Genomic DNA, 57,267 nt, shown 5'->3' with positions numbered 1-57,267 from the left:
AACTTCAGTGAGATGTGCATCAAGAGCGAGACCATGCTGGCATGGCTGGCCGAAGCACAGGTGTATGTTTCCTCGGCAAGTGCCTGCGGCCGCGGCCAGCCCAGCCACACGCTGGCAGCCATGGGCAAAGACCCGCTTGCCATCGACACGGCCATCCGCGTGTCCTTCTGCGGCGACAACACCCCCGAGGATGTGGATGCTTTCCTCAACCGCTTTGAGGACGGAATGAAGAGCTTGCAGAGGATCCGGAAGTGAGACTCCTTCAGTCACGGCTACGCCGTGCCAGCTCCCTCAAGGAGGGAGCCTTTGGGATATAGCGGACAACTTTTCCGTTATGCCAAAGGCCCCATCTCAGAGGACGACTTCCCCCGGCCGGGGGAATCTGTCACCGAAGGTGACTGGGGGTGTTCCCTCAAAAGTTATCTATTACAAATCCTACGATCAGGAGATACAACATTTATGCATGAAATTATCATGGGCTATCAGGGTGAAATGTCCCTGAAAGGCCTCAACCGCAACCAGTTCGAGTCGGCGATGATGAAAATTCTGCGCTACCGGCTCAAGACCGTGGGCAAGTTCAAGGTCTACTGCACCCAGTCCACCTTTTACATGGAGCCTGAGGAAGAGGACGTGGATATGGACCTCGCCTTTGACCGGGTGAGCAAGGTGTTCGGCCTTGCGGCGCTCAGCCGCGCCGTGGTCTGCGACAAGGACTTTGACACCATCTGCCAGACCGCTGAGGATTACCTCGGTGCCAGCCTGCACGGCATCCGTACCTTCAAGGTGGAAGCCCGCCGCTCCGACAAGACCTACCCCATGACCAGCCCTGAATTGATGCGGGAGCTGGGTGCCTATCTGCTGGGCAAACACAACTACCTCAAGGTGGATGTGCATAACCCGGATTTTAAGGTGATCGTAGAAATTCGGGATTACGGTGCCTACATCCACGGCCCCAAGGTGCCCGGCGAGGGCGGTCTGCCCGTGGGCACCAGCGGCCGTGCATTGAACATGCTGTCTGGCGGCATCGACAGTCCCGTGGCAGCTTACCGCATGGCAAAGCGCGGTCTGGCACTGGACCACATCCACTTTGCGTCTCCGCCGTACACTTCGGAGCGCGCAAAGCTCAAGGTAAAAGCTCTGGCGCAGCTCACCAGCATCTATACGGGCAGCTCCAATCTGTTCGTCGTGCCATACACCAAGCCGCAGGAGTACATCCGGGATAATGCTCCGGATGTGCTGTTCACGGTGCTGATGCGCCGCAGCATGATGCGCATTGCCAACGTTATTGCCAAGAAGCAGGGCTGCGAAGCCCTTGTTACCGGCGAGAGTCTGGCTCAGGTAGCCAGCCAGACCGTCAAGGCCCTGCAGTGCACCGATGCTGCGCAGGATCTGCCCATCCTGCGCCCGCTCATTGGCATGGACAAGACCGAGATCGTGGAGACGGCCCGCCACATCAACACCTTTGAGACCAGCATCCTGCCCTACGAGGACTGCTGCACCATCTTCACCCCGCCGCACCCGAAGATCCGCCCGGAGCTGGCCGAAATTCTGGAAGCCGAAGCCGCCATGCCCGGCCTTGCCGCGCTGGAAGCCGAAGCAGCAGAGAGCGCCGAGCGCATCCGCATCCGTATCACCGATCAGGTCGAATTTGAGGGGTGAAAGCCATGACAGCAGAGATCATCAGTGTGGGCACCGAGCTGCTGCTCGGCAACATTCTCAACACCAACGCCCAGTACCTCAGCCGGGAGCTGGCGGCTCTGGGCATCACCGTCCAGCGCGAGAGCACCATTGGCGACAACCACGGCCGTTTGGCGGATTTCGTCAACGAGGCAAAGCAGCGGTGCGACCTGCTGGTGTTCACCGGCGGCCTTGGCCCCACGGCGGACGACCTGACCAAGGAGACGGTTGCTGGATGCTACGGTGATACGCTGGCTTTTGACCCGGAAGAATGGCAGAAGATCGTGGATTTCTTCACTCGTACCGGGCGCAAGACGACCCCAAACAACCGCAAGCAGGCCATGGTGCCGGTGAACGGCCACAAGATCATCAATAACCACGGCACTGCCCCCGGGGCATGGTTCGAGCAGGATGGCCACTGTGCTGTGCTGATGCCCGGCGTGCCTCACGAAATGAAGGCCATGTGGGAGGAGAGTGTGCGCCCGCTGCTGCTGGCCCGCCAGAACTGCACCCTGCATTCCATCACGCTGCGGGTGCTGGGCGGCGAAAGCGATATCGAATACCGTGTGCGGCATCTGCTGGAAAACGCAAATCCCACCGCCGCCATCTACTGCAAGACCGGCGAGTGCGAGATCCGCATTACTGCCCGGGCAGAAACCGACAGTTCAGCCGAAAAAATGTGCCGCGCATACGCCACAAAGTTCTATGATCTGCTGGGTGATGCGGTGTATGATGAGGATGTGACCGGTCTGGAAGAGACTCTGGTGCACACCCTGAAGAAAAAGGGGCTCACCATTGCCACGGCAGAAAGCTGCACAGGCGGCATGATCGCCCAGCGGCTGACCAATGTGTCCGGTGCAAGTGAGGTGTTCGGCTTCGGCTTTGTTACCTACTGGGAGCAGGCCAAGGCAAAGATGATCGGCGTAGACCCGGCGGCGATCGCAAAGTACAATGTGGTGTCCGCACCGGTGGCAGCACAGATGGCACTGGGCGCAGCCGAAGCTGCCGGGGCCGATATCGCTGTCAGCGTCACCGGTCTGGCCGGCCCCAACGGCGGCGATGCCGTCCGCCCGGTGGGCACGGTGTATCTGGGTGCGGCCTGCGGTGAGACCGTCTATGTAAAAAAGCTCTTCGTCTCCCGCCCCGACCGTGCGCTGGTGCGTGCCCGCGCGGCACAGGCGGCACTGGAACTGGCGCTGCGTCTGGCTCAGGGCAAAGTTCCTGCAGATACACAGGCACTGGCAAAAAGCGCCCGGCATGATGCTGCGGCTCTGACGGCACTGGACAGCACCTTCCTCAAGGGTTAATACGAGCGGCCCCGGGCCGCGGGGGTGAAGCAGTTGATACACGAAGAAAAAACGCAGACCACCTGTGTGCTGCGGTTGTTTGGCGCACCGCTGTGGACAGTACAACAGGCAGTGCAGCAGACAGGACTTGCTGCCCAGTGCCGCAGCCGCGGTGCAGAAACACTGGCTGCGCTGCAGACAGAAACGCCCGCAGCATTGAGCAAGGCGCGGAAAGCGCTGGCAGACCGCTTTGCGGCAGAGCTGTACGGAGAAGGGGAGATGACCCTTGTTCATGCAGCGGTGCAGGCGCTGGAAACGCACCACAGGCTGCTGGTATGCTGTGATGCGGATGCAGGCACTCTGCTGGAAGCCCGGATGGAAACGGTGGCCGGCGCAGAAAAAGTGTTTGATTTTGGAGCCATGAGCTATGCCGATGCAAAGGTGCGGGAAAAGCTGAGCGCAAAGGTCTGCCGGGTCAAGGGCGGGCCGGTGCCGGCAAAGCTTACCCGTGTGCGGGCAGCGCAGCGCCTTGTGGGTGCAGACTTTGCAGCCGGGTGTCTGGAGCGCGCCGAGGACACGGTGCTGTTTCTGGGCAGCCGGAAAGGCTGCTGGGTGCGCACGGTGGCCAATGCAGATACGCCTGCTTTGTGGCTGCTGGATATGATCCGCCGGGCGGCTTCCGGCCTGCCGCAGGCGGCGGGAACGATCTGGCAGAAGTATGGCAGGGCCATCCCGGCAGATGCCCTGACGGCGCAGCGCCTGCCGGACAAGCCGGAGCCGGATGCACCGACAGCAGCGCCGCGCAAACGGCACAGGGTGCGGAATGCCCTGATTTTTCTGCTGATTCTGGCACTGGCCGCGTTTGCCGCTGCGTGGTATTACACCGGCGGCGACCTCGCCGCCCTGCCGCAGCAGCTGCAAAGCCATGGGGCCGACAGCCTGCCCCATGCGGGGGCAAAGCTGATATAAAAAAGATCCCGGAGGGTGTGAACCTTCCGGGATTTTTTTGTTTATAAAGGCGATTTTTAAGAGATGCAGCGTGCTGCTCCGAACCCATCCGTGAAAAAGAACCACCGGAAAATCCGCGGATTTTTCGGAGGTTCAAATAAATAATAAATTTTCCGCTGAAGATAGCCAGAATGAAATGGCGGCTATTCTAAATGGTTATGCCTTGTGGTCGCTCAGCCAGCGCAGGCCCATATAGGCATAGGCCGCTGCGCCCTCGTACAGCACGCTGTCGTCAAAGCGTACCTTGGGGTGGTGCTGGCCGTAAACATAGCCCTCCTTGGCGTTGCCTGCGGAGAGAAACATGCTTACGGTGGGCACTTCGTGGCTGACAAAGGCAAAGTCCTCGCTGCCGCCGCCGGGCTTGCCGCCGGTGAGGACGGTCATATCCATGGCACCACGGCCCAGCAGTTCGGTCATATAGGTCAGGGCATTCTTGGCAAGAGGCGTATCCACCACCATGCAGGGGCAGTGGTCGCTGAACTCCACATCAGCAGTGCAGCGATAGGCTGCCGCCACGCCCTGCGCAATCTCGGTCATGCGCTGGTGGATCTGCTCGCTCACGGCACCTTCGGGGTCCACCGTGCGGATAGTGCCCCACATATCGGCAGAATCCGGGATGACGTTGGATGCCTTGCCAGCTTCAAACCGGCCCGTGGTGAACACGCCAAACTTGGCGGGGTCCAGCTCACGGCTGTTGATCTCCTGCAGGGCAATGTGGATGTGGGCCGCTGCGGTGATGGGGTCGATGCAGGCGTTGGGCATGGAGCCATGGCCGCCCTTGCCGTGTACGGTGATGTGGTACTGCTCACAGCTTGCCATGGTGATGCCGCCGCCCGGCACCAGCACGGTGCCCACGGGCAGGGGAATCCCGGCCAGAACATGGAACATGACCGCGGCATCCACCTTCGGGTTTTCCAGCAGGCCGTTTTTCAGCATGTCCAGCGAACCCTGAAAGATCTCCTCTGCAGGCTGGAATTCCAGCTTGATGGTGCCCTCGATCTCGTCCTCGTGTTCTTTGAGCAGCTTTGCCGCACCCAGCATCATGGCGGTGTGCATATCGTGGCCGCAGCCGTGCATCTTGCCCGGCACCTCGGAAGCAAATTCTTCGCCGGATTCCTCCTGAAGGGGCAGGGCATCCATGTCGCCGCGCAGCAGGATGGTCTTGCCGGGGCGCTTGCCGCCCGCTAGCGCGAGTACGCCGCACTTGCCGCAGTCCTGCGGGGTGTAGCCCATCTCGGTCAGGGCTTTTTTGACCAGCGCTTTTGTCTCGGGCAGGTCAAAGCCTACCTCCGGGTGGCGGTGCAGGGTGCGCCGCCATGTGCGCAGCTGGGTTTCCAGCTCCTTTGCGGATTCGAGCAGTTTTTCTGGTGTGATCATTCCAAAATCAACTCCCTCTATTTTATCAAAAACCTCCCAGACCCTGCCTTATGGCAGAGCCTGAGAGGTTTTTTACTTAGTTTTCGTTCGTCGATGTGCCTTCCGGGTGGTACTTGGCGCAGGTGCACTTTTTCCACTTCAGGCCGCTGCCGCAGGGGCAGGGGTCGTTGCGGCCAATTTTGATGACACGCACAGGCTGGCCGTGGGGTGCACCCTTGGCACCGGGTGCACCGTTGCCGGGCACAAAGCCTTCGCCGGTGGGCTTTGCCACCTGCTCACGCTTGGGGGCAGCACCGGCCTGACGGATCTCGATGGTCAGCAGCATCTTCACACTGGACTCACGGATGGAATCCACCATCTGGTCGAACATGTCAAAGCCCTCGATGCGGTACTCCACAACGGGGTCCTTCTGGCCGTAGCCGCGCAGCGCAATGCCCTGACGCAGCTGGTCCATGTTGTCGATGTGGTCCATCCACATGCGGTCCACGCACTTGAGCAGGCAGATGCGCTCCAGCTCACGCATGATGGGAGTACCGTAGCGCTGCTCCTTGTCGGCGAGGATCTTCATGCCGCGGTCATACAGCATATCGGCAATGCTCTGACGGGAGATATCCTCAAAGTCGGCCACATCATAGTGCAGGTCGGTGTCGGTGGTCAGCCAGCCCAGATAGTGGCGGCGCAGGGCACCAAAGTCCCAGTCGTCCTTCACATCACCGGCCAGGAACTGGGCGCAGCTGGAATCGATGTTCTCCCGCAGCATCTTGTGCATCTCGGTGCTGATGTCCTCGCCGTCCAGCACCTTGCGGCGCTGGCCATAGATGATCTCGCGCTGCTGGTTCATCACGTCGTCGTACTTCAGCACGTTCTTGCGGATCTCGAAGTTGCGGCCTTCCAGCTTTTTCTGGGCGCTTTCCAGCGTGTTGGTGATCATGCGGTTCTCGATGGGAGTGTCCTCATCGATTTTGAGGGTATCCATCAGGCTGGAGACGCGGTCGCCGCCGAACAGGCGCATCAGGTCATCTTCCAGGCTCAGGTAGAAGCGGGAAGCACCCGGGTCGCCCTGACGGCCGGCACGGCCGCGCAGCTGGTTGTCGATGCGGCGGCTCTCGTGGCGTTCGGTACCGATGATGAACAGGCCGCCTGCAGCGCGCACCTGCTCAGCTTCGGCATCGATCTGGGGCTTGCACTGGGCGTACAGATCATCGAAGCGCTTGCGGGCAGCAAGGATGTTGGCATCCTCGGTATCGCCGTGGCCGTTGGCTTCGGTCAGCAGCATTTCCACTGCAGCCGGGTCGGCATCCTCGGGCTTTTCCGGGTTCAGCAGGTTTTCGCAGAAGTGTTCCTTGCGCATCTGGGCCTTGGCCATGAACTCGGCGTTGCCGCCCAGCATGATATCGGTACCACGGCCTGCCATGTTGGTGGCAATGGTAATGGCACCCTTTTTGCCGGCCTGCGCCACGATCTCGGCTTCACGCTCGTGGTTCTTTGCGTTCAGCACGTTGAAGTCGCGGGTGTATTTCTGCAGCATCTTGGCAAGGGTCTCACTCTTTTCCACGCTGACCGTACCCACCAGCACGGGCTGGCCCTTCTGGTGGCATTCCAGCACCTGCTGGATAACGGCATTGTATTTGCCGTTGACCGTCTTGTAGATGGCATCTGGATAATCGATGCGCTGACGGGGGCGGTTGGTGGGCACCGTAACGATGTTCAGGCCGTAGATCTCGGTGAACTCGGTGGCTTCTGTCTTGGCGGTACCGGTCATACCGGACAGCTTTTTGTACATGCGGAAGTAGTTCTGGAAGGTGATGGTAGCCAGCGTTTTGCTCTCGGCGGCAATCTTCACGCCCTCCTTGGCTTCGATGGCCTGATGCAGGCCTTCGTTGTAGCGGCGGCCGATCATCAGACGGCCGGTGAACTCGTCCACGATGATGACCTGACCATCCTTGACCACGTAATCGATGTCCCGCTGCATCACGCCGTAAGCCTTGATGGCCTGATCGATGTGATGGGCAAGGGTCATGTTCTCGGCGGCGGCAAGGTTTTCGACCTTGAAGTAGGCTTCCGCTTTCTTGATGCCGCTGGCAGTCAGGGTACAGGTCTTGTGCTTTTCGTCCACGACGTAATCACCGTCGGTCTGCTCGTCGGTAGAGACTTTATCCTCCAGCTCTACCACCACGCTCTTGCGCAGGGTGCGCACAAAGCGGTCCACCTGTGTGTACAGGCTGGAAGAATCCTCGCCGCGGCCGGAAATGATCAGGGGCGTGCGGGCTTCATCGATCAGGATGGAGTCCACTTCATCGACGATGGCATAGGCGTGGCCGCGCTGCACCATGTTGGCCTTATAGGTCACCATGTTGTCGCGCAGGTAGTCGAAGCCGAACTCGTTGTTGGTACCGTAGGTGATGTCGGCAGCATAGGCGGCGCGGCGTGCATCGCCGTCCATGCCCTGTGCGATCAGGCCGACAGAAAGGCCCAGCCAGCGGTAGAGCTTGCCCATCCACTCGCTGTCGCGCTTGGCAAGGTAATCGTTGACGGTGACAACATGCACGCCCTCACCGGTGAGGGCATTCAGGTAGGCGGGCAGGGTAGCCACAAGAGTCTTGCCTTCACCGGTCTGCATCTCGGAAATATCACCGCGGTGCAGGGCAATGCCACCGATGACCTGCACAGGGAAGTGCTTCATGCCCAGCACGCGCCATGCGGCCTCGCGGCAGACGGCAAAGGCATCGGGCAGGATATCATCGGTGGTCTTGCCGTCGGCCAGCTGCTGCTTGAACACAGCGGTCTGTGCCTGCAGGTCGGCATCCGGCATGGCGGCATATTTTTCTTCCAGAGCCAGCACCTGCTTGGCAATGGGGTTGATCTTTTTCAGCTCCCGGTCCGAGAAGCTGCCAAAGAGTTTTTCAACAAGGGACATTGGTAACACCTCATAGATCAAATTCGGGAAAATGCTTCCCGGAGATAGACATAAATACACACATATATGATACACCAAAGCGGCAGACGCGTCAAACCTGCAAGGTTATTTTAGCCGGTTTTTGAATGAATTTTCTGTAAATTTGCGCTGGCGGGGGGCATAAAAGGAAAAGATATGTGGTGGAGGCGAACAGCCTCGCCCTCTCCGTCTGCTCCCGCTGGTCGCATCCACCTCCCCCAAAGTGGGAGGCCTTGGCAATCCACGCAAAGTTTCCGGTTTCGCCAGAGGCTCCCCCTTTGGGGGAGCTGGTGAGCCAGCTAAAACAAAAACCACCTCTGATTTTTGCAAATCAGAAGTGGTCAGGTGTACATTATAAGGTTTCCAGCAGCTGCGGCAGCTGTGCCAGATCGTCGATGACATTCGGGCACACAGCCTCGAGCCGCGCGCGGGACTGGTGGCCGCCGGTGTAGAGCACGCATTTTGTGCCAAGGGCCTTTGCAACTTCGGCATCGTGCTGGGTGTCGCCCACCATCACGCAGGCAGCAGGGGCGATGCCGCTTTGTGCAAGCCACTGTTTGCCCACCTGCACTTTGCTTACGCCATAGATGTCTGCAAGGCCGAGCAACTCAGTAAAATAGCCCTGCAGGCCCCGTGCGGCTACCTGCTCGATCAGGTAGTCCCGGCGGGAGGCGGAAAGCACGCTCTGCCGCCAGCCCCGGCGCGAAAGCTCGGCCAGCGTTTCGGCAGCGTGTGCAGAGGGGGGACAGGCATCCACACCTGCGTTATAATGTTCCATAAAGCACTCGGCCAGCTCCGGATAGGGATGTCTGGCAAAGTCGAAGCCGGCGCGGATGTAGTATTCCTCAATGGGAAAACCGAAAATTTCCCGGTAAGCGGCAAGATCGTACCGCTGCGGATAACCGTGGGTCTCCAGCATCCAGTTGAGACAGCTGTGGGTGAAATCAACATCATCCATCAAAGTGCCGTTCCAGTCCCAGAAGATCATTCCGTTTGCCTGCATGGAAACCTCCTTGCGGTCATTAAGCTGCAAAAATTTTGCGCAGGGCCTTGCTGCTCTCGATGATCTTCACCAGCAGCACACCCAGAACGGTGCAGCTGATGAGCTCGCCGATACCTACGGAGATGCCGTTGGTGATGCAGGCCAGCCAGATGGGAGCGCTGGAGGTGGGGTCCGGGAACATGACGGCGATCTCAATGCCGATGATCACGGCATTGAACAGCACCGGCGGCAGGGAAGCCGCCACAGCCAGACCCTTGATGCGGATGTTCCGCAGCTTGTAGGTGACAAGGCAGGCCAGCAGGGTGGCAAGGGTGCCAAAGATGACATCCACGATGGTGGAGCCCAGCAGGTTTGCCAAAAAGCAGCCCAGTACCACACCGGCAATGTACTCGGCACCGAACACCGGCAGCAGGCAGAGCGCCTCAGCCACACGCACCTGTACCGCACCATAGGAGAGCGGCTGCAGAGCCATGCAGAGAACAACATAAATGGCTGCGACCACGCCGCAGCGCACCAGTTTACGGACGGAAGGATTCTGATTCATGATAATACTCCAGCGGGATGATTTTGACCGCACAGGGCCGCCAGCCCCTGTGGGTTTGGCCCGGCATGGTTCGAGACACGCCGGGGAGCCTAAAATCCTAAGTTGCTCTGAAAGGATGCCGCACAAAAAGCACAGCAAAAGGCAGTATAGCATAATTTTTGGCAGATTGCAACGAATTTTCGCAGAATCAGGTACAGATGCAGTTTTTGGTTTGGACCCTTCCGGTGAAAAAGAGGTTCCGAAAAGCCCGCAGGCTTTTCGGAACCTCAAAATAAAAATAAAATTACCGCTGAAATAGCCAGAGCGAAAGCGGAGGCTATTAAAATCGTGTGTTACCCTCTGGGGTGTCCGGTGTATACCAGAGCCACTGTGTCGGGGCCGGTGTTGGCGGAAACGACGCCGCCCAGCTCAAACACCAGCAGCGGCGGCTTGCCAAAGGCCTTGCGGCAGGCCTTTTCCAGATCGGCGGTCTGCGGGATGTTGGTGTGGCCAATCATATAATCAAAGTTCTCCACGCCTTCGCTGCGCTGTTTGCACAGCTCCACCATGGCGGGCACCACCTTGTCATCGCCGCGTACCTTGGCTTCCACCTTGGTCTTGCCGTCGATCAGGGTGATGATGGGACGAATGCCCATCAGCTCGCCCATAACAGCAGCAGCGGCAGAGATGCGTCCGCTCTTTTTCATCTGCTTCAGGCTGTAGGGGCCCAGAACGATCTCCATGCAGTCCATCTGCTTTTCAAACTCCCGGATCACATGGCTGATCTCTGCACCGTTCTTCAGCTTGCGGGCCATTTCGCACAGATACCAGCCGAACACCATGGAATAGGTGTGGGGGTCCAGCAGATGGATCTTCAAGTGGTGCTCCGGGCGCTCTTCCCGCAGCATCCCCTGTGCCATGAGGGCGTTATTGTAGGTGGAAGAGCCGGATTTGTTGATGGGTACATGAATGACATCCGTATAGCCCTCGTCCACGTACTGGCAGTATTTTTCGCAGAACTGGATGGGGGTGATGGCGGCAGTGGAGGGCACGCCCTTAGCGGCACGCATCTTATCGTAAAATTCGGTGTTGGTGCAGCTTTCACGCTCCACGTAGTCCACATTGTCCAGCAGGATGTGGAAGCTCATGATGTCGATGCCGTATTTTTCGGCCATCTCCTGCGGGATATCGCAGGAGGAATCGGTCAGGATCGCAATCTTGCTCATAATGTCCCTCATTTCCATTCATAGTCTCGTAAGTGTCCGTGGTCCAAAAGCTCCGGAAAGTCCCACTGGCGCAGCACTTCATACACGCCCACGGCCACGCTGTTGGAAAGGTTCAGGCTGCGGCAGGTGTCGCGCATGGGCATTCGGATGCAGTGCTCCTGATTGGCGGCAAGCAAGGCTTCGGGCAGGCCGGCATCCTCGCGTCCGAACACGAGGTATGCACCGTCCGGGTAGCTCACATCGGTGTAGCGCTGCGGTGCCTTGGTGGTAAAATAGTAATAGGGGCCGCTGTTTTTGGCAAAGAACTCGTCCAGACTGTCGTAATAGCTGATGTCGAGGTAGTGCCAGTAATCCAGACCCGCATGCTTGAGCTTTTTATCATCGATGGCAAAGCCCATGGGGCCTACCAGATGCAGCCGACAGGCAGTGCAGGCACAGGTGCGGGCCACATTGCCGGTGTTCTGCGGGATGCGCGGTTCCACCAGAACGATGTTCAAGGTTGGCTTTTCGTTCATCGGTGTACCTCCCCTTATTCTGCCGAGCTTGCCGGGCACAGGCGCGGCAGAAGCGGCTCGAACCAGACCCCGTAGCGGGTATCCTGCGCGGCGGGCGTGCTCTGGATGGAAAGCGCCACGAACTCGGCAGCGTTGTCGGCGGCGGCACTCAGGGCGTTGCCCTGCAGCAGCGAGCCGATGAGCACCGCACCGTACAGGTCGCCGGTGCCGGGAAAGCTGCGGCTGATGTGCAGCTTTTTGATGAGGAAGCGGTCTTTTCCGCTGCCTGCACAGCCGATGTATTTGCCCAGTGGCAGGCCGGTGACGACAGCCCCGGGGGCCAGAGCGGTCAGCTCATCAGCCAGAGCCTGTGCAGCTTCATCGGTGAGCAGCTCGGTCTGCGGCTGGCGCTGCAGCAGGATCTGTGCCTCGGTGTAGTTGGGCAGGATCAGATCGGCAGCACCGCACAGTGCACGGATGCGGTCGATCAAAGCAGGCGTTACGGTGGAGTAAGCCTTGCCGTTGTCGCCCATGACCGGGTCAACGATCTTTTTGGCTGCGGGCCAGAGGGCAAAGGCTTTTTCGGCCAGTGCCACCTGATCCTCACCGCCCAGATAGCCGGTATAGATGCAGTCAAACTCCACGCCGAGCGCATGGTAATGCTCCAGCGCCTGTTCGCCGTAGGCGCAGCCGTCCAGCCGTGCAGGTGTGCCAAGCCCGCCTGTGTGGGTGGAAAGCACCACCGTGGGCAGGGCTACCGGCTGCACGCCCATGACCGACAGCACCGGCAGGATCACTGCAAGGCTGCAGCGGCCCATGCCGGAAAGATCGTGGATGCAAAGGACTTTTTTGGGTTCAACAGGGTGTATCAAATAAGGAACCTCCTTACCAGTATGCGGAATGAGCAGTGCGCTTTTTAGCCGGGCACACCCGCCCATTAAAACATCGTAGAACAGTATACCACAAATTTCTGCATAAAAAAAGCGGATACCAGATAGTTTACAGGAAATAATAACGCCGGAGACCGGATCTTTTTCACCGAAAGGAGTTTTACTATGAAACATGAATCCACCAGTTCTTCCGGGATGCTGCTTGGCATGGCCGCGGGGGCGGCACTGGGTGCCGTGGGCGTGATGGCCGCCACCCAGAACCAGCGCCAGCTGCGCCGCACCACCCGCAAGGTGATGAAGGGTGCCGAGAACGCTGTGCTGCAGCTGGACAAAATGGTTGGCGACTTTGTGGAAAAGCACATGGAGTGATAAAAGCAAAGAACGGCGTTCCGGTGGGGAACGCCGTTCTTTGCTTGAAAAAGCTTACTTGTTCCAGATGCACATGCGGGCCGCGGTGTTGATCTCGCCCAGCACGCTCAGATCCATCTGAATGTTGCAGGTAACGGTGAGTGCCTTGTTCACATCACTGCCGGTCAGCACCGAGGCGGGCATGTTCTTGATGGTGAGCACGCCGGTGCCCTTGGCAACATCGCCGGAGACGGTGCCGGTGTAGGTCACATCACCAATGGTCAGGCCGGACAGATAGCCGGTGACACCCATCTTGCTTACCTGCTGGATGGGCAGGGTGAGCGTGTAGGTGCCGTTGGACTGGCGGGTGAGGGTGACATCACGGCTGGCATCGATGCCGGTGTTGGCCATGGATTCCTTATCGGATCTTTCTTTCCAGAATTTAATGCCTACGTTCAGGCTGGAAGCAGCGCTTGCACCAAAGGTGAACATGCACAGCAGCAGCACCGAAAGCAGGGCGGCGCTTACGCGCTTATAAGTGTTCGTCATGAATAATCTGCCTTTCCTGCCACAGAGGCGGCGTTGAACAATTGCGGTAATACCGGTTTGTCAATGCTAAAATAGCATGGCTGTGCAAAATTGTCAATCCGCTTCGTGAAGCTTTCACAGAAATGTTGCACATTGATAAAATATGGTGGGCAAAGATGACGAAGAACCGCCCCTCCGGCAGGAGAAGCGGTTCTTGAAAAATCAGCGCTTAAAGTTCAAAGTCGGGGTCGTCCTTCAGCACATGGATCTCGCTCATAAAGGGGCTCTGCTCCGGGTCGGCGAAGGGAGCTTCCTTGACGTACTTGTTCAGCTGGATGGCCGTGCGTGCAGGGTCGGCAATGGTGCCTGCGCCGCCGATGCAGCCGCCCGGGCAGCCCATGCCTTCCAGCAGGTAGCCGTTGTACTTGCCGGCCTTGGCCAGCATGAGCAGCTTCTTGCATTCGGCAAGGCCCTGTGCGGATGCGATCTTGACATCCATATCCGGGTGCCATTCCTTGATCTTATCGGCAACAGCCTTGGCAACGCCGCCGGACTGTGCAAAGCCGCGGCCTGCTGCGGATGCAGCGTGCAGAGCTTCGGCCTCGTCCACTTCCAGCAGGCTGGTGTCCACATCCTTGGCCTCGATGATACCGGCCAGCTCTTCAAAGGTGAGCACGAAGTCCACATCGGAGCGGACGGTGCGGCGGGAAGCTTCCAGCTTCTTTGCGGCGCAGGGTCCAATGAAGCACATACGGGCCTCGGGGTCCTTCTGCTTCATCATGCGGGCGGTGAACACCATGGGGGTCATGGTCATGGAGATATTCTTGGCAAGATCCGGGAAAGCGGTCTTTGCCATCATGCTCCATGCCGGGCAGCAGGAAGTTGCCATGAAGTTGAGCTTCCCGGGCACTTCCTCCAGGAAGTCGTGTGCTTCGTCCACGGTGCACAGGTCGGCACCAATGGCAACCTCCACCACATCGTAGAAGCCGACGGCCTTCAGGGCGGCCTTGAGCTTGCCGGTGGAAGCCAGACCCGGGAACTGGTTGATGAAAGCGGGAGCCACCAGCGCGTAGATGCGGTCGCCGCGGTTGAAGCCCTGGATCAGCTGATAGATCTGGCCCTTGTCGGCAATGGCACCGAAGGGGCAGTTGACCAGACACTGGCCGCAGGAAACGCACTTGCTGTAATCGATCTCGGCACGGCCCAGCTCATCGGAGTGGATGGCACCCATGCCGCAGGCTGCAGCGCAGGGACGCTCGGTCTTGACGATGGCGTTGTAGGGGCACACGCCGACGCAACGGCCGCACTTGATGCACTTGTCCTGATCGATGATGGAACGGCCGCTCTCCCATGTGATGGCCTTCTTGGGGCACACTTCCATACAGGGGTGGGCAAGGCAGCCCTGACACAGGTCGGAGACCTTGACCAGCTTTTCCGGGCAGCGGTTGCAGGCAAACTTGATCACGTTCACCAGCGGGGGATCATAATACTTATCGGCGATGGATGCATCCTCCAGACCGGAGACGACGCTGTTGTGCTCGTCCATGCGGCGGGTGGGCAGACCCATGGCCAGACGCACACGCTCCTCAACGATGGCGCGCTCCAGGAAGATGTCCTTGCGCAGCTTGCCTTCCTCGCCGGGGATGATGGTGTAGGGGATCTTGCGCATCAGGTGGTTGGCCTGCTCGCCCTTGACGTTGGCGTAAGCCATGCGTGCCACCTCGGTGAACACCTGACGGCGGATCTGGATGACCGTGGTATTGATTCCTCTGAAACTCATTCCAATTCTCTCCTTGCTTTGCTAAAAACAAACGGGCTGCACCCGGCTGCCGACAGCGTTCTGCCGCGCAGGGCGGGCGCGTTACAGGGCACATTGGTAACGCACTGCTGCAAACAGCGCTGTGCCCGGGATGATCCACTTTCATTTTAGCATAAAGCGTGCCGGATGAAAAGGGATAAAACGCAAAATTTGTTAAAAATTTGTTGTATTCGTCCTCGTGTACAGAATCAACAGTTTTAAGCGCGTAAACTCAGCAAAGTGCTGCACGCACACGCTCGCCGTCGTACTCGCCAAGCGTTACGTGCACGATCTGACCGCTTTCGTGGCCGGGGGCGGACACCACCACCGGAATGTACAGCCGGGTGTAGCCGGTGAACAGCGTGCCGGAAAGCGGGGTCTCCAGCAGCACATCGTCCTCGGTGCCCACATAGGCGGTCAGCACTTCGCGGCGTACCTCCTCGGCAATGCCGTTCATCACGCGGCTGCGCTCCTGCTTTTCCCGCTCGTGCACCTGCTCCGGAAAATCGTAGGCCGGGGTGCCGCTGCGGCGGGAGTAGGGGAACACATGTACCTTGAGAAAGCCGATCTTTTTCAAAAATTCGCAGCTCTCTTCAAAATCGGCCTGCGTCTCGCCGGGAAAGCCGCAGATGCAGTCGGTGGTAAAGCTGACCGGGCGCTCCCCGTAGGCGGCGCGCAGCTGGTCCACCACCTGTGCATACTGCTCGGCAGTGTAAACGCGGCGCATCCGGCGCAGGGTGGCAGTGCAGCCGCTCTGCAGGCTCAGGTGGAACTGCGGGCAGAGCTTTTCCACGGCGGCAAGGCGGGTGATGAACTCCGGCGTGAGCATATCCGGGTCCAGACTGCCCAGACGGATGCGCTGGATGCCTTCCACTTGAGCGCAGTGCTCCACCAGCTCCACAAGGTTGGTGCCGGTATCCAGACCATAGCTGGGCAGGGAGATGGCACTGAGCACCACCTCGCGGTAGCCGGAAGCCGCCAGCTGGCGCAGCTCGGCAAGGATGCTGGCTTCGTCGCGGCTGCGCACCGGGCCGCGGGCCCGGGGGATGACACAGTAGGCGCACTGACGGTTGCAGCCGTCCTCTACCTTGATAAAGGCACGGGTGTGGGTCTCGAACCGCTCCACGGGCAGCTCTTCAAATTTTTCGCCGCGCTGGTGGGGCGTGATGGCCACAATGCGCTCATGGCCGTCCAGCAGCTTGAGAACGTTATCTAAAATGGCCTTGCGGTCGCCGTTGCCGCACACAAGGTCGGCCTCGGTGAACTGGGCGGCTTCCTCCGGGAAAGCCTGCGGGTAGCAGCCGGTAAGCACCGTGACCGCGCCGGGGTTCTCGCGCTTTTTGCGGCGCAGCCACTTGCGGCTTTTCTGGTCGCCAAAGTTGGTCACGGTGCAGCTGTTCACCACAAAAACATCCGCAGGCTCGTTCTCCTGCGCAATGGTAAAGCCGTTGGCGCGGAACATCTGTTCCAGCGCGCCGGTCTCATTCAGGTTGACCTTGCAGCCAAGGGTATAAAAACAAACTCGCATGAGGGGGTATCCTTTCGACAAAAAACGGGGTGGTGTTTGCATTGCTCTTTATTATATATCACAGCGGCGGTGCGGCGCAAGACCGGATGCACAGCAGCAGGCACTTTTTTGCTGGAAAGCGGGCAAAACAAAAAGAGACGGGCAAACGCCCGTCTCTCAAAGAGAACTTTGGTGGGATTAGTGCTGGGTCTTGGCTTTGACAGTGATCTCCACGTGAGCGGCAGCCTCCTCAGTGGCTTCCTTGTACTCAACGGTGTCAAACTCAATGCCGCTGATGTCGATGTGATAGTAGGTGGTCATCTGGGTAGCAACATTCTTCTTACACTTATCGGCATTCTTGTAAGCGTCGCCGGGCCACAGCAGGACGTTCAGATCCTTGGTTGCATTGATGAAAGTGGTGGTAACTTCTGCCGGATCACCAGCAACGAACTTGACGGGGGTGAAGGTGGTCAGACCGCAGCCGGTGAACATGGAAGCACCTGCAGCAGCAACAACGGTCAGACCAGCCATCTTCAGGAAAGAACGACGAGACAGAATCATAATAGTATCCTCCTAAAAAATAATTCCACAAATGAAGCAATACAGCCTTTTTGGGCCATCTCCAATTTACACTATAAGGTGGGCAAAAGTCAAGCCCTTTTGTAGAAAAAGACAAAATAAAAAATGCAGGCTGCGGTGCGGGCGCAGGATATTCTAAACAAAAAGGCCCCTGCATACTCTCTCAGCAAGAGACATTGCGCAGGGAGGGACCGAAATGGAGCGGAAAAACTTGGCGCTTTTGTGTGCAGGGGTGGTGTGCTTCTGGCTGTTTGCACTGGCCTTTGGCACGGCGCAGGGCAATGGGCTGCGGCAGCAAAGCCCGGCGGTGCAGGCGGCTGCAGACCAGACCCAGCCGGTGCAGCCCGCGGCGGCACAGCCTGCCTTGGAGCTGCCCTGCCGCGCCGCCTGCCTGATCGACCAGCAGACGGGCACCATATTATATGAAAAGAACGCCGACCAGCAGATGCCCATTGCATCCATTACCAAGGTAATGACCCTGCTGCTCACCTTTGAAGCCGTGCACGACGGCCGCATTGCCATGGACACGCTGGTGCCGGTAAGTGAACACGCCTACCACATGGGCGGCAGTCAGATCTGGCTGGAGCCGGGGGAGCAGTTCACGCTGGACGAGATGATCAAAGCCATTTGTGTGTCCTCTGCCAATGATGCCGCTGTGGCTGTGGCAGAGCTGGTGGGAGGCAGCGAGCCGGGCTTTGTGCAGATGATGAACGCCCGCGCAGCAGAACTGGGCATGGTGAACACCACCTTCCACAATGCCTGCGGGCTGGACACCGAAGGGCATCTTTCCACCGCCCACGATGTTGCCATCATGAGCCGCGAGATTTTGAACACCTGCCCGGAGGTGCTGCACTATACCGGCATCTGGACGGACACCCTGCGCGGCGGTGCCACCCAGCTGGTGAACACCAACAAGCTGCTCAAGCGCTACAACGGCATCACCGGCCTGAAAACCGGCACCACCAGCGGCGCGGGCGTGTGCATCAGCGCCAGCGCCACCCGCGACGGGCTGGACCTGATCGCCGTGGTGCTGGGGTCGCTCTCCAGCTCGGAGCGGTTCACAGCGGCCACCACCCTGCTGGACTATGGCTTTGCGGCCTACGCCGCCGTGCCGCTGCCCGCCATGGAGGATCGGCCTCTTCTTATAAAAGTAAAGGGCAGTGCAGAGGAAAGCGTACCGCTGGACTACACCGCTCTGCCCGAAACGCTGCTGATGCCCAAGGAAAACGCCGCCGCCCTCACCGCGCAGCTGGATCTGCCGCAGGAGCTGGAAGCACCGGTGCAGCTGGGCCAGACCGTTGGCACGGTGCGCATCCTGAGCAGGGAGACCCAACTGGGCGAGTACGAGGTGCGCGCCGCTGCCGATGCTGAAAAAATGGACTTTGGCACCGCATTCGGCCTGTTGTGGGACGCTTTGACCGGCTGCGAAAGCTGAATGCACGCTTCAGCGTACAAAAGCGCGCTGCGGTAAGCTGCGTGGAACTGTCTGTGTGAACAATTCTGGATGAAGAAACAAAAAAACACTATTAAAATTGTATGAAATCCAAGGATTTTGACCTTGACTTTGCCCGGAGGGAACGGTACACTTATACCAAGATATTTCCTCGCAGGGCAAAGGCCCGGCAAATCGTTTGGAGGTTATAATAAAATGAGCGTCGCACTGAACACAAAACACCTCTCCAGCTTTATCAGCGAAGAGGAATATGCAGCCATCTATCCGCAGGTGGAAGCTGCCCATAACCAGCTGGAAGCAAAGTCCGGCCCGGGCAATGATTTCCTCGGCTGGATGTATCTGCCCCGTGATTATGATAAGGAAGAGTTCGCCCGCATCAAGGAAGCCGCCGCAAAGATCCGCGAGGATTCCGATGTGCTGGTGGTGGCCGGCATTGGCGGCAGCTATCTGGGCGCACGCGCTGTCATCGAGGCCGTCAAGGGCCAGTTCCACAACGAGCTGGAAAATGGCCCCAAGATCTACTTCTGTGGCAACAGCATCAGCCCCACCTACCTGAACAACATCATCAGCCTGTGCAAGGGCAAGCGCTTCTCCATCAACGTCATTTCCAAGTCCGGCACTACCACCGAGACTTCTCTGGCATTCCGCGTGCTGCGTGAACTGCTGGAAAAGGAGATGGGCGTGGAAGAAGCCAACAAGCGCATCTACGCCACCACCGACCGTGCCAAGGGCACCCTGAAGCAGCTGGCCGACGCACAGGGCTGGCCCACCTTCGTGGTCCCCGACGACGTGGGCGGCCGCTACTCCGTGCTGAGCGCTGTGGGCCTGCTGCCCATTGCTGCTGCCGGTATCAGCATCGACGACCTGATGAAGGGCGCTGCCGATTCCATGGAGCGCTTCTCCGTTCTGAGCAAGGACAATGACGCTTACAAGTATGCTGCCATCCGCAACATCCTGTACCGCAAGGGCAAGAGCGTTGAAATTCTGGAGTGCTACGAGCCGGACTTCGCCCTGATGAACGAGTGGTACAAGCAGCTGTTCGGCGAGAGCGAGGGCAAGGACAACAAGGGCCTGTTCCCCGCAAGCTGCATCTTCTCCACCGATCTGCACTCCATGGGTCAGTTCATTCAGGAAGGCTCCCGCACCATGTTCGAGACCATCGTGGACGTGAAGAAGCCTGCACAGGATCTGTTCATCGACCCGCTGGAAGGCAACTTTGACGGCCTGAACTTCCTGGCAAACCAGAATATGAGCGTTGTCAACCGCAAGGCCATGGAGGGTACCATCCTCGCCCACACCGACGGCGGCGTGCCCGAGGTGCTGATCGAGATGGACGACCTGACCGCTTACAATGTGGGCTACCTGATCTACTTCTTCTGGCGTGCATGTGCCTGCAGCGGTTATCTGCTCAGCGTCAATCCCTTCAATCAGCCGGGCGTTGAGAGCTATAAAAAGAATATGTTTGCTCTGCTGGGCAAGCCGGGCTACGAAGGCCTGACCGCCGAGCTGGAAGCAAAGCTGAAGTAAATAAAAATGATCTCCCGCCGCAAGGCGTGGAAAATACAGGAGGACTGAACTATGATTAAACTGATTGTTGGTACCAAGGGCTCCGGCAAGACCAAGGCTATGATCGACCAGATCAATGATGCGGTCAAGACCTCCAAGGGCAACGTGGTCGTCGTTGAAAAGGGCATGAAGCTCACCTACGACATCGCTCCTGCTGCACGTCTGATCGACCTGGACGAGTACAAGATCTCCGGCGGCGAAATGCTGTACGGCTTTGTTGCCGGCCTGATGGCAAGCAACTACGATATCACCGACCTGTACATTGACGGCATCCTGAAGGTGCTGGATCATGACATCAACCGTCTGGGTGTTGTGCTGGACGAGATGGCAGCCATTGCAGGCGACAGCGTGAAGGTGACTGTTACCGTCAGCGCTGACGAGGCTGCACTGCCCCACGATGTGAAGAAGTACCTGTAATTCCGGAAAATCGGGATCTGAACCACTTTGAACAGGCAGAGAACCGGGAAATTTAAATTTTTTCGGTTTTCTGCCTGTTTTGGTGTTGACAAAGGGCTGCGTTGGCGCTATACTAACAAAGCAGCCTTTTAGAGGTGTACTATGCAATTTGACCTGAGAAAGTTTATCGCCACCGGCAGACAACCCTATCATGCAGAGTTTCAGTGTGATTTATCTGCACATGATTATGCCGGGGCAAGGATCCCGCAGCCGGTCACCGCTGTTTTTGAAGCGGAGACAGACGGCGACGAGATCCGGATGACACTGCGGGCAAACGCATCGGTGCACGGAGAGTGCGCCCGCTGTCTGGACCCGGTCATTCGGGAGGAGACGGTCGATACGGAGTGGACGGTAAAGGAACGGGATCTGGATGACCCGGATTTTGACCTTCCGCTGGACGAAAAAGGACATCTGGATGTAGATGAATGGCTCAATCAGGAGTTTATGTTCCAGATCCCCACGGTGCTGCTTTGCAGTGCCGACTGCGCCGGGCTTTGCCCCGTGTGCGGCAAAAAGAAGGCGGAATGCACCTGCCAGCCGGCAGAGCATGCCGAAGCTCCCGTAGACACAAGGCTCGCAATCCTTAAATCACTGCTGAACTGATAAACCCATCAAGGAGGTGCAAAAATATGGCAGTACCTAAGAGACATCTTTCCAAGGCCCGCCGCGACAAGCGTCGCAGCAATGTTTGGAAGCTGGAGGCCCCCGCACTGGTCAAGTGCAGCAACTGCGGCTCTCTGAAGCTCCCCCACCAGGCATGTGGCAACTGCGGTTACTACAAGGGCGAGGAAGTCATCAAGAAGGCCTAATTTGCGCGTAATTGGTGGCATAATGGTGTTATGTACAGAAGGGGAGGGCGCATGCCTTCCCCTTCTTGTTCTGTCTGAAAGGAGGTGGATGCGGTGGCAATGAAGATCGCACGGGTGGAACCCGGCAGCGAAGCGGAAGTGCTGGGCCTTGGCCCGGGTGACGAGCTTTTGAGCGTGGACGAAAACGAGCTGAACGACAGTCTGGACTACGATTTCTACACCGACAGCAAAAGCTTCCACCTGAAAGCAAGGGTGGCAGACGGCATCCGCGAGTGGGATGTGCAGCGCACGGAGCGCGGTCCCTTTGGCTGCGATTTCCAGACCTATCTGGGCGATCAGAAGCACTCCTGCTCCAACCACTGCATGTTCTGCTTCATCGACCAGCTGCCCCCCGGTATGCGCGAGAGCCTTTACTTCAAGGACGATGACGAGCGGCTTTCCTTTTTGTTCGGCAACTATATCACCATGACGAACATGCAGGACCACGAGATCGACCGCATCATCAAGATGCACATTTCGCCCATCAACATTTCAGTGCACACCACGAACCCGCAGCTCCGTGTGCGGATGCTGGCCAACAAGCGCGGCGGCGAGGTGCTCAAGTATCTGCCCCGTCTGGTGGAGGGCGGCATCGCCGTCAACTGTCAGCTGGTGCTGTGCCGCGGCATCAACGACGGCGACGAGCTGCGCCGTACCCTCTCCGACCTTTTGGAGCTGACCCCTATGGTGCAGAGCATCGCTGCGGTGCCCTGCGGTGTGACGGACTACCGCGAGAAGCTGTTCAAGCAGACACCGTATGATGCAAAGACCAGCGCCGAAGTCATCGACATCATGGAAGAATTCGGCGATGAGTGCAAGCGCCGCCACGGCAAGCGCATCATTTATCCCAGTGATGAATGGTACCTCAAGGCAGGCAGGCCCATCCCGCCGGAAGAGTTCTACGAGGACTTCGACCAGCTGGAAAACGGCGTGGGCATGATGCGCCTGTATGCCTCGGAATTTCTGGCGGAGCTGGAAAAGCCCCACCGCATCTACGGCACCAAAAAGATGGACGTGGTCACGGGCGAAATGGCTTCGCCGCTCATCCAACAGATGATGGCTGAGCTGCACCGCCAGTACCCCATGGTCGAGGTGACGGTGCACACCATCAAGAACAAATTCTTCGGCGGCAATGTGGGTGTGGCCGGGCTTGTAACGGCGACCGATATCATTGCCCAGTGCGAGGGCAAGCTGACCAGCGGCACGCTGGGCGTGCCCGCCGTGATGCTGCGGGAGGAAAAAGACACCTTTCTGGACGACATCACCACTGACCAGCTGGCCCAGCGCCTTGGCGTGAAGGTGGAGGTGCTGCCGACCTCTGGCGGCGACGAAGCCCGCGCCCTGCTGCGCAGCGGCCTGCACATTGCAAGGAGAAGAAAAGCATAAAAGAAAACCCTCTCCGTCATCGCTGCGCGATGCCACCTCTCCCGAAGGGCGAGGTTTTATGCATCTTTCGGCAGAAGTGATAAAAGCTCCCCCTTTCGGGGGAGCTGGCGCGGCGTAAGCCGTGCCTGAGAGGGTTGTAAGAAAGGAGGAACCCCTATGAGCAAACCGATCGTAGCAGTGGTGGGCCGCCCCAACGTGGGCAAATCCACCCTGTTCAACAAGCTGTGCGGTCAGCGCCTTGCCATTGTGGAGGACACGCCGGGCATTACCCGTGACCGCATTTTTGCCAACTGCGAGTGGAACGGCCATGACTTCCTGCTGGTGGACACCGGCGGTATTGAGCCCAAGGCTACCGAGGGCATTCTGGCCCACATGCGGGAGCAGGCCCAGATCGCCATTGACACTGCAGACTGCATCATCATGGTGGTGGACGTGCGCGACGGCCTGACCGCCGCAGACGAGGATGTGGCCCACATGCTGCGCCGCAGCCACAAGCCCATCATTCTGGCCGTGAACAAGTGCGATAAGGTGGGCGATGCCCCCATGGAGATGTACGAGTTCTACAACCTCGGCTTTGACGAGGTGATGCCCATTTCGTCCGTGCACGGCCACGGCACCGGCGACCTGCTGGACGCTGTGTGCGCCCATCTGGACTTCAGCGAGACGGTGGTGGAAGAGGACCGTATCCCGGTTGCCATCATCGGCCGCCCGAATGTGGGCAAGTCCAGCCTGACCAACCGCATTCTGGGCGAGAACCGCATGATCGTGGCAAACGAGGCGGGCACCACCCGTGATGCCATTGACACCCCGGTGGACAACGCTTATGGCAAGTTCATCTTTACCGATACCGCCGGTCTGCGCAAGCGCAGCAACATCACCGACGGTCTGGAGCGTTATATGGTAGTGCGCGCACTGGCCGCTGTGGAGCGCAGCCGCGTGGCGCTGATCCTTGTGGATGCCACCGTCGGTTTTACCGAGCAGGACAGCAAGGTGGCCGGTTATGCCCACGATCAGGGCAAGGCGTGCATCATCGTCGTCAACAAGTGGGACGCGGTGGAAGGCAAGGAGACCAACACCATGGAGCTGCAGCGCCGCGATTATGCCGAGTGCTTCAGCTTTATGGGCTATGCTCCTATCATCTTCATCTCGGCTCAGACCGGCTACAACGTGAACAAGCTCATGCAGCTGATCCGCGATGTGGACAGCCAGAACGGTGCCCGCGTGCCCACCGGCGTGCTGAACGAGATGTTGGCCCGCGCCACAGCCCGGATGCAGCCGCCCAGCGACAAGGGCCGCCGCCTGAAGATCTTCTATCTGACTCAGGCATCCACCCGCCCGCCCACGTTCGTGGCCTTTGTGAATTCGAAGCAGCTGTTCCATTTCAGCTACCAGCGGTATCTGATCAACCAGATCCGCGAGAACTTTGGTCTGGAACACACTCCCATCCGTCTGGTGATCCGCGAGCGCGGCTCCGGCGAAGTGGGCGCAAAGGACGTGTAAGCGCCCGCAAAGGAGGCATCCGTTTCTATGATGAAAGCGATCCTGATCGCCACAGCCACCATCCTGCAGGCGTACCTGCTGGGCAGTGTGGATACCGGCATCCTCGTCAGCAAATTCGTATATCATGACGACGTGCGCAGTCATGGCAGCGGTGCAGCCGGCATGACCAACATGCTGCGCACCTTTGGCAAGAAAGCTGCCGCCATGACCGCGACAGGCGATGTGCTCAAGGGCGTGCTGGCCGTGTGCATCGGCCGGTGGCTGTTCCACATGCTGCCCGCCGATGCCGGCATGTCGCCGTATCTGGGTGTCTATCTGGCCGCTATCTTTGCAGTGCTGGGCCATCTGTACCCGCTGTACTTCGGGTTCAAAGGCGGCAAGGGCGTACTGGTGGCAGCTGGTGCCATTCTGGCCATCCAGCCGGTGCTGCTGCCGTTTCTGGCCATTATCTTTCTGGTGTGCCTGATCCCCACCGGCATGGTGTCGCTGGGCAGTGTGGCCATGGCAGCACTCTACCCGGTGCTGACCATCATTTACGGATCCCTGCAGGGCTATGCCGCCGGTGATATGCTGGTGTGTGCCATTGGCTCCGGCTTTATGTCCGGCATGGTGATCTATATGCACCGCGCCAATATCCAGCGCATCCGTGAGGGCAAAGAGTACCGCTTCGGAAAGCACAATAAAAAATAAAAGCATTATAAAATGCCCCGCAGCCTGCTGGTTTTCCGGCAGTGCTGCGGGGCATTTTTGTTTATGTTATTTTGGTTCCGGGGCGGCCTGCTCAAAATCGTACTCGTCAAAAGTCTCTTCTTCGGAAGGAATGGCCTCGGCCGCCTCGGCCTTGGCGCGCTCCTTCAGGCGGGAGAAAAACGCATCGGCGGGGATGCCGCTCTGGCGAGGTGAAAGATCCGGTGCCGGATGGCCGTCCGGCAGGTGGGCACCAAAGGCCGGCACAAAGAAGAACTTGCGCACAATGAAGATCAGTGCGATGGCTCCCACGCTGAGCAGGTTTTCTACTGCCGAGTCATGGCCCACTACCAGATGACGGGCAATGGCGTAGAGCAGCACTTCCAGACTGCTGCCGGGGCTGTGCTTGGCCAGCATTTTGATGAACTCGATGCCGATCACGATGTCAAGGCTCCGCTCCAGAAAAATGCGGATCTCCACTTCGTTACCGTCAAACAGCAGGCCAGGCATCCACTTGATGAGCGGCACAGCGCTGAGCAGCAGGCCGATGAGCACAAGGCCGGAGAGCAAAATTTCCAGCAGACTGGACGCCTGAATGATGCGGTTGCGCAGCTGGGTGCGCCAGCAGCTTTCCACATGGGAGGAGGAATTGTCCATATTGAGCCTTCCTTTGCAAAAAAAGTTTCAACATTCATGTGTAATATTGTAACAGAAATGCAGAAAGCTGTCAATTGCTGGAAGATTAGACGGCACTGTTTGCTGCAGTGGTGGGGGCCACCGCTACATAGCCGGATTTTTTGATGCAGTCCTGTCCGGCGGCGGTATCCAGCCAGTCGTAAAGCTGGCGTTCCGGGCTGTCGGCGGCAGCGTCCGCATGGAGAACGGCATAGAACTCGTTGCACAGCGGGTAGCTTTCGCTGGCGATGGTGTCGTTGGAAGGGGTCACGCCGTCCACGGCCAGCAGACGCAGGCCGGGCTGGGAGTACATCTGGTCGATGTAGTAGTAGACCGAGAAGCCGATGGCATTGGCGCTGTTGTTGTAGGCGGCGATGCTGTCCACCAGCTCACCCATGGCAGCGGGAGCCAGCTCGGTGGGCGGGTCCATCAGTTCGCCGCCCTGAATGAGCAGCTTGCGGAACAGGGTCTGGCTGCCGGAGTCTTCGCCCCGCTGGAAGGGCACGATGGCAAGATCCTCGCCGCCCACTTCCTTCCAGTTGGTGATCTTACCGGCATAGATATCCTTCAGCTGCTGCCGGGTCAGGCTCTTGACCGGATTGTTCTCGTTCACGATGAACACCAGTGCGTCCCGGCCAATGGGTTTCTGTTCCAGCTGGGCGTTTGCTTCTTTCAGCTCTTCCTTTACGTAGTCCGGCGCTTCGTAGACCACCAGCATCCTGGCAGTGTACTCCTCATCCGGGTACAGGCCGAAGTTTTCCCACGCATAGGCCGTGGTGCTGACCGAAATGCCGCTCTGGGCTACTTCCAGATCGATGCCGGTGGTATCGGCCATCATCTGGGCCATCAGCGGGATGCAGGCAGTGCTGCCATCCAGCTTGGGAAAATCTTCCACGGTAAACAGCCCGATGGGTTCAAGCTCGCTCACGGAAGAAGCGGGTGCTTCCGGCGAGGTGGAAGCGCTGCTGGCGGGGGTGTCATCCCCCTTGCAGGCAGTGAGAATGCCTGCGGCAGAGCAGGCGGCAAGGCCAAGCAGAAAGCTGCGGCGGGAAATTTTAGCATTTTTCATAAGGCGTTCCTCCTATTGGGTCAGTAGCCCATTTCATCGTCGGCGTTGATGGAAGAGAAGATGCTTTGGCAGTAAAGCCATTTGCCGTTCGTGTCCATCCAGCCGTAGTAAAAGCCGCGTTTTGCAACGAACACGTGTTCTGGCAGCTGGTTCAGGCTGTTGTCGTAGTAGCTGTAGCAGCTGCCAAGGCCATAGAACACAATGTTGCCGTTTTCATCCAGCACGTCACACATTGAGCCGTTGCTGCTGGGCGCATTGGCGTTGCCACAGTACAGCGGCCTGCCCTCCGGTGTGGTGATGAGATAGTTCAGGGCATAATACTTGTCCTGCAGATGGGTCAGGTCGGAGACAAGGCCCTCGGGGCCGTACACGCGGGTGGCGGTGGTCTCAAAGTTATCGTTATCCCGCAGCTCCAGCCAGACGTAGCCGTCACCCTTGTTATCCATCATCACGCTTTGCTGGCCCTTCACTGGCTCCACGGTGGTATCAGTGATCAAATCGCCGGTTTCGGTGTTGAACACCTTCAACCGTCCGTCCTCATAGTAAAGGGCGATGGTGTCGCTCATGACGCTGGAAGCGTACAGCGGTGTCACCTCACCGGTAACAAGGTCGTGCAGATCATAGCCGAAGTCGCCGCTCGTGCGCCATGTGACCACATAGCCCGGGAAATAGCTGCTGGGCTGGTCGTCGAAGGTGCCAATGAGGGTGCGGTCCACGGTGGCGAGATCCCGCAGCTCGTAGCGGCCATCGCTGGTCTCGAAGCAGGCGGTGCCGCTGCCGCATACCTGTCGGAAGCCGGTGAAGCCTTCGCCGGTGGCGGGGTTATAGAGCGTTTCGTCCGTTGGCTCGCCGCTGGCGTGGCAGGTGTCCAGCTCCACCCAGTCGGTCAGAACGTCCGGTGCATAGGAAAGGCTCAGGGCAGTAGTGGCATCTGCGCCGTAAGTCTGTGTACCGTCCTTCGTCTGTATAATGACCCAGCTGTGCAGGGCGGGTTCATCGTCCCATGCGTCCTCGGCAAGGTCTGCTGGGCGGGCATAGCAGGTGAACACCAGCCTGTCCCCGCACACGATGCAGCGGTATGCGCCATCCGGCACGGGCAGACGTTCGCCGGTGGAAAGGTCGATCACCTGACAGGTGCCGTAATCGTCGTAGCCGTTTTCGTAGCTGCCGTTCACGGCGTGGGCTTCCTGCAGCACCAGCAGACCGTTCTGCATGGAGGCGTTCTGCTCCCCCTCAAAGGTCATGACTTCATTGCCGTCTTTGTCAAACAGGCCGCTGCGCCGTCCGCAATAAGCGTCCGGGTCGGCCCAGGTGCGGAACCAGTAGTTGGTCTCACCGGTCACGGTGTCCTGCAGAAGGTTCACGTTCTCGCTGCGGAAGGACTGGTACAGCACCTTGCTGCCGCACAGAACGGTGCAGGCACCGCCGGAATTGTCGTAACCGTAAAGTATCCGCAGCTTTCCGTCGTCCAGCCGGGAGCTGTCGTAAAGCGGATCCCCGTGTGCATCGGTGGGCAATGAGGAAGCAGGAGCAGCAGGCTTGCCGGAAGCGGGCGGCAGCACGCTGCAGCTGCAGCCAAGGGTAAGGCACAGGGCAGCGCATACAGCAGCGCTGCCTATGCGGCAAACGTTACGCTTCATAAAGATCACTCCTTACAGTATGGAAAGGAACAAAGTTTAAAAGAAAGCCGGAAAGGTTTTCCAGTTCAATTATAATACGAAACAGCCGCGCATTCCATTGCAGGAAAACGCGGCTGTTGATTACAGTTTTATGACAGACTTTCAGGACTGTGCTTTGGCTTTTTCAGCATCATCCATCCGGTCCAGCTGCTTGAGGAAGGCCAGCAGGAACGGCAGGGAAACAATAAAGGTGAGCGCATCCGCAATGGGCTGGCAGATCTCTACGCCTACAAGGCCGAAAGTGCGGGGCAGAATGAGGATGAGCGGAATGAAGAACACGCCCTGACGGCAACAGGCCAGAAAGGTGGCGCGCCCGGCTTTGCCCACGCTCTGGAAGGTCATGTTTGCCACCACAATGACCGGCTGCAGCAGAATGGCAAGGCACTGATAGTGGAAGGCGGGCAGCGCCACGGCGGTAACTTCCGGGTCGTCGCGGAACAGGCGGATGAGGGCATCGCTGTTGACCCAGCACAGGCTCACCAGCACCACCAGCATACAAAAGGCTGCACCTATGGTAAAAACTGCGGCTTTTTGCACCCGGCGGAATTTGCGCGCACCGTAGTTGAACGCGGCCACCGGCTGCAGACCCTGCCCAACGCCAATGGCTACCGAGATGATGAACATGAAAATGCGGGAAATGATGCTCATACCGGCAACGGCTGCGTCGCCATAGCTGCGGGCGGCGATATTCAGCAGCATGCCGCCGATGCTCTGCAGGCCCTGACGGCCAAAGCTGGGAGCACCGCCCACCAGGATCATGCCGAACTCCCGCGCTTCACGGGTGACGGCAGCAATACGGAACTGACTGACGGTTTTGCCCCGCAGGAACATGGACAGCAGGATGCAGAAGCTGATGCTTTGGCTGAGAGCCGTAGCAATGCCTGCACCGGCGGTGCCAAGGCCCAAGCCGAACATAAAGATGGGGTCCAGCACAATGTTCAGCACGCCGCCGGTCACAAGGCCGATCATGGCAAAGTTCGCCTTGCCCTCATAGCGCAGGATGTTGTTCATCACAAGGCTGGAGATCATAAGCGGGGCTGCAATGAGGATGGGCCGTGCATAAGCGCAGGCGTGGGGCAGAATGGTCTCGGTGCTGCCCAGCAGCATCATGAAGCTGGGCAGAGTGGCAAGGCCCACAACGGCCAGCACCACGCCAGCGGCCAGAGCAGTAAAAAAGCTGGTGGAAGCAAAGCGGGTGGCGGCATCGGTGTTCCGGCTGCCGAGGCTGCGGCTGATGATGGTGCCGGAGCCGTGGCCCAGTGTAAAGCCAAGCGCCTGAATAATGGCCATCAGGCTGGAAACAATGCCCACCGCACCGGAAGCGCTGGTGGAGATCTGGCCCACAAAAAAGGTATCGGCCAAGTTGTAGATGCTGGTGATGAGCATACTTAAAATGGTAGGGGCGGCAAGACCGAGGATCAGCTTTGGAATGGGTGTCTCGGTCATTTTTTGGTATTGCTGAATGTTGAGCTCGTCTGCTGACATGAAAGAACCTCCTTTTATCATAAGGAATAGGTCAAGAAAAGCCGCCCAGCAGCAGAGCGGCGGATAATTTGAATGTGTGCACGGGGTGCACGTTCCATAGTATAACGCAGCTGCGGCAAAAAGTCGAGAGCCGAACCGGTACAGAATGGTGCCTGAAATGCCCATGGAGCGGGAGAAAAACGGATGGAAAGCTTGACTGTTTTTGTCTGTTTTGCTAAAGGCTGGTCGAATTGCTTGTAGAAAATCACGATATGTGGTATCATTTACCATAAGGGAAACAAAAGAGCCTGTGCATCTGTACAGGCTGCATACAAAATACAAGTGGCAGCCGCGGGCAGAGCCGGGCGGCTGCGATCCATAGGAGGAACAAACCATGAAAACCGTTGCACAGACCGTGATCGAAGCCGATCACTTTTACACCATTGCCGCGCACACCGGCAACGTCATTCAGGCCGTGGAGGGCACCAAGGAAGCCGGTACCGTCCGTCTGGGCAAGTACGAGCATAAGCCTGAGCAGGAGTGGAGCTTTATCCGTGTGGGTGACGGCGTTTACCGCATCCGCAACCGCGCATCCGGCAAGCTGCTGGACCTGACCATGACCGGCACCGCCAACGGCACCTGGCTGCACCTGTGGGAGGATGTGGGCGGCACCTCTCAGATGTGGACCGTTCAGCCCACCCCGGAAGGAACTGTGCGCCTGCGCTCTTCCTGGGCCGGCGGCAAGTGCGTGGACACCGTTGGCATGGGCGCTGCGGTTGGCACCGTGCTGCAGATCTGGCAGGAGGTGTCCGGCGCAGATGACCAGCTGTGGACCATTGCCGAGGTGAAGGAGCGCGCAAAGCGTGCCGCAAAGAAGGCCGAGGCACCTGCTGTGGAGGCTGCCGCTGAAGCTGCGCCCGCTGCAGAAAAGGCACCGGCCAAGAAGACTGCGGCCCGCAAGCCCCGCACCACCAAAAAGGCGGCTGCCGCCAAGGCAGAAGCTGCAGAAGAGGGGAAGGCAGAGACCGCAGCACCGGCAGAAAAGCCCGCAAAGCTTGCCCGTAAGACCGCCGCAAAAAAGGCCGCCGCCAAGGCTGCCGAAAAAGCAGAGCCTGCAAAGGCAGAAGTACCTACAGAGGAAAAGCCTGCTGCGGAGAAGCCCAAGCGCAAGTGCGCACCCCGCAAGAAGAAGGAGACGGTCTGATCTCGTTCTGTTGATTTGTTAAAATGAAAGCGCCCGCCGGAGGTCTAGCCCTGCCCGGCGGGCGCTTTTGGTTATTCTGGAAGCTGCTTTAAAACAAAGCGGTTTTTATCAAATTCCAGCAAACCTTCGTCCCGCATTTTGCACAGCTCTTTGGAGAGAGCGCTGCGGTCCAGATTGAGGTAGTCGGCCATCTGCTGGCGGTTGAAGGGCACCTCGAACGCCATCCTGCCGCAGCGTGCTGCCTGTGCGGAAAAATAGGTCAGCAGCCGTCCGCGCACAGTCTTGGGCGTTGTGCAGAAGATGCGCTGCGAAAGGCTGAAGTTCTTGCGCATGGACACCGCCAGCAGGCGGCGCAGCAGCTTGTCTTTCAGCGCTGGCTCGATCCGCGCATCGGTAAGGGCGGCAGTGTGCAGGAACAGTATTTCGCAATGTTCGGCCGCAACAGCATCCACCATCAAGGCCTCGCCGCAAAAGGCGTAGGTCTCGGCAAAGGCCTGCCCGGCACCTACGCTGCTCAGGATGCTTTTGGTGCCCCAGAGATCCAGATTTTCAATGTGCACGGAACCACGCAGCACAATGCCGATCTCCCGCACGCAGCTTCCGGCGTGGAAGATGACCTCGTGCTTTGCAAACTGCCGGGTGCGCAGGTGCCCGGCAGCAGCAAGGGTATCCAGCTCGGCTTCTGAAAGATCCTGAAACAGGGGCGACGCGATCTTTTTCATAAAAATCCTCTTTCTGTGGTTATAACAACCGAAAGCATGGTCTGATTATAGTATACTCAGAACATCAAAGCAAGGAGGATTTTTCCATGATCCGCAAAATCATTCATATAGACGAAGAAAAATGCAACGGCTGCGGTGCCTGCGTCACCGCCTGCCACGAGGGTGCCATCGGCCTTGTAAACGGCAAGGCCAAGCTGATGCGGGACGACTACTGCGACGGCTTTGGCGACTGCCTGCCCGGATGCCCCACCGGTGCCATCACCTTTACCGAGCGCGAAGCCGCCGCTTATGACGAGCAGGCTGTGCTGGAAAACAAGCAGAAAAAGGCCGCTGCCGCCCAGCAGCAGGCACAGCCCGCCGCACCGGCGTTCCATGGCTGCCCGGGCAGCATGATGAAACAGTTCCACCGTGAGCAGACCGCACCTGCCGCAGCCGCAGTGCCCATGCAGTCCCAGCTGGCACAGTGGCCTTGCCAGATCAAGCTGGTGCCGGTGAACGCGCCCTACTTTGACGGTGCCAAGCTGCTGATCGCCGCCGACTGCACCGCCTATGCCTACGCCAATATCCACGAGGAGTTCATGAGGGGCCATGTGACCATCATCGGCTGCCCGAAGCTGGATGCTGTGGATTACAGCGAAAAGCTGACCGAGATCATCCGCAGCAATGATATCAAGAGCGTGACCGTGCTGCGCATGGAGGTGCCCTGCTGCGGCGGGCTGGAGCACGCTGCCATCACTGCTCTGAAGAACAGCGGCAAGTTCATCCCGTGGAATGTAGTCACCTTCTCCACCGATGGCCGCATCCTCGACCGGTAAAATGACAGAACGAAAGCCAGAAACGACTGCTGCCGTTTCTGGCTTTTGATGTTTGCGGAAAGATCAGCCCGCGTTCTGTACGCTGTTGGCAGCGGTCTGCACGAACTGCAGCACGCTCTGGATGGTATCGCGGATCTGCACCAGCGTCTGGATGTCTTCGTCCTTCATGCGGGATGTGGGCGCAGTGAGCACCACGGTCTGGGCACTCACGGTGCCAGTGAGCTGGATGCTGACCCCGTGTTCCGGGATGGTGAGCAGGATGTGCACCGGGATGGCATCCGCAAAGAACCTGCTCTTTTCCAGCCCGATAACAAGTACCGGTGCATTGGCGCGGGCATCACCGGTATCCAGCTGAAAATAAAGGTAGCCGTCCTTTGCGTTTTCCGGCTGTACGCGCTGCAGCTTTTTCTGCGGCAGCTCAAACTCGGTCATGTCCTGCAGGCTGGTGGCTGTGGTGTCCACACCCAGCAGGCTTGCCAGCTGGGCCTGCGAGATATAACTGCCAAGGCTCCAGTCCGGCAGCAGAAGGCTCGCCAGCGGGTAGCTGCCGGTGATGGAAGAGCGGATATTTTTGTACAGCTGCCCGACATCGTATAAGGTCTCGCTGCTGCTGATATACACCCGGGTGAGCGGGCCTGCCGGGATAACGGCATCCGGGGCCGAGATGCTCAGCTGCAGTGCGTCCGGCGCATACAGGCCGTTGACGGTGCCCTTGGTGGAGCCTGTCTTTTGCAGGATGGTGTAAAGGGCAGGGGAATCGGCTGTGGATGTGATCTCATAATCAAAGGTAAAGGCCGCGCCTGCCTGCAGCGCTTTCACCCGGCGGGCTACCAGACTGTACCCGGTTACAGCGGCCACGACTGCAAGCAGTACAAGGATGAGCACTGCGATCAGGATCACATAGCCCGCGCCGTGCTTTTTTCGTTTGGAAGATGCCATAAAAAATCCTCCCTCAGATGTTTTATTCAGCATAGCGGAACAGCGGACAAAAGTCAAGGCGGAACAGAGAAGCGCTGGAAAAACAAAAAATCCGAAACTGTAAGGTTTCGGATTTCTGGCGGAAAGATGGGGATTCGAACCCCAGAACGCTTTTGACACGTTACACGATTTCCAGTCGTGCGCCTTAGACCAACTCAGCCATCTTTCCATATTCGGTTCTGCGTTTTGGGCCGTGGCCCTCAGCGCTCCACTATAATACCTGAAAGAAGCACTTTTGTCAAGGATTTTTTTGAAAAAAATTGTATTTTTTCAAAAAGCACGTGCCTGCGTTTCTGGCCTCCGAACTTTGCACTGAAAACTGTGCAAAACCCTTGACGACGGCTGAAAACCGGGCTATGATGGGGGCAGAGAGTACTGCGGAGAGAGTTTGCCCTGCAGAAAAGGAATAAAAGGAGGATATTTTATTATGACTTATCCTGAAGTGCTGGCTAATGCGCGCGAGTGCATCGGAAAATACTGCAAGGCCTGCCCGGTGTGCAACGGCGTGGCCTGCAAAAACCAGATCCCCGGCCCCGGTGCCAAGGGCGTGGGCGATACGGCCATCCGCAATTATAATAAGTGGGCCGAGATCCGCGTGAACATGGACACCCTGTGCGAGGGAGGCACCCCGGACACCCATATTGAGCTGTTTGGCAAGAGCTTCAAGTACCCGTTCTTTGCAGGCCCGGTGGGTGCTGTGAACCTGCACTACTCCGAAGCCTATACCGATATGACCTATAATGATGTGTTGGTGCGCGCCTGTGCAGAGAACGGCATCGCTGCCTTTACCGGCGACGGCACCAACCCCACCGTTATGGAGATGGCCACCAAGGCCATTGGCGCAGCAAACGGCTGCGGTGTGCCCACCATCAAGCCCTGGAACATTGATACCATTAAGGAAAAGATGGCCGAGGCCAAGGCCAGTGGCTGCTTTGCCGTGGCCATGGATGTGGATGCAGCCGGTCTGCCCTTCCTGAAGAACATGACTCCGCCCGCAGGCAGCAAGAGCGTGGCAGAGCTTGCCGAGATCGTCAAGCTGGCCGAGCGCCCCTTCATCGTCAAGGGCGTTATGACCGTTAAGGGCGCACTGAAGGCAAAGGAAGCCGGCGCGGCTGCTATCGTGGTGTCCAACCACGGAGGCCGCGTGCTGGATCAGTGCCCGGCCACTGCCGAGGTGCTGCCGGAGATCGCAGCAGCCCTCAAGGGCACCGGCGTGAAGATCCTGGTGGACGGCGGCATCCGCACCGGTGTGGATGTGTTCAAAGCACTGGCACTGGGTGCAGACGGCGTGCTGATCTGCCGCCCGTTCGTCACGGCTGTGTATGGCGGCGGCGAGGAAGGCGTGAAGTGCTACATTGATAAGCTGGCCGGTGAGCTGGCCGACACCATGCAGATGTGCGGTGCGCATTCTCTGGCCGAAATCACCCCGGATATGGTGCGGGTATAAGAAAAAGAGTGAATAGAAAAGCGGTCTGTGCCTTTACGGTGCGGGCCGCTTTTTCATCCTTGCAGCTGCGTGCCGGGGTAGTAGTGTGCCAGAATATCGGCATAGCTTTTGCCCTGCTCCGCCATGGCCTTTGTGCCCCACTGGCTCAGGCCCACGCCGTGGCCGTAACCCCGGGTGGTAAAGCTGAAATTCCCGCTCTGGTACTGTACCGTAAAGCTTGTGCTGCGCAGGCCCAGCGCCCGGCGCAGGGTCGTGCCGGAAACGGTCTGCCCGCAGACCGTGACGGTTTTTGTGTATCCGGCGCTGGTCAGCGCTGCCGGGCCGAACCAGCCTTCCGGCGCGGCGAGGTCGGCAGAAATGCCAAAGCCTGCAAGGGCCTGCTGTACCTGCTCTGCGGAAAAGGTGACGGTGTATTCGTAGTTGTCAGCGGAACGGTCGGTGCTGCTGTCCACTGAAATGAGGTAGGGCAGGGCGGAACCCCATACATTTTCACTGGCCTCGGTCTGCCCATTGGAAATGGCAAAGTAGCTGGCGCAGGCGGGAGCATTCTCGTAATAAAGTATCTCATCCAAGACCTCGTCCATAAGGGCGGAGAGGCGGGCGTAATTCTGCTCGTAGGCTGTGCCCCAGTAGCTGCGCAGCACTGGCTCGGTCAGGCAGCCCTGCCGCCGGGCTGGGTCGGCAGTGAGCCAAGCGCCGCTTTGCAGGGTGGTGTGGTCCCGGCAGTAGAGCGCATAGCTGTGGGCGGCAACGGCCTGTGCCTTGAGCGCTTCGTCCGGCCAGCTCACCGGCATCTCGGCGGCGACAGCACCCAGAACGTATTCCTGACGGGAAAGCTCCAGCACCTGTCCGGTGGCCTGATCCTCCACCAGAAAGGTCTCGGCATCCGCAGAAGGCACGGCATTTGGCGGCTGCGCAGATGCTGCAGGCGAAGATACGGCAGAAGATGCGGGCTCTGCCCCGCTGAGCACGGCGCGTGTGACCCGGTAGGCAGCCAGCGGCAGAATGCTGCCCAGCACCAGCAGGACCGCAAAGATTGGCAGAAAAAACTTTTTCATAGTCCCAAACCCTCCGACAGCGGTGTTTTTTTAATCAGAATACCGGATATACCCTGAAAAAAGATGCGAAACAGGGAAAAAGCCTTTTGTGGTGCAAGCGCAAAAAAGCACCAAACCGGCTTTTTGTGCGCTGAACGGTGAAGTTAATGCTTGAATTTACTCGTCAAAAGCGATAATATAGAATTATACCCATCATTGAGGGTGGGCGAGAAAGTATATAAATAGGATGAAAGGAGAATTCCCCTTATGAATTTTGCACATTCGGAGGTGGCAACGCTGGACCCGAACACGATGCGGACTTTGTGTGAGGAATATGTTGCCAACAACTACATCGATCCGGAGACGAGCGAACGTCTTGGGGTCAAGCGCGGCCTGCGCAACCCGGATGGCACCGGTGTGCTGGCCGGCCTGACCAACGTCTGCGACGTTGTGGGCTATAAAAAGGATCAGGAAGGCCATGTGATCCCCACTCCCGGCAAGCTGATCTACCGCGGTGTGAACATCAACGAGATCGTGGACGAGGCCTACCGCAATGACCGCTTTGTGTTTGAAGAGGTGATCTGGCTGCTGCTGTTCGGCAGTCTGCCCAACCGGGAGCAGCTGGACGATTTCTGTGAGATCCTGGCAGAGCACCGCGCCCTGCCGGAAGGCTTCATGGACACCATGAACGCCCCCTCGCCCAATATCATGAATAAGCTGCAGCGCTGCGTGCTGGGCCTTTACTCTTATGATGAGCACGCCGAGGATCTGAGTCTGGAGAACATCCTGAGCCAGAGTATCAATCTGATCGCCAGCATGCCCACCATGATGGTGAACGCTTACCAGATGAAGCGCCGCTACTACGATAAGCAGAGCATGTTCTTCCACCTGCCCAAGCCCGGCCAGAGCACGGCAGAGCACATCCTCAGCACCTACCGTCCGGACCAGAAGTTCACCCACGAGGAAGCAAAGCTGCTGGATATGTGCCTGCTGGTGCACGCCGACCACGGCGGCGGCAACTGCTCCACCTTTACCACCCGTGTGCTGTCCTCCTCCGGCACCGATACCTACTCCGCAATCGCGGCGGCCATCGGTGCACTGAAGGGCCCCAAGCACGGCGGTGCCAACCTGATGGTGAACCGTCAGCTGAAGGATATCCTCAAGCATGTGGAAAACCCCGAGGACGACGATGAGGTGCGCGAGTATCTGCGCCGCATCCTGCGCAAGCAGGCGGGCGATGGCTCCGGCCTGATCTACGGCATGGGCCACGCGGTGTACACCATCAGCGACCCTCGTGAGGTGATCCTGAAGCAGCGCGCCCGCCATCTGGCCTACGACAAAGGCTTTGAGGAAGAGTATAATATGCTGTGCAGCATCGAACGGCTGGCCCCCGGCATCTTTGCCGAGGAAAAGGGCAGCACCAAGCCGGTGTGCGCCAACGTGGACCTGTTCAGCGGCCTGATCTACAACATGCTGGGCATCTCTGAGGATATCTACACCCCGCTGTTCGCCATTGCCCGTGTGCCCGGCTGGTGTGCACACCGCGTGGAAGAGGTGGTATTCGCTAACCGTATCATTCGTCCCGCTTACAAGTATCTGGGCGTGCGCCAGAAATATAAGCCGATCGAGGAACGCTGATGAATCCTTCTGTTTTGTTCGTTTTTATCCTGAGCATTCTGCTGGGCGTGCTGCGCGCGGCAGACCTTGCCTTTGGCACCGATGCCGTCACCGGTCTGTGCGTGGTCGGCTCGGTGTGGTGGCGCTATCTGGCACTGGGTATCGTGGTGCTGGCTGCAGTGCTTGTGGGCCGTACACAGCCTTCCCGCTCGGAAGCGGTGCGTAGCCGCAGGCCGCTGGCCGGTATTCTGGCTTTTGTCGGTGCAGTATGTTTTCTGGCCGCAGCGGGTGCACAGATCGCGCTGGGCGCAGCTTCCGGTCTGGGCGGCTTTGTGCGGTGCATTCTGGAATGCCTGTGCTCCGCGTGGCTCAGCACCATGGGCCGCTGCTGGCTCAGCCCCAACGAGTGGAAAAAGCCCTTTGGCGGGCTGTATCTGGCCGTGGCGGGCAGTCTGCTGTTCTACTGGAACGTGCTGCTGCGCTTTATGGAGAACAGCTCCAGCTGGCACCGCGTGACCCCTACAGCGGCGGTGTGGCAGGCGCTTGCGGCACTGGTGTTTTTGGCAGCGTTGGCCCGGGCGCTGCATGTCCCGCAGCCGGGCAATGGCAAAACACTGTGCGCAGCCGGGCTTGCCGCATTTGCACTTTGCCTGTGCTGGCAGCTGCCCTATGTACTGGTTTTGATGAGCGGCCTGAGCTGGGCCGCACCGGCTGTCTGGCCGGAGATCTTTGCCGGACTGGGCCTTTGCTGCGTGGGCGGCATTGGCGGAGCGTGCGTTACAGCCTGCTTGAACGGGGAGAGCTGACAAAAATGTTGGCACTCTGTTGGCGCAATTGCCGAAAAGCAGGGAATGAAAGGAATTAAAATCGTACAAAAGCAAAAAATGCAGTGAATGTCTTGTTAATTTTTTGGCAGACACTTGAAACTTTCTGCGTTTTGGTCTAAAATAAAGATACCGTGATTTATCCGATTATGGGTAAAATAATTAGGAGGTACTATTAACATGGCTGTTAGAGTTGCTATCAATGGTTTCGGTCGTATTGGTCGTCTGGCTTTCCGTCAGATGTTTGATGCTGAGGGTTACGAGGTCGTCGCAATCAACGACCTGACCAGCCCCAAGATGCTGGCTCACCTGCTGAAGTACGATACTGCTCAGGGTTCTTTCTGCGGCAAGATCGGCGAGGGCAAGCACACCGTCGAGGCTACCGAGGACTCCATCATTGTTGACGGCAAGGAGATCAAGATCTACGCTGTTAAGGACGCAAAGGACGCTCCCTGGGGCGAACTGAACGTTGATGTCGTTCTGGAGTGCACCGGCTTCTACACCAGCAAGGAGAAGAGCATGGCTCACATTCAGGCTGGCGCAAAGAAGGTCGTTATCTCTGCTCCCGCAGGCAACGATCTGAAGACCATTGTCTTCTCCGTCAACGAGAAGACCCTGACCGCTGAGGATCAGGTCATTTCTGCTGCTTCCTGCACCACCAACTGCCTGGCTCCCATGGCTAACACCCTGAACAAGACCTACCCCATCGTCTCCGGCATCATGACCACTGTTCATGCTTACACCGGCGACCAGATGATCCTGGATGGTCCTCAGCGCAAGGGCGATCTGCGCCGTGCTCGTGCTGGCGCACAGAACATCGTTCCCAACACCACCGGCGCTGCTAAGGCTATCGGCCTGGTCATCCCCGAGCTGAACGGCAAGCTGATCGGTTCTGCTCAGCGTGTGCCTGTTCCCACCGGCTCTACCACCATTCTGGTTGCTGTCGTCAAGGGCAAGGACGTCACCAAGGAGTCCATCAATGCTGCTATGAAGGCTGCTACTTCTGAGTCCTTCGGCTACAACGAGGATCAGATCGTTTCTTCCGATGTCATCGGCATGCGTTACGGCTCTCTGTTCGATGCTACCCAGACCATGGTCGCTAAGATCGACGACGACACCTATCAGGTTCAGGTCGTGTCTTGGTACGACAACGAGAACTCCTACACCTCTCAGATGGTCCGTACCATTAAGTACTTCGCTGAGAACTGCTAATCACAGCTCTACGCTCAAAAGTGCTTGAGGTGCCGTGCTGAATGACAACTAGTATTGGCTTTGCTGATACGAACATGCTGTGATTGGTACGACAACAGGATAACGAGTTCAACACCCTTCCTTTTGCGGGTTTCCGTGAGAGTAAGGGTGTTTTTTTGCTGCAAAAAAGCAATGGAACGAGTTCCTTTCTAAAATGAATATGTTGCAACAAAAAGACGGAATAAAGTACGGAAATCTTAGCCATGATGCAGGCAATGATACAGCTGCAAAGTATTGTACCCCAGAGGAAAAAATGGTAAAATATTTTTAGTGTCAATAAATACATTTACGAAATTGATATTGATGATTCTGGAAATAAAATGTCAATGAATTGCGGCGTAAATCAGTCAAAAACCTGGGCGTAAATGCGTCCGGGCTTTTTCTGGTGTAAAGGAAACCGGGCCGGAGTTTGGCACGGTATGGGGATGAGATCCCTAAATGGGGAAAGCGACAGGAAAGGGAAAATGAAAGAGAAATTGAGGCTTGCTGTTTTTGGCCACAAAAGGTGGTCGAGAGAGGGCGGCGTGGAGATCGTGGTAAAAGAGCTGTGCACACGGATGGCGCAGCAGGGCTGTCAGGTGACATGCTACAACAGAGCAGGCCATCATGTGAGCGGTGCGGAATATGATGATGCTGGTAAAACGGAGTACGAGGGAATCCGTCAGAAGTCTGTTCCGACTATTGAACGGCGCGGGGCTAGAGATATAATACGCGGCTGTCATAATAGGGACAAGGGGACGGCAGAGAATGAAAGGCTCCGCAACCCGAAGTTCATATTTTCTTACCCGAAGAATGAACGACTGATCTTTTTGGGTGGCAGCAATGCCAACCAGAAAGAAATCTCGACCATGAGGGTGGGGTAACAGCCAGCGGACAGGTGTACGAGCCTATCCGCTCTTTGTGTTAGCCGAGATATTGATGAAGAAATTGAGTGGGATTGTGGGAAAGATTTATGAGTAAGAAACTTGCGATTGCGATGTTCGGACAGAAGCGATTATCAAGAGAAGGCGGAGTAGAGATCGTTGTCAAAGAGCTCTGCACTCGAATGGCACAGAATGGTTGTGACGTGACCTGTTACAATAGAGCAGGCCATCATGTGAGTGGTGCAGAATATGACGATGCTGGTAAAACGGAGTACGAGGGAATCCGTCAGAAGTCTGTTCCGACTATTGAACGGCGTGGGGCTAGAGATATAATACGCGGCTGTCATAATAGGGACAAGGGGACGGCAGAGAACGAAAGGCTCCGCGACCCGAAGTTCATATTTTCTTACCCGAAGAATGAACGACTGATCTTTTTGGGTGGCAGCAATGCCATCCAGAAGGAAATCTCGACCATGAGGGTGGGGTGACAGCCAGCGGACAGGTGTACGAGCCTATCCGCTCTTTGTGTTGGCCGAGATATTGATGAAGAAATCGAGTGGGATTGTGGGAAAGATTTATGAGTAAAAAACTTGCGATTGCAATGTTCGGACAGAAGCGATTATCGAGAGAAGGCGGAGTAGAAATCGTTGTCAAAGAGCTCTGCACCCGAATGGCACAGAATGGCTGTGACGTGACCTGCTACAACAGAGCAGGCCATCATGTGAGTGGTGCAGAATATGACGATGCTGGTAAAACGGAGTACGAGGGAATCCGTCAGAAGTCTGTTCCGACTATTGAACGGCGTGGACTTGCTGCAGTCAGCTCCTCCGCATTTGCGGCACTTTATAGTGCATTTGGAAAATACGATGTGGTGCACATCCATGCCGAAGGGCCGGCGTTCTTTGCATGGCTGCCGAAGATGTTTGGAAAAAGAGTTGTTGTTACCGTCCATGGAACCTGTGAAATAATGTTAGTAACCAGAAAAAATCCTGATTTCATGCGGGTTTGCGCGGCTTGACCTTTTTTACCTTAACTTGTTTCTGTTTACCATGGTGCGTTGCGTTCCGGCGTGATTTCGGGGGTTAGTGGCTTCTGGTTGCGCTCTATACTTAACCCACCACAGCGAAAGCTGATAGAGCAGAAAACAGAATAAGGAGGTACGAGGATGAGCCTGCGTATAGATTGTTACTGCAATCTGTATACAGGCTTGTTGTTGTGCTGTGAGGTAGGAAAGGTGAGTAGTGAAAGATGAGCATGACAATTTAAGGAAAAGAACTGCTGGGATTGTGTATAAGCCTAGGACAAGAATAGAGACTATGGAATGACGGTTGGAGAGAAGTAATGGAAGAAAAAATCAGACTTGCGGTTTTCGGGCAGAAACGTCTTTCGCGTGAAGGCGGGATAGAGATTGTTGTAAAAGAGTTATGCACCCGAATGGCACAGAATGGTTGTGATATAACTTGCTACAATAGAGCAGGCCATCATGTAAGCGGTGCAGAGTATGACAAAACAATTGAATATGATGGCATCCGTCAAAAGGTTGTTCCGACCATTGAGAAGAAGGGACTTGCAGCGGTAAGCTCTTCCTTTTTCGCAGCACTTTGTAGTGCATTTGGAAGATACGATGTGGTGCATATCCATGCAGAAGATCCTGCCTTTTTCTGTTGGATACCAAAACTTTTTGGCAAGCGTGTAATCTGCACTATCCACGGTTTGGACTGGGATCGCGAGAAGTGGCGCGGAAGCGTTGCATCCAAGTTCATTCGTGGCGGCGAAAAGAATGCTGTGAAATATGCGGACGAGATCATTGTTCTAAGCAAAGACGTGCAGAAGTATTTCTTGGAGACCTACGGAAGGGAGACACATTTTATCCCTAATGGTGTCAATCGGCCAGAGGTTCGGGAAGCAAAGCTGATCACGGATCATTTTGGATTGGAGAAAGATTCCTACATATTGTTCCTCGGTCGTCTGGTGCCAGAAAAGGGGATTCGATATCTGGTTGAGGCCTTCAAGAATGTCAAGACGGATAAAAAGCTGGTTATCGCAGGCGGCTCTAGTGATACGGATTCCTTTATGGAGGAATTGAAAGAACTGGCGAAGGGTGACGATCGGATTCTCTTTACTGGGTTTGTGCAGGGAGCAATGCTGGATGAACTATACAGCAACGCTTACATCTACACGCTGCCGTCTGATTTGGAAGGAATGCCGCTAAGTCTACTGGAAGCAATGAGCTACGGCAACTGCTGTTTGGTATCCGACATTCCAGAGTGCGCAGAGGTTGTGGAAGATAAGGCATTGATTTTCAAAAAGTCGGATGTAGAGGACTTGCGAGAAAAACTGCAAGAGGCCTGTGACCATCCTGAAATGGTTATGAAAATGAAGAATCAGGCAGCTGACTTTATCTGCGAGAAATATAACTGGGATGAAGTTGTAAAGGAAACGATGAAACTGTACAGGAGAAAATAATAGATGAGAGTATTGATAATAAATAAATTTCTATATCCAAACGGTGGATCAGAAACCTACATATTTAAGCTGGGTGAGGCGCTAGAGCAGCACGGACATGAGGTTCAGTACTTCGGTATGGAGCATGAAGGCCGCTGCGTGGGCAACCGGGTCAATGCTTATACATCTGGTATGGACTTCCACGGCGGCAGCAAACTGAGCAAGCTGACCTACCCGATCAAGACCATCTACAGCAAGGAAGCACGGGTGCAGCTGAGAAAAGTTCTGGACGACTTCAAGCCGGATGTCTGTCACCTGAATAATTTTAACTACCAGCTGACACCTTCCATCATTCTGGAAATCGTGAAGTGGCGCAAGGAGACCGGAAGGGATTGCAAGATCATCTTCACGGCACATGACTACCAGCTGGTCTGCCCGAACCACATGCTGAATAATCCGAATACTCACCAGAACTGTGAGAAGTGCCTCGGCGGCCATTTCGTGAACTGCATGAAAGGCAAGTGCATCCACGGTTCCACGGCGAAATCTGCCATCGGCATGATGGAGGCTGAGTTCTGGAAGTGGAAGGGCACCTACAAGTACATTGATACCATGATCTGCTGCTCGGAGTTCATGAAGAGCAAAATGGACAGCAATCCGCTGTTTGCAACGAAGACCGTGGCAATGCACAACTTCATCGACAAGGTGGAGTGGAAAGAGACGGAGAAGAAGGATTACGTCCTCTACTTCGGCCGCTTCTCTGAGGAGAAGGGTATCGGCACGCTCATCAAGGTCTGTAAAGAACTGCCGGATGTGCAGTTCATCTTCGCCGGTACTGGCCCGCTGGAAGAGACAGTAAATGGTATTAAGAACATCAAGAACGTTGGTTTCCAGAAAGGCGAAGCACTGGAGAAGCTGATCCGTGAGGCACGGTTCTCCATTTATCCTTCTGAGTGGTATGAGAACTGCCCGTTCTCCGTAATGGAATCCCAGATGTATGGCACACCGGTGCTGGGAGCGAACATCGGCGGCATCCCGGAACTGATTCAGGTTGGTAAGACCGGTGAACTGTTTGAGAGCGGTAACGGGAAAGATTTGAAAGAAAAGGTCCAGAAGCTCTGGGGGGATAAGACGCTGTGTGCAGAGTACAGTGCGAACTGCAAGGACATCAGCTTCGATACCATTGATGAGTATTACGAGAAAATTATGAAGGTGTACCAGTAAGACTGGTATGTGAGGAGAGAATTTGTGGCTACAAAAGCGGATCGATATGAGGGAATAGATGGATTGAAGGCATATGCCATTATTGGCATTGCACTGATGCACGTCCTCGCAAATGGAGAATATGGGATAGGAGGATTTGTGTTTGAACGACTAATACCATCTTTCACAAACCTCGTTTTCCTTTTTATGATGGTCAGCGGTTTTGGCATGTGCTGCGGCTATTACCAGAAAATTATTGACCAGAAGATCAGCATAGAGGATTTCTACAAGAAACGGTACATCAAGATCTGGCCGTACTTTGCACTGCTTTGTGCGTTAGACTTTGTGATTTCACCAAGCAAGGAATCCTTGTTTGAGGTTTTCGCAAACTTGACTTTATGTCAGAGACTTCTGCCAAATGCGAAGATTTCGGTTATTGGTGTGAGCTGGACACTGGCAGTCATTTTTGTGTTCTACATGCTGTTCCCGTTCTTCTGCTTCCTGATTGGAAATAAGAAGAGAGCATGGGGCGTGGCAGTTGTAGCACTGGTGTTTAACTGCCTGTGCGGAGTTTATTTCTTTGATGGAAACCACATCGTAGATGCACTTAGTGTTGGCTTTACTCCTAGATTAAATATCGTCTACGATGCGATTTACTTTATTGCAGGTGGCCTGATCTTCCTCTATCGGAAAGAGCTGGCTGAGTTCGCATCGAAGTACAAGGTCTTCGCTGGAGCGATTTTGTTGATTGCCGCAGTTGCTTATTTTGCATTAGGCGGCAATACGCTCACGATGCAGTTCTTCTGTGTGGCAGCACTGGTCTATACCCTCGGATGCAAGCGGGGGGGGGTACTGGTCAATCCAGTTGCCAAGTTCCTCGGTGGTATCAGCTTCGAGATTTATCTGTGCCACATGGTAATTTATCGTGTGCTTGAGAAGCTACACCTTGTTCATCTATTTGAAAATGGGCTGCTGGCATATATCTTCACAGCTGTTGCAGTAATCTGCGGTTCGGTTGTGTTCTCAGTATGTGCCAAGTGGTTCTTAAATAAAATCGAAACATTCTTAAAGAGAGAGTAAACAATAGGAGAGTTAATCATGTCTGAAGAAAAGAAGTTAAATGGTACTGTCATCGTTACTTACCGCTGCAATGCTCGTTGCTCCATGTGCAACCGTTATAAGGCACCTTCCAAGCCGGAAGAGGAAATCAGCATCGAGACCATTAAGAAGCTGCCGAAGATGTATTTTACCAACATCACCGGCGGTGAGCCGTTCATCCGCACCGACCTGAAAGATATCGTGCGTGAACTGTACAAGAAGTCTGATCGTATCGTTATTTCCACGAACGGTTTCTTCACCGATCGTATCGTTGATCTGTGCAAGGAGTTCCCGCAGATCGGTATCCGTATCTCTATCGAGGGTCTAGAGCAGACCAACAATGAAATTCGTGGCCTGCAGAACGGCTACCAGCGTGGGTATGGCACGCTGAAGAAGCTGCGTGAGATGGGCATGAAGGATGTCGGCTTCGGCATGACTGTTCAGGACAAAAATGCTCCTGATCTGGTTCCTCTGTACAAAATCTCCAACGAAATGGGCATGGAGTTCGCAACGGCTTCTCTGCACAACAGCTTCTACTTCGTTGAGGCCAAAAACATCATCCATGACCGTCCGATGGTAGCCAAGAACTTTGAGAATCTGGTCAACGAACTGCTCCGCAGCAACAGCCCGAAGAAGTGGTTCCGTGCTTACTTTAACCACGGTCTGATCAATTACATCTACGGCCAGAAGCGTCTGCTGCCTTGCGATATGAGCTTCGATACCTTCTTCATCGATCCGTATGGCGATGTTATGCCTTGCAATGGTACCAAGGATAAAGAGGTCATGGGCAACCTGAACAATCAGACTTGGGACGAGCTGTGGAACAGCCCGGAGGCAGAGAAGGTTCGTGCAAAGGTTCGCTGCTGTGACCGTGACTGCTGGATGATTGGTTCTGTTTCTCCGGCGATGCATAAGTACATCTGGAAGCCTGCTACCTGGGTTCTGATTCACAAGTTTAAGGCTCTCTTCACTAAGCATCCGTATAGCATGTACGAACTGAAGATTTGCCGTGACTACCGTGATGGCAAAGTTACCAAAGAGGATCTGGACAAGTGCAGCACCTGCGATATGAACTGCGTGATCAACAACGGTCTGAGTGAAGCTTCTAAGGAGCAGCTGAAGCATAAGACCGGCGAGGAAATCGTGGATGCTGATATCGCACAGCAGATGGAGAATAAATAAGGAAAACAATAACTATGATGATAACAGTTTTAACACCCACTTTTAATCGTGAAGGGGTATTACGAAGCCTCTGGGATTCGCTGCAAAAGCAAACTGTAAAAGATTTTGAGTGGCTTGTAGTTGATGACGGAAGTACTGATGGTACGAAAAATCTAATTACTCAGTTACAAGAAAAAAGTGATTTTCCAATACGATATATCTATAAAAGTAATGGTGGAAAACATACTGCTTTAAATGTAGGAATACAGACCATTTGCAGCGAACTTACCTTTATAGTTGATTCAGATGACTGTGTGACAGATGATGCAGTTGAGTCGATACTGAAGATTCACAAGAAATACAGGTCACAGAATAATATCTGTGGATATGCGTTTCTTAGAGCATTCCCTGATGGTAAAGTCAATGGCAAGAAGTTTGATGTAGATGAAAAAATAGGTTCTTATATTGACGTGCGTGTAAACGGTGATGACACCGGCGCAGATAAAGCAGAGGTGTTCAAAACACATTGTTTAAAGGAATTCCCTTTTCCCGAATATCCGAATGAGAAATTCCTTGGGGAGGATCTTGTTTGGGTTAGAATGGCTAGAAAATATGAGATGGTACATATTAATAAAGCCATTTACGTCGGAAATTATCTTGAAGATGGATTAACCAATAATCGGCGTAAGCATAATATTGCATCGCCAGTTGGGTGTATGCATCGAGCCGAGGAATTCATGGAGTCCGACTTAAAGACAAGATATAGAATCAAGGGTGGACTACAGTATATTGTATATGGGAGATTTGCGGGAGTCAAGGTTGTCAATCTGATTCGCAAATCAAGACATAAAATTCTTGCAACGGTGTGCATACCGGGTGGATTGCTCTTATATGCCCGATGGAATAAAGCACAGTAATTCGATTGGTTAAGTGAATGGGTGTCAATTTGTTAGAACAATTTTAGAGAGAGAAAGGTTTGACGATGGAAAAAAGAAAAAAACAATACTTTAATGAAATAAATATAATGCGTGGAATGGCTGTGCTCTGCGTTGTCATTGGTCACTCGTTTAATGCGACGGAGACACCTACTATTTTGGGCTTTATGAAAAGTTTTGTTTATTGTTTTCATATGCCAGCCTTTTTCTTTATTAGTGGATTTCTTGAGGGCGAGAAAAGACGTAGCTTTAGTGAAAAGAAACAAGCGATTGTAAATAAAGCTAAGCGGCTCATGGTGCCCTATTTCTTTTTAACAGTAGTCACTGCAGTGCTTAAGCTATTATTTGGAGCATTTGCAAGGAATCCACTTAATTATTCTACTCTTGCAGTAGATGTTTTAATTGGAAGAAACAATCCGAATGGTGGTCTTTGGTTTCTGTATGCTTTGTTTGTTATTTCTATTTTTGGAATCCTATTTGATGGTGTGAGTCGTACAGTTTTAGCGAGTGTTATGTTTGTGGTATATGTGTTAAACACAGTTGTCTTCAAACAATTCGGCTATATTGTGGGATTTTTCTTCAGCTATGCCTGGATTTATTTTGCAGGAAGTATTGCGAGAAAATATCTTTATAAAAAAATAAAGAATTCCGAACTACTGATGTCAGCAAAAGGAATAGTGGTAATAGCGGTTGTTTCCGTAGGATATATGATGCTTGCATTTGTTAAAATCTACGAGTCTCAGTCTTGGTTCTTAGCGACTGTAGTAACTATCATTGGTGTGTTTCTGCTTTTTACCATTGCCATATGGGTCGAGCATTGCCATTGTGGAGAAAAGCTGTGGATGGTGCTAGGTGATTATGGAATGGATATATATATGATTGGGTATTATGTGCAGCAAGCGATTTTTGTTGTATGTGGAAAAATCTTAGGATTTGATTATTTAGTATATGCTTGGATGATGCTGATTTTTGGATTGGTAGCTCCGATAATTCTGTCGAAATACATCGTTAGAAATAATCGAATTCTTTCAACGTTGATTCTTGGGAGGTGAAATGATGAATTATCTTATTTCTGCATATAGTGTGAATCCTTATAAGGGATCAGAGGATAGCATTGGCTGGAATTGGGTTTTACAGTATGAGAAAAACTATAAAGAAGGCGATAGAATAATCCTTCTTACCAAGAAATTCAATGAGAAGGACACAAGAAAAGGACTTAAAGAATTTAATATACAGCATGTCGAATTGGCTATTGTTGATGTCCCTAATGCACTTAACTGGTTCAGAGAAAAGCATTCCGCTTTTCATCATATGTATTATATTTTATGGCAGCATTGGGCATGGCTTTGGGTTAAACATTCAGGAATCCGTTTTGATGTAATTCATCATGTTACTATGAATGATTACAGAATCCCAAGTGAGTTATATAAAGCTAAAGGTGCAAAGGTGATTTGGGGGCCAATGGGAGGTGCTCAGGTAACACCTAAGCCATTGAAGGTCTATGAAAAAAATCAACTTGCTGCTGCATTTAGAGAATTTGTTAATAAAAGCTGCTCATGGAATCCATTTTATAAGAAAGCACTGCGCTCATATTATAAGATATATTGCATAAATAATGAAACTCAAAAACAAATTTCTCGCATCGTAGGAAAAGATGTGCCATTAATGCCAGAGTTGGCATTAAGAGATGAATACAAAAATCTTCCTATTCAGAAAAGAAAAAACGATATTCTCAAAATTGTTTTTGTAGGACGATTGATTGGAAAAAAAGGAATAGCTTTTCTTGTTGACGCTCTTTCTCTGATGCCTGCCGATATGGATTGGGAACTCTTGATTTTTGGTGATGGTGATGATCGTGCATTAATTGAAAAACAAATAGCAGATAGTGGTATTGGAAAAAATGTAAAATTAATGGGTAATCGCCCGCTGAATCAAATTGCTGAAGCATATCAGCAGGCTGATGTTTTTGTTTTGCCGAGTCTTAGAGAAACAAGTGGAAATGTGTTGCTCGAGGCAATGGCATATGCAGTGCCAATAGTTGCATTTGATACAAGTTTCTGTAGGCTGCTAAAAGAAGTTGACTGCGGTGTATTTGTAAATACAGAACAGGCACTTGACAAAATCAAGGAAGACTATTGCAAAGCAATTGTAACACTGGGACAAGACAAAGAACTAGCAAAGCAGATGGGCCTGAATGGTTATAAATATGTGAACAGTAAGCTAACATGGGATGAAAAGTATAGAGTTATTGTTAATGATATGTAATTGTAGTACTGCTATATGAAAAATACAGTTTAGCGCATCTATGAGGAGAATATGATGAATCAAATAGAAGAAAAAATTAAATTTAGTGTTGTACTGCCAATTTATAATGTGGAAAAATATCTGAATAGATGCCTTGATAGTGTCATGAATCAGACCTACAAAAAGCTTGAAATTATTCTTGTTGATGATGGCTCTCCGGATAGCTGCCCACAAATGTGTGATAATTGGGCAAGAGTTGATGATCGTATTAAGGTTGTACATAAAAAAAATGCTGGTCTGGGTGAGGCGAGAAATTCTGGCTTAGATGTTGCTACTGGAGATTATATTGCTTTTTTTGATAGCGATGACTATATTGATACAAGACTGTTTGAAGAATTATATACGGTCATAATTTCCGATAATCCTGATTTGATTGAATTTGGACATCATGACGTTGATAGACAGGGAAATATCACCAGAACATTTATTCCAAAAACACCGTTGGAAAAGTATGAAGGTAAAGAAGTTTTATCACAATTCTTACCAGAGCTGATTTGTACAGATCCTAAAACGGGAACAGCCAGTGACCTGTTAATGAGCGCGTGGAGTTGCTTATATAGAAGACAACTATTGGTAGAATGTAACTTCCATTTTGTCTCTGAACGAGAGTATATTAGTGAAGATGTGTATTCGCTAATGAAACTCATGCCGAATGTACATTGTGTTAATGTTGTACAGAAGGCATATTATTATTATTGCGAAAATGACCAGTCGCTCACACATGTATATAAGCCGGATCGCTTTGAAAAGCTTGTCGCATTTCAACTGCATTTAGAAGAATTATGCGCAGCAGATGTTTATAGCGATGAAGTAAGATATAGGATTAAAAGACCTTTTTTGGATAACTTGCTTGCTTGTATGAAAAGCGAAGTCAATTGCGTAAAAGAAATTGGTGTTAAGGAAATCCGTCGTTCGATTTCCCAAATGTGTGCAAATAAGATGGTTCAAGAAATTGTACGGATGGTACCAGATGCTAGTTTTTCAAGAGCAAGAAGAATGATTCATTTTTGTATTAAACATAAGATGAGTTTCGGTACTATCGTGTTGATAAGGGTTCAACAATATCTAGGGAGATAAAAGCATGCGAAGAGAGAAGAGAATTGTTTATAGTTACACCAAAGAAGTGCATATTTTGGATACTATACGCATGCATTGTGTTCTCTGCAGCGTATAGTTTGTTTGGTATTAGTCTTTCAACATTTTATTTGTGTGATGTTTTGAATTTGATGTTACTTTACTTTGAAGCAAAGTATATTAAGGAGATTAAAAATCGATGCGCCCCTCTTCTCTATATTTTAATTGCACTTTTTCTGATTTTAATGGTTGGCGCTGGAATAAATTTTGTAAAACCGTTGCTCGTTTTTTGGGGAATAAGAAATCTCTGCCGTTATTATATATTATTTTTTGGAGTAATTCTTTTTTTTTTTACACTTGATGATGTCGAAAAAGTGATTCGATTCTATTTTGCAACGCAAATATTTAATACGCTTGTTGGTATATATAAGTATTTTGTCCTTGGGCTTTTTAGCGATGATTTTGGAGGAGGAATTTTTTGGGGAGGCGGTGGCTTAAATCTATTCTGTTTGTTGCTTTTATGCTTCTACTCAAGTCTTTATTTTGCTAAAAAGACTACATTCAAAAAGTTTGCGTTTATTATTGCGGCTACATTTATGCTAGGTGCAATGGCTGAGGAAAAGATGATGTTAATGCTGGCGGTGTTATGCATTATTTTGTCAGCACTGATTAATCAATATGTTGAAAAAGGTTTTACAGTTAGAAAACTAGCTATTCTAGTTGGTTTATTACTGGGCTTTGTGATTGTTGTCAATTTGGTTGATCGTTTGGCACCGGATATGTTGAATATTCTTTTTAATAAAAAGAATTTTATGGATTATGCAACTGCAACTTTTGATGAGGGGTATAGAATTCCACGTGTCGGATCATTTCAAGTAATTAATAATTTATTCCTGAGAACTCCGATTAAAGAGTGGTTTGGGTATTGGTAATTGTGACACATCTGCATTTTCGTTTTTTCAGAGTGACTTTTACAGAGCTTATGGAGATTATAATTATCGGTGGTTTACAAATCAATGGACGTATTTGGAATGCGAAATTGGCGGTTTTGGATTGTACGTGTTTTTCTTTGTTACATTGATTATTACATTATTGGCAAAATTGAAAAGGTATTCTAATGCGAGTCGGCCGTATATGATAACAAGTGCTATTTTCACGGTTGCTATGATTTTTTTGATGTGGCACAGCTCAGCGATTCGAGTGGATACAGCTTATATAATTTATTTTGGAATGGCAATTGGTTTTGTAGCAATGCAGTATGATAGCAACGAAATTAAGGAGGATTGCTAAAGTGAATATCAAAAGCATTTTGAGAAAGGCCGCTTATGGGTATAAGGCAGAATCATCATCTTATATTGAACACTTAAGATCAATAGGAATGAAAATTGGAAGCGATTGCATTATATATGTCCCGACAAAGACGCTAATTGATGAGCAGTACCCGTGGATGATAACGATTGGAGATCATGTGCGAATTACTGAAGGCGTGAAAATATTAACTCATGATTATGCATGGTCAGTTTTAAAAACAGAAAAAGGAGCAATATTAGGAGCAAGTGGAACGGTGAAAATTGGGGATAATGTGTTTATCGGGATGAACACTGTTATAACCAGAAATGTTGAAATTGGTAACAATGTAATTATTGGTGCAGGGAGCGTTGTCACTTCTAATTGTGATCACAATTGCGTGTATGCAGGTGTGCCGGCAAAACGAATTATGTCAATAGATGAATATTATGAAAAAAGAGAACGGGCACAATTCAATGAAGCCAAAAAACTTGCTGTTGAGTATTTTGATAGATATGGAAAAAGACCCGGGAAAGAAGTGTTCCATGAGTACTTTATGCTATTTGAAACGGCTGAAGAGGCACAAAAAAATGATGTATTTAGAAATAAAATCGCATTATGCCAAAATGAATTGGATACTGTTAAATACATGAGTGCACATAAAGCAATGTTTTCTTCCTATGATGAGTTTATAGAAAAATGTTTTGAGAAATGTACTAATTGCGTAAAGGAACAAAGCAAATGAAGATTAAAATTTCAACAATACATGCTGTATTAGTATATTTACTTGTCTTTTTTTCAACAACATATATTTCATACAATCCCATAAAGTATTTCCTCCTTGTTGTAGTAGCAATGATGATAGCATCAAATATTAAGATTTTGTCTAGGAATACTTATCGAGGACTGAATGTCGGCATAGCCCTTTTTTGTATAGCGACACTGATCGTATCGTATATTAATAGGAATGGCAACACGGATAGGAATCCGTTTTTGGCAGCTATTGTCTTTACGGCAACATTAGTGGAATTTGTGTTAACTGTGGAAATGTTTTGTCAACGAGAGGAAATGCAGAATCTAATTAAGGTTTTTTATCGAATGACCCTATTAGTTGTGATAGCTACCGATTTTTTGATACTGTTTACAACTATTCATCTACAATATGGAGGAAATGTGTTTCTTGTAGGAACAAAATTTCAAGTGGTTTATATGCATTTTTATCTTATTTCATTTTTCATTGCTGATAAAAATGTTAGACTGCGAACAGTTAGAGAAAGTTCACTTAATAATGCAATTCTAGTTTTATTTTTTATAATGACAATGACAATGTCTATAGAATTGGGGGCGGCTACTGGTATAGTGGGTACTGTTGCATTGCTGCTGTTTTTATGGCTGAATGAAAAAAATATTGGTCTCTTTTTAAGCGGTAAGATTTTTTTTGTCGCTTTGATGGCAAGTCTGCTTTTTGTAGTTTTTGTTGAGGTGATTCTTTCTAACAGTGTGGTTACATATGTCATAACACAATTACTAGGTAAAGATGTTACATTAACATTTAGAACTGTGATCTATTCAATGCTTCCTAATATCATGAAGGGTCACTGGCTTTGGGGATTTGGATATGGTACGGGGTATGAGGTGTTAATGAGGTATGGAATAGTAGATGCACAGAATGGTGTATTCGAGTGGATACAGCAAATAGGAATTTTTGGAACGGTGTTGCTAGTTATGTGGTTATGCATTGCAATGAAACGACCGAAGAATGATTATAAGATAAACTACAGCGACGTCAGATCGCTAACGGCGCTGATATATGTGTTTGTCTCGCTGGCGACAGTTGAAATAACATTTTCATCGGACTTTCTGGCAACAGTTGTATTGCTTTACGGAATTAAAATGCAAAGAATTCAGGAAGGGGAAATACTCAAATGACATGGAAAAAAAAGATAAAAAAATTATTACCTGATAAGGTAGTGTATGGTTATGAAGTGATAAGAACTGTTCCGGAATACTTAAAAGCATTAAATGTTAAGTCTCAAATTCCGGATATTAAATTCTATTCGGACGAAGAAACAGTGTCATTAATTGTCAAGGAGCGGAAATCACTTAGCCGATTTGGTGATGGAGAGTTTATGTGGATGTCAGGTGAGAGTATGGTTTCCTTTCAAGACTATTCAGCTGAGTTTGCGAGCGATTTAACTTTGGCATTTAAAAGCGATAATAAAAACTTATTAGTTGGAATTCCTCACGGAGTGTTTGATTCATCCAAATGCAATCTTTATGCGAAAATGCATTGGAGAATTATTCGTGCCAATTTTCTTTCCCGACTAGTGAAATTTATGGATGTAAACAGGGTGTATAGTGATGCGAGCATAACAAGACCATATATTGATTATAGAGATAGAAATTATAGTGCCAAGATCTTCGATTTGTTGAAGAGAATATGGGATAAAAGAGATGTAGTTATCGTCGAAGGCGAAAAAACAAAATTGGGGATGGGCAACGACTTGTTTGATAATGCAACTTCTATAAAGCGGATTATTTGTCCGGCCGAAAATGCATATAGCAAGCTAGAAGCTATAAAATCTTCAATAAGATTGAATGTGGAAAAGGATACGTTGATTTTAGGTGCATTAGGACCTACAGCTTCTATTCTAGCGTCGCAGTTGTGTGATGAGGGATATCAATTTGTCGATATTGGACATGTTGATGTTGAATATATGTGGTATCTAAGACATGCAATTTTAAGGGAAACCATTGAAGGAAAGTATGTTAATGAGAGTGGCGTGAAAACTTGTTCAGATGTTTATGATAATGATAGCACATATATCAATTCCATCATTGATAGAGTCTTATCGTGATTAAAAAGTAATCTTTATGTGAAAGGGGGTAATCGTCAATGGGAAAATCAGTTTCAAGAAATTCGGCTTTTAGCATGATTAATAAAGGGTTATCCGTCGTTTTTCCTCTAGTGACGGTTTCTTATATATCACGAGTTTTAGGAGCGGCAGGAATTGGAGAAATTTCCTCAGCACAAAACTTGGCGACTTATTTTAGCATGGCAGCTGCGCTAGGAATCCCTTCTTATGGTGTAAGAGCAATTGCTCAATCAAAAAGAGATGAAAATAGTTGTAACAAAACTTTTTCGGAACTTTTTGCGATTAATTTAATATCCTCCATTATAGCAACCGTTGTATATCTGATCACCGTATTCTGTTTTAAGATTAATAATTCGAATACGGCACTGGCATTGATTTTCTCTAGTATTATCGTATTTAATGTCATCAATATTGAATGGGTTTATCAAGGCTATGAAGAATATGAATATATTATGATTCGTAGCTTTGTTATAAAAATAGTATCCCTTTTGTTGCTTTTTATTTTTGTCAGAAGAAAAAGTGATTTAGTTGCATATGCTTTGATTATTTGTTTCGGTAGCATTGGAAATTATGTTTTGAATTTTATCAATCTAAAAAGGTATGTGAAATTAAGCTTTTGCAATATCTCCTTGAAAAAACACATTAGACCTATTATGACGTTTTTCGTTTCTGTTATCGCCATTGAGATATATTCTTTACTTGATGTGTCAATGCTTACAGTGATGTCTAATGCTACAAGCGTAGGATACTATTCTAATTCTACGAAAATTGTTAAAGCTGCTGCAAATACGTTAACAGGTATTTCCGCTGTTTTGATGCCTAGATTTAGTTATCTTTTTAGCGAGGATAATAAAAGTGAGATAAAAAAGTTGTCAAGACAGTTTCTCAACGTAACTTTTTTAATATCTGTACCGTGTTGTTGTGGAATAATATTGGTCGCAGACCAAATTGTGGAAGTGCTTTTTGGCGTTGAGTTTTTGCCGGCTATTAGTACGATTAGAATTTTATCAATTCTTATTGTATTGATGCCATTGTCTGGTGGGGTTTTTTGTCAGCTGTTGCTCACCGCTGGTAAAGAAAAAAGTTATTTAGCTTGTGTCTTAATTGGAACAGTCGTCAATACAGTATTAAATTACCTGCTAATTCCTACTTTTACGCAAAACGGAGCTGCGATTGCCTCCGTCGTAGCTGAATTTACTGTATCCATAAGCATGATTGTAGCAACAAGAAGAACGATTAAAGTCAATATGTGTTGTAGAGATGTTTTTTCAATATTAACATCAGCGTTCGTCATGTCGCTCACGCTTGTTTTATGCCATAAACTATTTTTTGGACAAGCTGTATGGATGAGACTGCTTGTTGAGATTGTAATAGCTGTTTTGGTGTATTTTGTGTGTGTGTTTATGCTGAAAAACAGTGCTTCCAGTAAAATTATCAGAATGATAAAAAAATAAAACTGGTTTTTGATGGTGATTCTATGTGGAGGGATGCTAAAAATCGTGTCAATTTCGCTGCACATGGGAACAGATGTAGTGAGAGAAAACTTCTTATTGGTCATGGTAGTGGTAGCTATTACGATGGCAATATGCAGTATGGTATATGAGGCTGTTGTAAGAGTTGCGCCATGGATGGTGGGAAAGAAAAAAGTAAAGGAATAACGAAAAATGGGAAAGTATTTTGGAACGGACGGCTTCCGTGGTGAAGCCGGAATTACATTAACAGCGGATCACGCCTATAAGGTTGGTCGCTTCTTAGGCTGGTATTATAATGCTCTCCGTGAGCGCAATGGTGATACCGACCCTGCCCGTATCGTCATAGGCAAGGATACTCGTCGGAGTTCGTACATGTTCGAGTACAGCCTGGTCGCGGGCCTGACAGCCTCCGGGGCGGATGCCTACCTGCTGCATGTTACGACTACCCCGTCCGTGGCCTACATTGCTCGCGTGGATGATTTCGACTGTGGCATTATGATTTCCGCCAGCCACAACCCCTACTACGACAATGGAATCAAACTGATCGACTGCTACGGCGAGAAAATGCCGGAGGAGACCCTGCTGCTGGTGGAGGACTACATCGATGGCAAACTCCATGTCTTTGACAAGGACTGGCCGGAACTTCCTTTTGCTCATCGTGAGCATATCGGCTGCACTGTGGATTATGTGGC

54 protein-coding genes, 1 tRNA gene and 1 riboswitch (2 of these 56 cut by a window edge) are annotated in these 57,267 nt (G+C 52.9%); of the genes, 36 read left to right on the top strand and 19 right to left on the bottom strand.

All coding sequences use genetic code 11. From position 1 onward, the window contains the following. From ACGHUK_RS09585 to ACGHUK_RS09570, 4 genes are all read left to right on the top strand, one after another. On the top strand, window positions 1–255 hold the 3' end of the coding sequence (locus tag ACGHUK_RS09585; RefSeq protein ID WP_390574197.1) for a cysteine desulfurase family protein. 897 nt of this gene lie to the left of the window's left edge; only the last 255 of its 1,152 coding nucleotides appear in the window; its start codon lies off the left edge, out of view; it ends in the stop codon at window positions 253–255. A 204-nt stretch (window positions 256–459) separates the two neighbouring features. Continuing rightward, window positions 460–1,659, top strand: coding sequence for a tRNA uracil 4-sulfurtransferase ThiI (gene thiI, locus ACGHUK_RS09580; protein ID WP_005944312.1), 1,200 nt, complete (start codon window positions 460–462; stop codon window positions 1,657–1,659). A gap of 5 nt (window positions 1,660–1,664) precedes the next feature. Beyond that, window positions 1,665–2,984: a competence/damage-inducible protein A gene (locus ACGHUK_RS09575; protein ID WP_390574196.1), complete on the top strand. Its 1,320-nt coding sequence runs from the start codon at window positions 1,665–1,667 to the stop codon at window positions 2,982–2,984. A gap of 33 nt (window positions 2,985–3,017) precedes the next feature. Continuing rightward, complete coding sequence (locus tag ACGHUK_RS09570) at window positions 3,018–3,932, top strand: hypothetical protein (protein ID WP_390574195.1); 915 nt, start codon at window positions 3,018–3,020, stop codon at window positions 3,930–3,932. 195 nt (window positions 3,933–4,127) lie between these two features. On the opposite strand, the gene ACGHUK_RS09565 is transcribed toward ACGHUK_RS09570, so the two are convergent. The 7 genes from ACGHUK_RS09565 to ACGHUK_RS09535 all read right to left on the bottom strand — a co-directional run bounded on the left by ACGHUK_RS09565 (window position 4,128) and on the right by ACGHUK_RS09535 (window position 12,401). Next, window positions 4,128–5,348, bottom strand: coding sequence for a M20 family metallopeptidase (locus ACGHUK_RS09565; protein ID WP_390574194.1), 1,221 nt, complete (start codon window positions 5,346–5,348; stop codon window positions 4,128–4,130). 76 nt (window positions 5,349–5,424) lie between these two features. After that, window positions 5,425–8,265 carry a preprotein translocase subunit SecA gene (secA, locus tag ACGHUK_RS09560; RefSeq protein WP_390574193.1) on the bottom strand — a complete coding sequence of 947 codons (2,841 nt, stop codon included), beginning with the start codon at window positions 8,263–8,265 and terminating at the stop codon, window positions 5,425–5,427. A gap of 370 nt (window positions 8,266–8,635) precedes the next feature. Then, window positions 8,636–9,286: an HAD family hydrolase gene (locus ACGHUK_RS09555; protein WP_298638801.1), complete on the bottom strand. Its 651-nt coding sequence runs from the start codon at window positions 9,284–9,286 to the stop codon at window positions 8,636–8,638. A 19-nt stretch (window positions 9,287–9,305) separates the two neighbouring features. Beyond that, the gene (locus ACGHUK_RS09550; protein ID WP_005944292.1) at window positions 9,306–9,830 is read right to left on the bottom strand and encodes a QueT transporter family protein; all 525 of its coding nucleotides are present in this window, start codon (window positions 9,828–9,830) and stop codon (window positions 9,306–9,308) included. A gap of 7 nt (window positions 9,831–9,837) precedes the next feature. Further along, window positions 9,838–9,938, bottom strand: a riboswitch (PreQ1-III riboswitch). Window positions 9,939–10,162: 224 nt separating this feature from the next. Continuing rightward, the gene (locus ACGHUK_RS09545; protein ID WP_097781639.1) at window positions 10,163–11,053 is read right to left on the bottom strand and encodes a DegV family protein; all 891 of its coding nucleotides are present in this window, start codon (window positions 11,051–11,053) and stop codon (window positions 10,163–10,165) included. After that, complete coding sequence (locus ACGHUK_RS09540; RefSeq protein ID WP_005944287.1) at window positions 11,044–11,550, bottom strand: tRNA (cytidine(34)-2'-O)-methyltransferase; 507 nt, start codon at window positions 11,548–11,550, stop codon at window positions 11,044–11,046. Before ACGHUK_RS09540 ends, ACGHUK_RS09545 begins: the two co-directional genes overlap by 10 nt. 14 nt (window positions 11,551–11,564) lie before the next feature. Next, on the bottom strand, window positions 11,565–12,401 hold the full coding sequence (locus ACGHUK_RS09535) for a bifunctional hydroxymethylpyrimidine kinase/phosphomethylpyrimidine kinase (RefSeq protein WP_242821961.1): 837 nt from the start codon (window positions 12,399–12,401) through the stop codon (window positions 11,565–11,567). Between the two features lie 183 nt (window positions 12,402–12,584). On the opposite strand from ACGHUK_RS09535, the gene ACGHUK_RS09530 reads away from it, so the two are divergent. After that, window positions 12,585–12,788: a hypothetical protein gene (locus ACGHUK_RS09530; RefSeq protein ID WP_044954007.1), complete on the top strand. Its 204-nt coding sequence runs from the start codon at window positions 12,585–12,587 to the stop codon at window positions 12,786–12,788. A gap of 54 nt (window positions 12,789–12,842) precedes the next feature. Here the strand turns inward: ACGHUK_RS09530 and ACGHUK_RS09525 are convergent, their stop codons facing one another. The 4 genes from ACGHUK_RS09525 to ACGHUK_RS09510 form a co-directional block, all read right to left on the bottom strand. Next, a complete protein-coding gene (locus ACGHUK_RS09525) occupies window positions 12,843–13,316 on the bottom strand; it encodes a pilin (protein ID WP_097775281.1) in 474 nt (157 codons plus the stop codon). Window positions 13,317–13,524: 208 nt separating this feature from the next. After that, window positions 13,525–15,075, bottom strand: coding sequence for a 4Fe-4S dicluster domain-containing protein (locus ACGHUK_RS09520; RefSeq protein WP_005944276.1), 1,551 nt, complete (start codon window positions 15,073–15,075; stop codon window positions 13,525–13,527). A 250-nt stretch (window positions 15,076–15,325) separates the two neighbouring features. Then, window positions 15,326–16,621 (bottom strand): tRNA (N(6)-L-threonylcarbamoyladenosine(37)-C(2))-methylthiotransferase MtaB, encoded by a 1,296-nt coding sequence (gene mtaB, locus ACGHUK_RS09515; RefSeq protein WP_005944273.1) that lies wholly within the window; start codon window positions 16,619–16,621, stop codon window positions 15,326–15,328. A 177-nt stretch (window positions 16,622–16,798) separates the two neighbouring features. Continuing rightward, window positions 16,799–17,161 (bottom strand): twin-arginine translocation signal domain-containing protein, encoded by a 363-nt coding sequence (locus ACGHUK_RS09510; RefSeq protein ID WP_390574192.1) that lies wholly within the window; start codon window positions 17,159–17,161, stop codon window positions 16,799–16,801. Between the two features lie 214 nt (window positions 17,162–17,375). Between ACGHUK_RS09510 and ACGHUK_RS09505 the strand changes: the two genes are divergently transcribed. From ACGHUK_RS09505 to plsY, 8 genes are all read left to right on the top strand, one after another. Then, a complete protein-coding gene (locus tag ACGHUK_RS09505; protein WP_097781643.1) occupies window positions 17,376–18,614 on the top strand; it encodes a D-alanyl-D-alanine carboxypeptidase family protein in 1,239 nt (412 codons plus the stop codon). 213 nt (window positions 18,615–18,827) lie between these two features. Continuing rightward, a complete protein-coding gene (locus ACGHUK_RS09500) occupies window positions 18,828–20,159 on the top strand; it encodes a glucose-6-phosphate isomerase (RefSeq protein ID WP_390574190.1) in 1,332 nt (443 codons plus the stop codon). A gap of 51 nt (window positions 20,160–20,210) precedes the next feature. Next, window positions 20,211–20,615, top strand: coding sequence for a hypothetical protein (locus ACGHUK_RS09495; protein ID WP_005944262.1), 405 nt, complete (start codon window positions 20,211–20,213; stop codon window positions 20,613–20,615). Window positions 20,616–20,756: 141 nt separating this feature from the next. After that, window positions 20,757–21,257: a DUF177 domain-containing protein gene (locus ACGHUK_RS09490; RefSeq protein ID WP_154259338.1), complete on the top strand. Its 501-nt coding sequence runs from the start codon at window positions 20,757–20,759 to the stop codon at window positions 21,255–21,257. 26 nt (window positions 21,258–21,283) lie between these two features. Further along, window positions 21,284–21,463, top strand: a complete 180-nt coding sequence (gene rpmF / locus ACGHUK_RS09485) for a 50S ribosomal protein L32 (protein WP_005920250.1) — start codon at window positions 21,284–21,286, stop codon at window positions 21,461–21,463. Between the two features lie 99 nt (window positions 21,464–21,562). Further along, entirely contained in the window at window positions 21,563–22,888 is a 1,326-nt protein-coding gene (locus ACGHUK_RS09480; protein WP_390575802.1) for a DUF512 domain-containing protein, read from the top strand. Between the two features lie 156 nt (window positions 22,889–23,044). Then, on the top strand, window positions 23,045–24,388 hold the full coding sequence (der, locus tag ACGHUK_RS09475; protein WP_005944256.1) for a ribosome biogenesis GTPase Der: 1,344 nt from the start codon (window positions 23,045–23,047) through the stop codon (window positions 24,386–24,388). Between the two features lie 27 nt (window positions 24,389–24,415). Further along, window positions 24,416–25,078 (top strand): glycerol-3-phosphate 1-O-acyltransferase PlsY, encoded by a 663-nt coding sequence (gene plsY / locus ACGHUK_RS09470; protein ID WP_390574188.1) that lies wholly within the window; start codon window positions 24,416–24,418, stop codon window positions 25,076–25,078. A gap of 66 nt (window positions 25,079–25,144) precedes the next feature. On the opposite strand, the gene ACGHUK_RS09465 is transcribed toward plsY, so the two are convergent. From ACGHUK_RS09465 to ACGHUK_RS09450, 4 genes are all read right to left on the bottom strand, one after another. Beyond that, window positions 25,145–25,732: a transporter gene (locus tag ACGHUK_RS09465; RefSeq protein ID WP_390574186.1), complete on the bottom strand. Its 588-nt coding sequence runs from the start codon at window positions 25,730–25,732 to the stop codon at window positions 25,145–25,147. Window positions 25,733–25,817: 85 nt separating this feature from the next. Further along, window positions 25,818–26,819, bottom strand: a complete 1,002-nt coding sequence (locus ACGHUK_RS09460) for a substrate-binding domain-containing protein (protein ID WP_223389383.1) — start codon at window positions 26,817–26,819, stop codon at window positions 25,818–25,820. Between the two features lie 20 nt (window positions 26,820–26,839). Beyond that, entirely contained in the window at window positions 26,840–28,459 is a 1,620-nt protein-coding gene (locus ACGHUK_RS09455) for a DUF5046 domain-containing protein (protein ID WP_390574185.1), read from the bottom strand. A 141-nt stretch (window positions 28,460–28,600) separates the two neighbouring features. Then, entirely contained in the window at window positions 28,601–29,983 is a 1,383-nt protein-coding gene (locus ACGHUK_RS09450; protein ID WP_390574183.1) for an MATE family efflux transporter, read from the bottom strand. Between the two features lie 373 nt (window positions 29,984–30,356). Between ACGHUK_RS09450 and ACGHUK_RS09445 the strand changes: the two genes are divergently transcribed. Continuing rightward, complete coding sequence (locus ACGHUK_RS09445) at window positions 30,357–31,166, top strand: RICIN domain-containing protein (RefSeq protein ID WP_390574181.1); 810 nt, start codon at window positions 30,357–30,359, stop codon at window positions 31,164–31,166. A gap of 71 nt (window positions 31,167–31,237) precedes the next feature. Here ACGHUK_RS09445 and ACGHUK_RS09440 read toward each other — a convergent pair whose 3' ends face one another. After that, a complete protein-coding gene (locus tag ACGHUK_RS09440; protein WP_390574179.1) occupies window positions 31,238–31,888 on the bottom strand; it encodes a Crp/Fnr family transcriptional regulator in 651 nt (216 codons plus the stop codon). Between the two features lie 86 nt (window positions 31,889–31,974). Between ACGHUK_RS09440 and ACGHUK_RS09435 the strand changes: the two genes are divergently transcribed. Then, complete coding sequence (locus ACGHUK_RS09435; RefSeq protein WP_097775294.1) at window positions 31,975–32,703, top strand: ATP-binding protein; 729 nt, start codon at window positions 31,975–31,977, stop codon at window positions 32,701–32,703. Window positions 32,704–32,766: 63 nt separating this feature from the next. On the opposite strand, the gene ACGHUK_RS09430 is transcribed toward ACGHUK_RS09435, so the two are convergent. Both ACGHUK_RS09430 and ACGHUK_RS09425 read right to left on the bottom strand, forming a co-directional pair. Further along, window positions 32,767–33,642, bottom strand: a complete 876-nt coding sequence (locus ACGHUK_RS09430; protein WP_390574177.1) for a hypothetical protein — start codon at window positions 33,640–33,642, stop codon at window positions 32,767–32,769. 116 nt (window positions 33,643–33,758) lie between these two features. Beyond that, window positions 33,759–33,850, bottom strand: a tRNA-Ser gene (locus ACGHUK_RS09425). 258 nt (window positions 33,851–34,108) lie between these two features. Between ACGHUK_RS09425 and ACGHUK_RS09420 the strand changes: the two genes are divergently transcribed. Beyond that, the gene (locus ACGHUK_RS09420) at window positions 34,109–35,128 is read left to right on the top strand and encodes an alpha-hydroxy-acid oxidizing protein (RefSeq protein ID WP_005945594.1); all 1,020 of its coding nucleotides are present in this window, start codon (window positions 34,109–34,111) and stop codon (window positions 35,126–35,128) included. A 53-nt stretch (window positions 35,129–35,181) separates the two neighbouring features. On the opposite strand, the gene spoIID is transcribed toward ACGHUK_RS09420, so the two are convergent. Next, window positions 35,182–36,186 (bottom strand): stage II sporulation protein D, encoded by a 1,005-nt coding sequence (gene spoIID, locus ACGHUK_RS09415; RefSeq protein ID WP_390574176.1) that lies wholly within the window; start codon window positions 36,184–36,186, stop codon window positions 35,182–35,184. A 246-nt stretch (window positions 36,187–36,432) separates the two neighbouring features. On the opposite strand from spoIID, the gene ACGHUK_RS09410 reads away from it, so the two are divergent. The 20 genes from ACGHUK_RS09410 to glmM all read left to right on the top strand — a co-directional run. Next, window positions 36,433–37,803 (top strand): citrate synthase, encoded by a 1,371-nt coding sequence (locus tag ACGHUK_RS09410; protein ID WP_118526256.1) that lies wholly within the window; start codon window positions 36,433–36,435, stop codon window positions 37,801–37,803. Next, a complete protein-coding gene (locus ACGHUK_RS09405) occupies window positions 37,803–38,588 on the top strand; it encodes a hypothetical protein (protein ID WP_154255669.1) in 786 nt (261 codons plus the stop codon). The genes ACGHUK_RS09410 and ACGHUK_RS09405 overlap by 1 nt, the downstream gene beginning before the upstream one ends. Window positions 38,589–38,786: 198 nt before the next feature. Then, window positions 38,787–39,818 (top strand): type I glyceraldehyde-3-phosphate dehydrogenase, encoded by a 1,032-nt coding sequence (gap, locus tag ACGHUK_RS09400; protein ID WP_005945602.1) that lies wholly within the window; start codon window positions 38,787–38,789, stop codon window positions 39,816–39,818. 503 nt (window positions 39,819–40,321) lie between these two features. Then, window positions 40,322–40,720, top strand: a complete 399-nt coding sequence (locus ACGHUK_RS09395) for a hypothetical protein (RefSeq protein WP_371292728.1) — start codon at window positions 40,322–40,324, stop codon at window positions 40,718–40,720. Between the two features lie 89 nt (window positions 40,721–40,809). Further along, entirely contained in the window at window positions 40,810–41,208 is a 399-nt protein-coding gene (locus ACGHUK_RS09390) for a hypothetical protein (RefSeq protein WP_390574174.1), read from the top strand. Window positions 41,209–41,297: 89 nt separating this feature from the next. Beyond that, entirely contained in the window at window positions 41,298–41,738 is a 441-nt protein-coding gene (locus ACGHUK_RS09385; RefSeq protein ID WP_349137900.1) for a glycosyltransferase family 4 protein, read from the top strand. 323 nt (window positions 41,739–42,061) lie between these two features. After that, window positions 42,062–43,186 (top strand): glycosyltransferase family 4 protein, encoded by a 1,125-nt coding sequence (locus ACGHUK_RS09380; protein WP_390574172.1) that lies wholly within the window; start codon window positions 42,062–42,064, stop codon window positions 43,184–43,186. Window positions 43,187–43,189: 3 nt separating this feature from the next. Beyond that, complete coding sequence (locus ACGHUK_RS09375) at window positions 43,190–44,389, top strand: glycosyltransferase (protein WP_390574170.1); 1,200 nt, start codon at window positions 43,190–43,192, stop codon at window positions 44,387–44,389. Between the two features lie 24 nt (window positions 44,390–44,413). After that, a complete protein-coding gene (locus ACGHUK_RS09370) occupies window positions 44,414–45,448 on the top strand; it encodes an acyltransferase family protein (protein ID WP_390574168.1) in 1,035 nt (344 codons plus the stop codon). 18 nt (window positions 45,449–45,466) lie between these two features. After that, window positions 45,467–46,648, top strand: coding sequence for a radical SAM/SPASM domain-containing protein (locus ACGHUK_RS09365; protein WP_390574166.1), 1,182 nt, complete (start codon window positions 45,467–45,469; stop codon window positions 46,646–46,648). A gap of 14 nt (window positions 46,649–46,662) precedes the next feature. Continuing rightward, window positions 46,663–47,544, top strand: coding sequence for a glycosyltransferase family 2 protein (locus ACGHUK_RS09360; protein WP_390574165.1), 882 nt, complete (start codon window positions 46,663–46,665; stop codon window positions 47,542–47,544). A gap of 65 nt (window positions 47,545–47,609) precedes the next feature. Continuing rightward, complete coding sequence (locus ACGHUK_RS09355; protein ID WP_390574164.1) at window positions 47,610–48,614, top strand: acyltransferase family protein; 1,005 nt, start codon at window positions 47,610–47,612, stop codon at window positions 48,612–48,614. A gap of 1 nt (window position 48,615) precedes the next feature. Continuing rightward, the gene (locus tag ACGHUK_RS09350; RefSeq protein ID WP_390574162.1) at window positions 48,616–49,827 is read left to right on the top strand and encodes a glycosyltransferase family 4 protein; all 1,212 of its coding nucleotides are present in this window, start codon (window positions 48,616–48,618) and stop codon (window positions 49,825–49,827) included. Between the two features lie 51 nt (window positions 49,828–49,878). Next, window positions 49,879–50,943, top strand: coding sequence for a glycosyltransferase family 2 protein (locus ACGHUK_RS09345; RefSeq protein ID WP_390574160.1), 1,065 nt, complete (start codon window positions 49,879–49,881; stop codon window positions 50,941–50,943). Window positions 50,944–51,089: 146 nt separating this feature from the next. Beyond that, the gene (locus tag ACGHUK_RS09340; protein WP_390574159.1) at window positions 51,090–51,872 is read left to right on the top strand and encodes a hypothetical protein; all 783 of its coding nucleotides are present in this window, start codon (window positions 51,090–51,092) and stop codon (window positions 51,870–51,872) included. 359 nt (window positions 51,873–52,231) lie between these two features. Further along, on the top strand, window positions 52,232–52,972 hold the full coding sequence (locus tag ACGHUK_RS09335) for an acyltransferase (RefSeq protein ID WP_390574157.1): 741 nt from the start codon (window positions 52,232–52,234) through the stop codon (window positions 52,970–52,972). After that, window positions 52,969–54,156: an O-antigen ligase family protein gene (locus ACGHUK_RS09330; RefSeq protein WP_390574156.1), complete on the top strand. Its 1,188-nt coding sequence runs from the start codon at window positions 52,969–52,971 to the stop codon at window positions 54,154–54,156. Before ACGHUK_RS09335 ends, ACGHUK_RS09330 begins: the two co-directional genes overlap by 4 nt. Further along, window positions 54,153–55,085 (top strand): GT-D fold domain-containing glycosyltransferase, encoded by a 933-nt coding sequence (locus ACGHUK_RS09325; protein ID WP_390574154.1) that lies wholly within the window; start codon window positions 54,153–54,155, stop codon window positions 55,083–55,085. Before ACGHUK_RS09330 ends, ACGHUK_RS09325 begins: the two co-directional genes overlap by 4 nt. 38 nt (window positions 55,086–55,123) lie before the next feature. Continuing rightward, a complete protein-coding gene (locus ACGHUK_RS09320) occupies window positions 55,124–56,557 on the top strand; it encodes a flippase (RefSeq protein ID WP_390574152.1) in 1,434 nt (477 codons plus the stop codon). Between the two features lie 210 nt (window positions 56,558–56,767). Further along, window positions 56,768–57,267: the beginning of a phosphoglucosamine mutase gene (glmM, locus tag ACGHUK_RS09315; RefSeq protein ID WP_390574150.1), read on the top strand. The gene runs 886 nt beyond the window's last position; 500 of the gene's 1,386 nt are visible here — the first part of the coding sequence; its start codon is at window positions 56,768–56,770; its stop codon lies off the right edge, out of view.

The sequence above is a fragment of the Faecalibacterium sp. i25-0019-C1 genome, assembly GCF_042854225.1.
Classification (GTDB): domain Bacteria; phylum Bacillota; class Clostridia; order Oscillospirales; family Ruminococcaceae; genus Faecalibacterium; species Faecalibacterium taiwanense.
The sequence above is the reverse complement of the archived record's forward strand: the minus strand, read 5'-3'. Positions and strand labels throughout refer to the sequence as shown.

Excerpts from the sequence above, each read along its gene's own strand:
- thiI (WP_005944312.1), top strand. The coding sequence starts at position 460 with ATGCATGAAATTATCATGGGCTATCAGGGTGAAATGTCCCTGAAAGGC.
- ACGHUK_RS09575 (WP_390574196.1), top strand. The coding sequence starts at position 1,665 with ATGACAGCAGAGATCATCAGTGTGGGCACCGAGCTGCTGCTCGGCAAC.
- ACGHUK_RS09565 (WP_390574194.1), bottom strand. The coding sequence starts at position 5,348 with ATGATCACACCAGAAAAACTGCTCGAATCCGCAAAGGAGCTGGAAACC.
- secA (WP_390574193.1), bottom strand. The coding sequence starts at position 8,265 with ATGTCCCTTGTTGAAAAACTCTTTGGCAGCTTCTCGGACCGGGAGCTG.
- ACGHUK_RS09555 (WP_298638801.1), bottom strand. The coding sequence starts at position 9,286 with ATGCAGGCAAACGGAATGATCTTCTGGGACTGGAACGGCACTTTGATG.
- ACGHUK_RS09550 (WP_005944292.1), bottom strand. The coding sequence starts at position 9,830 with ATGAATCAGAATCCTTCCGTCCGTAAACTGGTGCGCTGCGGCGTGGTC.
- ACGHUK_RS09545 (WP_097781639.1), bottom strand. The coding sequence starts at position 11,053 with ATGGAAATGAGGGACATTATGAGCAAGATTGCGATCCTGACCGATTCC.
- ACGHUK_RS09540 (WP_005944287.1), bottom strand. The coding sequence starts at position 11,550 with ATGAACGAAAAGCCAACCTTGAACATCGTTCTGGTGGAACCGCGCATC.
- ACGHUK_RS09530 (WP_044954007.1), top strand. The coding sequence starts at position 12,585 with ATGAAACATGAATCCACCAGTTCTTCCGGGATGCTGCTTGGCATGGCC.
- ACGHUK_RS09525 (WP_097775281.1), bottom strand. The coding sequence starts at position 13,316 with ATGACGAACACTTATAAGCGCGTAAGCGCCGCCCTGCTTTCGGTGCTG.
- ACGHUK_RS09520 (WP_005944276.1), bottom strand. The coding sequence starts at position 15,075 with ATGAGTTTCAGAGGAATCAATACCACGGTCATCCAGATCCGCCGTCAG.
- mtaB (WP_005944273.1), bottom strand. The coding sequence starts at position 16,621 with ATGCGAGTTTGTTTTTATACCCTTGGCTGCAAGGTCAACCTGAATGAG.
- ACGHUK_RS09510 (WP_390574192.1), bottom strand. The coding sequence starts at position 17,161 with ATGATTCTGTCTCGTCGTTCTTTCCTGAAGATGGCTGGTCTGACCGTT.
- ACGHUK_RS09505 (WP_097781643.1), top strand. The coding sequence starts at position 17,376 with ATGGAGCGGAAAAACTTGGCGCTTTTGTGTGCAGGGGTGGTGTGCTTC.
- ACGHUK_RS09500 (WP_390574190.1), top strand. The coding sequence starts at position 18,828 with ATGAGCGTCGCACTGAACACAAAACACCTCTCCAGCTTTATCAGCGAA.
- ACGHUK_RS09495 (WP_005944262.1), top strand. The coding sequence starts at position 20,211 with ATGATTAAACTGATTGTTGGTACCAAGGGCTCCGGCAAGACCAAGGCT.
- ACGHUK_RS09490 (WP_154259338.1), top strand. The coding sequence starts at position 20,757 with ATGCAATTTGACCTGAGAAAGTTTATCGCCACCGGCAGACAACCCTAT.
- rpmF (WP_005920250.1), top strand. The coding sequence starts at position 21,284 with ATGGCAGTACCTAAGAGACATCTTTCCAAGGCCCGCCGCGACAAGCGT.
- ACGHUK_RS09480 (WP_390575802.1), top strand. The coding sequence starts at position 21,563 with ATGAAGATCGCACGGGTGGAACCCGGCAGCGAAGCGGAAGTGCTGGGC.
- der (WP_005944256.1), top strand. The coding sequence starts at position 23,045 with ATGAGCAAACCGATCGTAGCAGTGGTGGGCCGCCCCAACGTGGGCAAA.
- plsY (WP_390574188.1), top strand. The coding sequence starts at position 24,416 with ATGATGAAAGCGATCCTGATCGCCACAGCCACCATCCTGCAGGCGTAC.
- ACGHUK_RS09465 (WP_390574186.1), bottom strand. The coding sequence starts at position 25,732 with ATGGACAATTCCTCCTCCCATGTGGAAAGCTGCTGGCGCACCCAGCTG.
- ACGHUK_RS09460 (WP_223389383.1), bottom strand. The coding sequence starts at position 26,819 with ATGAAAAATGCTAAAATTTCCCGCCGCAGCTTTCTGCTTGGCCTTGCC.
- ACGHUK_RS09455 (WP_390574185.1), bottom strand. The coding sequence starts at position 28,459 with ATGAAGCGTAACGTTTGCCGCATAGGCAGCGCTGCTGTATGCGCTGCC.
- ACGHUK_RS09450 (WP_390574183.1), bottom strand. The coding sequence starts at position 29,983 with ATGTCAGCAGACGAGCTCAACATTCAGCAATACCAAAAAATGACCGAG.
- ACGHUK_RS09445 (WP_390574181.1), top strand. The coding sequence starts at position 30,357 with ATGAAAACCGTTGCACAGACCGTGATCGAAGCCGATCACTTTTACACC.
- ACGHUK_RS09440 (WP_390574179.1), bottom strand. The coding sequence starts at position 31,888 with ATGAAAAAGATCGCGTCGCCCCTGTTTCAGGATCTTTCAGAAGCCGAG.
- ACGHUK_RS09435 (WP_097775294.1), top strand. The coding sequence starts at position 31,975 with ATGATCCGCAAAATCATTCATATAGACGAAGAAAAATGCAACGGCTGC.
- ACGHUK_RS09430 (WP_390574177.1), bottom strand. The coding sequence starts at position 33,642 with ATGGCATCTTCCAAACGAAAAAAGCACGGCGCGGGCTATGTGATCCTG.
- ACGHUK_RS09420 (WP_005945594.1), top strand. The coding sequence starts at position 34,109 with ATGACTTATCCTGAAGTGCTGGCTAATGCGCGCGAGTGCATCGGAAAA.
- spoIID (WP_390574176.1), bottom strand. The coding sequence starts at position 36,186 with ATGAAAAAGTTTTTTCTGCCAATCTTTGCGGTCCTGCTGGTGCTGGGC.
- ACGHUK_RS09410 (WP_118526256.1), top strand. The coding sequence starts at position 36,433 with ATGAATTTTGCACATTCGGAGGTGGCAACGCTGGACCCGAACACGATG.
- ACGHUK_RS09405 (WP_154255669.1), top strand. The coding sequence starts at position 37,803 with ATGAATCCTTCTGTTTTGTTCGTTTTTATCCTGAGCATTCTGCTGGGC.
- gap (WP_005945602.1), top strand. The coding sequence starts at position 38,787 with ATGGCTGTTAGAGTTGCTATCAATGGTTTCGGTCGTATTGGTCGTCTG.
- ACGHUK_RS09395 (WP_371292728.1), top strand. The coding sequence starts at position 40,322 with ATGAAAGAGAAATTGAGGCTTGCTGTTTTTGGCCACAAAAGGTGGTCG.
- ACGHUK_RS09390 (WP_390574174.1), top strand. The coding sequence starts at position 40,810 with ATGAGTAAGAAACTTGCGATTGCGATGTTCGGACAGAAGCGATTATCA.
- ACGHUK_RS09385 (WP_349137900.1), top strand. The coding sequence starts at position 41,298 with ATGAGTAAAAAACTTGCGATTGCAATGTTCGGACAGAAGCGATTATCG.
- ACGHUK_RS09380 (WP_390574172.1), top strand. The coding sequence starts at position 42,062 with ATGGAAGAAAAAATCAGACTTGCGGTTTTCGGGCAGAAACGTCTTTCG.
- ACGHUK_RS09375 (WP_390574170.1), top strand. The coding sequence starts at position 43,190 with ATGAGAGTATTGATAATAAATAAATTTCTATATCCAAACGGTGGATCA.
- ACGHUK_RS09365 (WP_390574166.1), top strand. The coding sequence starts at position 45,467 with ATGTCTGAAGAAAAGAAGTTAAATGGTACTGTCATCGTTACTTACCGC.
- ACGHUK_RS09360 (WP_390574165.1), top strand. The coding sequence starts at position 46,663 with ATGATGATAACAGTTTTAACACCCACTTTTAATCGTGAAGGGGTATTA.
- ACGHUK_RS09355 (WP_390574164.1), top strand. The coding sequence starts at position 47,610 with ATGGAAAAAAGAAAAAAACAATACTTTAATGAAATAAATATAATGCGT.
- ACGHUK_RS09350 (WP_390574162.1), top strand. The coding sequence starts at position 48,616 with ATGATGAATTATCTTATTTCTGCATATAGTGTGAATCCTTATAAGGGA.
- ACGHUK_RS09345 (WP_390574160.1), top strand. The coding sequence starts at position 49,879 with ATGATGAATCAAATAGAAGAAAAAATTAAATTTAGTGTTGTACTGCCA.
- ACGHUK_RS09330 (WP_390574156.1), top strand. The coding sequence starts at position 52,969 with ATGAAGATTAAAATTTCAACAATACATGCTGTATTAGTATATTTACTT.
- ACGHUK_RS09325 (WP_390574154.1), top strand. The coding sequence starts at position 54,153 with ATGACATGGAAAAAAAAGATAAAAAAATTATTACCTGATAAGGTAGTG.
- ACGHUK_RS09320 (WP_390574152.1), top strand. The coding sequence starts at position 55,124 with ATGGGAAAATCAGTTTCAAGAAATTCGGCTTTTAGCATGATTAATAAA.